Source organism: Mycolicibacterium pallens (assembly GCF_019456675.1).
In the GTDB taxonomy this organism is placed as follows: domain Bacteria; phylum Actinomycetota; class Actinomycetes; order Mycobacteriales; family Mycobacteriaceae; genus Mycobacterium; species Mycobacterium crocinum.
In genome coordinates this window covers 4,792,649-4,848,157 of the sequence record NZ_CP080333.1, presented here as the reverse complement: position 1 = coordinate 4,848,157, position 55,509 = coordinate 4,792,649, and the positions used below count along the sequence as shown (strand labels likewise).

The 55,509-nt window shown below is 66.4% G+C and carries 57 protein-coding genes, 1 tRNA gene and 2 pseudogenes (2 of these 60 only partly in view); 38 read left to right on the top strand and 22 right to left on the bottom strand.

All coding sequences use genetic code 11. The features are described 5' to 3' along the window. From glp to K0O64_RS23530, 5 genes are all read left to right on the top strand, one after another. On the top strand, window positions 1-778 hold the 3' portion of the coding sequence (glp, locus tag K0O64_RS23550; RefSeq protein WP_071949416.1) for a molybdotransferase-like divisome protein Glp. 479 nt of this gene lie to the left of the window's left edge; 778 of the gene's 1,257 nt are visible here — the last part of the coding sequence; its start codon lies off the left edge, out of view; its stop codon occupies window positions 776-778. Window positions 779-791: 13 nt separating this feature from the next. Further along, complete coding sequence (locus K0O64_RS23545) at window positions 792-1,445, top strand: GNAT family N-acetyltransferase (protein WP_071949417.1); 654 nt, start codon at window positions 792-794, stop codon at window positions 1,443-1,445. A 145-nt stretch (window positions 1,446-1,590) separates the two neighbouring features. Then, a complete protein-coding gene (sepX, locus tag K0O64_RS23540; protein ID WP_096312159.1) occupies window positions 1,591-2,658 on the top strand; it encodes a divisome protein SepX/GlpR in 1,068 nt (355 codons plus the stop codon). A gap of 51 nt (window positions 2,659-2,709) precedes the next feature. Next, window positions 2,710-2,782 (top strand) — tRNA-Ala (locus K0O64_RS23535). 86 nt (window positions 2,783-2,868) lie between these two features. Further along, window positions 2,869-3,279, top strand: coding sequence for a DUF5313 domain-containing protein (locus K0O64_RS23530; RefSeq protein ID WP_225933783.1), 411 nt, complete (start codon window positions 2,869-2,871; stop codon window positions 3,277-3,279). A gap of 1 nt (window position 3,280) precedes the next feature. On the opposite strand, the gene K0O64_RS23525 is transcribed toward K0O64_RS23530, so the two are convergent. After that, the gene (locus K0O64_RS23525) at window positions 3,281-3,703 is read right to left on the bottom strand and encodes a PPOX class F420-dependent oxidoreductase (RefSeq protein ID WP_096312158.1); all 423 of its coding nucleotides are present in this window, start codon (window positions 3,701-3,703) and stop codon (window positions 3,281-3,283) included. 151 nt (window positions 3,704-3,854) lie between these two features. On the opposite strand from K0O64_RS23525, the gene treS reads away from it, so the two are divergent. After that, the gene (gene treS, locus K0O64_RS23520) at window positions 3,855-6,119 is read left to right on the top strand and encodes a maltose alpha-D-glucosyltransferase (protein ID WP_096312157.1); all 2,265 of its coding nucleotides are present in this window, start codon (window positions 3,855-3,857) and stop codon (window positions 6,117-6,119) included. Window positions 6,120-6,176: 57 nt separating this feature from the next. Here treS and K0O64_RS23515 read toward each other — a convergent pair whose 3' ends face one another. Continuing rightward, complete coding sequence (locus K0O64_RS23515) at window positions 6,177-6,530, bottom strand: hypothetical protein (RefSeq protein ID WP_071949422.1); 354 nt, start codon at window positions 6,528-6,530, stop codon at window positions 6,177-6,179. Between the two features lie 249 nt (window positions 6,531-6,779). Here K0O64_RS23515 and K0O64_RS23510 point away from each other — a divergent pair, with 249 nt between their 5' ends. From K0O64_RS23510 to K0O64_RS23480, 8 genes are all read left to right on the top strand, one after another. Further along, window positions 6,780-7,382: a TetR family transcriptional regulator gene (locus K0O64_RS23510; RefSeq protein ID WP_071949423.1), complete on the top strand. Its 603-nt coding sequence runs from the start codon at window positions 6,780-6,782 to the stop codon at window positions 7,380-7,382. 72 nt (window positions 7,383-7,454) lie between these two features. Then, window positions 7,455-8,102, top strand: a complete 648-nt coding sequence (locus tag K0O64_RS23505) for a hypothetical protein (RefSeq protein ID WP_096312156.1) — start codon at window positions 7,455-7,457, stop codon at window positions 8,100-8,102. Between the two features lie 147 nt (window positions 8,103-8,249). Then, window positions 8,250-9,752: a nitric oxide reductase activation protein NorD gene (locus tag K0O64_RS23500; RefSeq protein ID WP_425574801.1), complete on the top strand. Its 1,503-nt coding sequence runs from the start codon at window positions 8,250-8,252 to the stop codon at window positions 9,750-9,752. Beyond that, window positions 9,749-10,534: a CbbQ/NirQ/NorQ/GpvN family protein gene (locus K0O64_RS23495; RefSeq protein ID WP_071949426.1), complete on the top strand. Its 786-nt coding sequence runs from the start codon at window positions 9,749-9,751 to the stop codon at window positions 10,532-10,534. Before K0O64_RS23500 ends, K0O64_RS23495 begins: the two co-directional genes overlap by 4 nt. 14 nt (window positions 10,535-10,548) lie before the next feature. After that, entirely contained in the window at window positions 10,549-10,677 is a 129-nt protein-coding gene (locus tag K0O64_RS30195; protein ID WP_047332016.1) for a hypothetical protein, read from the top strand. Next, the gene (locus tag K0O64_RS23490) at window positions 10,674-11,375 is read left to right on the top strand and encodes a hypothetical protein (RefSeq protein WP_425574800.1); all 702 of its coding nucleotides are present in this window, start codon (window positions 10,674-10,676) and stop codon (window positions 11,373-11,375) included. Before K0O64_RS30195 ends, K0O64_RS23490 begins: the two co-directional genes overlap by 4 nt. A gap of 19 nt (window positions 11,376-11,394) precedes the next feature. Then, a complete protein-coding gene (locus K0O64_RS23485; protein WP_071949427.1) occupies window positions 11,395-11,799 on the top strand; it encodes a hypothetical protein in 405 nt (134 codons plus the stop codon). 40 nt (window positions 11,800-11,839) lie between these two features. Then, entirely contained in the window at window positions 11,840-12,628 is a 789-nt protein-coding gene (locus K0O64_RS23480) for a bestrophin-like domain (RefSeq protein ID WP_071949428.1), read from the top strand. On the opposite strand, the gene K0O64_RS23475 is transcribed toward K0O64_RS23480, so the two are convergent. Next, window positions 12,612-13,211, bottom strand: coding sequence for a TetR/AcrR family transcriptional regulator (locus tag K0O64_RS23475; RefSeq protein ID WP_071949429.1), 600 nt, complete (start codon window positions 13,209-13,211; stop codon window positions 12,612-12,614). The genes K0O64_RS23480 and K0O64_RS23475 overlap by 17 nt on opposite strands. Before the next feature lie 90 nt (window positions 13,212-13,301). Between K0O64_RS23475 and K0O64_RS23470 the strand changes: the two genes are divergently transcribed. Together K0O64_RS23470 and K0O64_RS23465 are read left to right on the top strand one after the other, a co-directional pair. Beyond that, complete coding sequence (locus K0O64_RS23470; protein ID WP_071949430.1) at window positions 13,302-14,219, top strand: metal-dependent hydrolase; 918 nt, start codon at window positions 13,302-13,304, stop codon at window positions 14,217-14,219. Next, the gene (locus K0O64_RS23465) at window positions 14,219-15,331 is read left to right on the top strand and encodes a hypothetical protein (protein WP_071949431.1); all 1,113 of its coding nucleotides are present in this window, start codon (window positions 14,219-14,221) and stop codon (window positions 15,329-15,331) included. Before K0O64_RS23470 ends, K0O64_RS23465 begins: the two co-directional genes overlap by 1 nt. Here K0O64_RS23465 and K0O64_RS30245 read toward each other — a convergent pair. Together K0O64_RS30245 and K0O64_RS23460 are read right to left on the bottom strand one after the other, a co-directional pair. Continuing rightward, window positions 15,324-15,428 (bottom strand): DUF1398 domain-containing protein, encoded by a 105-nt coding sequence (locus K0O64_RS30245; RefSeq protein ID WP_286672153.1) that lies wholly within the window; start codon window positions 15,426-15,428, stop codon window positions 15,324-15,326. The genes K0O64_RS23465 and K0O64_RS30245 overlap by 8 nt on opposite strands. Before the next feature lie 12 nt (window positions 15,429-15,440). Continuing rightward, window positions 15,441-15,734: a DUF1398 domain-containing protein gene (locus K0O64_RS23460; RefSeq protein ID WP_225933525.1), complete on the bottom strand. Its 294-nt coding sequence runs from the start codon at window positions 15,732-15,734 to the stop codon at window positions 15,441-15,443. 71 nt (window positions 15,735-15,805) lie between these two features. Between K0O64_RS23460 and K0O64_RS23455 the strand changes: the two genes are divergently transcribed. Further along, a complete protein-coding gene (locus K0O64_RS23455) occupies window positions 15,806-16,228 on the top strand; it encodes a MarR family winged helix-turn-helix transcriptional regulator (RefSeq protein WP_071949432.1) in 423 nt (140 codons plus the stop codon). Here K0O64_RS23455 and K0O64_RS23450 read toward each other — a convergent pair. Beyond that, window positions 16,225-16,755 (bottom strand): hypothetical protein, encoded by a 531-nt coding sequence (locus tag K0O64_RS23450; RefSeq protein WP_071950343.1) that lies wholly within the window; start codon window positions 16,753-16,755, stop codon window positions 16,225-16,227. The two genes, K0O64_RS23455 and K0O64_RS23450, sit on opposite strands and share 4 nt — an antisense overlap. On the opposite strand from K0O64_RS23450, the gene K0O64_RS23445 reads away from it, so the two are divergent. Both K0O64_RS23445 and K0O64_RS23440 read left to right on the top strand, forming a co-directional pair. Beyond that, window positions 16,691-16,840: a hypothetical protein gene (locus tag K0O64_RS23445; protein WP_164519990.1), complete on the top strand. Its 150-nt coding sequence runs from the start codon at window positions 16,691-16,693 to the stop codon at window positions 16,838-16,840. The two genes, K0O64_RS23450 and K0O64_RS23445, sit on opposite strands and share 65 nt — an antisense overlap. A 101-nt stretch (window positions 16,841-16,941) precedes the next feature. Beyond that, window positions 16,942-18,153, top strand: a complete 1,212-nt coding sequence (locus K0O64_RS23440; protein ID WP_083542993.1) for a histidine phosphatase family protein — start codon at window positions 16,942-16,944, stop codon at window positions 18,151-18,153. A gap of 47 nt (window positions 18,154-18,200) precedes the next feature. On the opposite strand, the gene K0O64_RS23435 is transcribed toward K0O64_RS23440, so the two are convergent. After that, window positions 18,201-18,953 (bottom strand): O-methyltransferase, encoded by a 753-nt coding sequence (locus K0O64_RS23435; RefSeq protein ID WP_071949434.1) that lies wholly within the window; start codon window positions 18,951-18,953, stop codon window positions 18,201-18,203. Between the two features lie 116 nt (window positions 18,954-19,069). Between K0O64_RS23435 and K0O64_RS23430 the strand changes: the two genes are divergently transcribed. The 6 genes from K0O64_RS23430 (at window position 19,070) to K0O64_RS23405 (ending at window position 25,632) form a co-directional block, all read left to right on the top strand. Continuing rightward, a complete protein-coding gene (locus K0O64_RS23430) occupies window positions 19,070-19,846 on the top strand; it encodes a methyltransferase family protein (RefSeq protein ID WP_164520128.1) in 777 nt (258 codons plus the stop codon). 17 nt (window positions 19,847-19,863) lie between these two features. Further along, window positions 19,864-22,101 (top strand): MMPL family transporter, encoded by a 2,238-nt coding sequence (locus tag K0O64_RS23425; protein ID WP_083542854.1) that lies wholly within the window; start codon window positions 19,864-19,866, stop codon window positions 22,099-22,101. Between the two features lie 76 nt (window positions 22,102-22,177). Beyond that, complete coding sequence (locus tag K0O64_RS23420; protein ID WP_071950345.1) at window positions 22,178-23,236, top strand: type III polyketide synthase; 1,059 nt, start codon at window positions 22,178-22,180, stop codon at window positions 23,234-23,236. After that, window positions 23,236-23,745, top strand: a complete 510-nt coding sequence (locus tag K0O64_RS23415; protein WP_071949436.1) for an isoprenylcysteine carboxyl methyltransferase family protein — start codon at window positions 23,236-23,238, stop codon at window positions 23,743-23,745. Before K0O64_RS23420 ends, K0O64_RS23415 begins: the two co-directional genes overlap by 1 nt. Further along, the gene (locus tag K0O64_RS23410; protein WP_220045783.1) at window positions 23,742-24,758 is read left to right on the top strand and encodes an NAD(P)/FAD-dependent oxidoreductase; all 1,017 of its coding nucleotides are present in this window, start codon (window positions 23,742-23,744) and stop codon (window positions 24,756-24,758) included. The genes K0O64_RS23415 and K0O64_RS23410 overlap by 4 nt, the downstream gene beginning before the upstream one ends. Window positions 24,759-24,777: 19 nt before the next feature. Beyond that, window positions 24,778-25,632 carry an SDR family NAD(P)-dependent oxidoreductase gene (locus K0O64_RS23405; protein ID WP_071949438.1) on the top strand — a complete coding sequence of 285 codons (855 nt, stop codon included), beginning with the start codon at window positions 24,778-24,780 and terminating at the stop codon, window positions 25,630-25,632. A gap of 1 nt (window position 25,633) precedes the next feature. Here K0O64_RS23405 and K0O64_RS23400 read toward each other — a convergent pair whose 3' ends face one another. Beyond that, window positions 25,634-27,160, bottom strand: a complete 1,527-nt coding sequence (locus K0O64_RS23400; RefSeq protein WP_083542855.1) for a cellulase family glycosylhydrolase — start codon at window positions 27,158-27,160, stop codon at window positions 25,634-25,636. A gap of 130 nt (window positions 27,161-27,290) precedes the next feature. Between K0O64_RS23400 and pat the strand changes: the two genes are divergently transcribed. Together pat and K0O64_RS23390 are read left to right on the top strand one after the other, a co-directional pair. Beyond that, on the top strand, window positions 27,291-28,337 hold the full coding sequence (gene pat / locus K0O64_RS23395; protein WP_083542856.1) for an acetyltransferase Pat: 1,047 nt from the start codon (window positions 27,291-27,293) through the stop codon (window positions 28,335-28,337). Window position 28,338: 1 nt separating this feature from the next. Further along, complete coding sequence (locus K0O64_RS23390; protein ID WP_096312154.1) at window positions 28,339-29,160, top strand: shikimate 5-dehydrogenase; 822 nt, start codon at window positions 28,339-28,341, stop codon at window positions 29,158-29,160. Here the strand turns inward: K0O64_RS23390 and K0O64_RS23385 are convergent. After that, window positions 29,157-29,654 (bottom strand): annotated as a pseudogene (locus tag K0O64_RS23385) (HNH endonuclease signature motif containing protein); the annotation flags it as partial. The gene K0O64_RS23390 and the pseudogene K0O64_RS23385 overlap by 4 nt on opposite strands. A gap of 51 nt (window positions 29,655-29,705) precedes the next feature. Between K0O64_RS23385 and K0O64_RS23380 the strand changes: the two are divergent. Further along, window positions 29,706-31,061 carry an IS256-like element ISMgi5 family transposase gene (locus K0O64_RS23380; RefSeq protein ID WP_220045588.1) on the top strand — a complete coding sequence of 452 codons (1,356 nt, stop codon included), beginning with the start codon at window positions 29,706-29,708 and terminating at the stop codon, window positions 31,059-31,061. Window positions 31,062-31,123: 62 nt separating this feature from the next. Here K0O64_RS23380 and K0O64_RS23375 read toward each other — a convergent pair. The 3 genes and pseudogenes from K0O64_RS23375 to lpqN form a co-directional block, all read right to left on the bottom strand. After that, a pseudogene (locus K0O64_RS23375) lies at window positions 31,124-31,951 on the bottom strand (DUF222 domain-containing protein); the annotation flags it as partial. A gap of 89 nt (window positions 31,952-32,040) precedes the next feature. Beyond that, window positions 32,041-32,337, bottom strand: coding sequence for a hypothetical protein (locus tag K0O64_RS23370; protein WP_071949442.1), 297 nt, complete (start codon window positions 32,335-32,337; stop codon window positions 32,041-32,043). Between the two features lie 71 nt (window positions 32,338-32,408). Continuing rightward, the gene (gene lpqN / locus K0O64_RS23365) at window positions 32,409-33,122 is read right to left on the bottom strand and encodes an envelope biogenesis lipoprotein LpqN (protein WP_071949443.1); all 714 of its coding nucleotides are present in this window, start codon (window positions 33,120-33,122) and stop codon (window positions 32,409-32,411) included. Between the two features lie 242 nt (window positions 33,123-33,364). Between lpqN and K0O64_RS23360 the strand changes: the two genes are divergently transcribed. Together K0O64_RS23360 and K0O64_RS23355 are read left to right on the top strand one after the other, a co-directional pair. Further along, window positions 33,365-34,678, top strand: coding sequence for a PE-PPE domain-containing protein (locus K0O64_RS23360; protein WP_220045781.1), 1,314 nt, complete (start codon window positions 33,365-33,367; stop codon window positions 34,676-34,678). Between the two features lie 65 nt (window positions 34,679-34,743). Next, complete coding sequence (locus tag K0O64_RS23355) at window positions 34,744-35,220, top strand: TspO/MBR family protein (RefSeq protein WP_096312988.1); 477 nt, start codon at window positions 34,744-34,746, stop codon at window positions 35,218-35,220. On the opposite strand, the gene K0O64_RS23350 is transcribed toward K0O64_RS23355, so the two are convergent. After that, window positions 35,217-36,179 carry a bile salt hydrolase gene (locus K0O64_RS23350; protein ID WP_071949445.1) on the bottom strand — a complete coding sequence of 321 codons (963 nt, stop codon included), beginning with the start codon at window positions 36,177-36,179 and terminating at the stop codon, window positions 35,217-35,219. The two genes, K0O64_RS23355 and K0O64_RS23350, sit on opposite strands and share 4 nt — an antisense overlap. A 63-nt stretch (window positions 36,180-36,242) precedes the next feature. Here K0O64_RS23350 and K0O64_RS23345 point away from each other — a divergent pair, with 63 nt between their 5' ends. Further along, window positions 36,243-36,923, top strand: a complete 681-nt coding sequence (locus tag K0O64_RS23345; RefSeq protein ID WP_083542859.1) for a DUF5642 family protein — start codon at window positions 36,243-36,245, stop codon at window positions 36,921-36,923. Window positions 36,924-36,941: 18 nt separating this feature from the next. After that, window positions 36,942-37,601 carry a DUF5642 family protein gene (locus K0O64_RS23340; protein WP_096312151.1) on the top strand — a complete coding sequence of 220 codons (660 nt, stop codon included), beginning with the start codon at window positions 36,942-36,944 and terminating at the stop codon, window positions 37,599-37,601. Between the two features lie 2 nt (window positions 37,602-37,603). Here the strand turns inward: K0O64_RS23340 and K0O64_RS23335 are convergent, their stop codons facing one another. Both K0O64_RS23335 and soxR read right to left on the bottom strand, forming a co-directional pair. After that, the gene (locus tag K0O64_RS23335; RefSeq protein WP_198044354.1) at window positions 37,604-38,200 is read right to left on the bottom strand and encodes an alpha-ketoglutarate-dependent dioxygenase AlkB; all 597 of its coding nucleotides are present in this window, start codon (window positions 38,198-38,200) and stop codon (window positions 37,604-37,606) included. Between the two features lie 45 nt (window positions 38,201-38,245). Continuing rightward, the gene (gene soxR / locus K0O64_RS23330) at window positions 38,246-38,677 is read right to left on the bottom strand and encodes a redox-sensitive transcriptional activator SoxR (RefSeq protein WP_071949448.1); all 432 of its coding nucleotides are present in this window, start codon (window positions 38,675-38,677) and stop codon (window positions 38,246-38,248) included. Between the two features lie 47 nt (window positions 38,678-38,724). Between soxR and arcA the strand changes: the two genes are divergently transcribed. Genes arcA through K0O64_RS23310 form a run of 4 tightly spaced genes read left to right on the top strand, consistent with a single transcriptional unit; the run spans window position 38,725 to window position 44,619 of the window. Next, complete coding sequence (gene arcA / locus K0O64_RS23325; protein WP_220045780.1) at window positions 38,725-39,930, top strand: arginine deiminase; 1,206 nt, start codon at window positions 38,725-38,727, stop codon at window positions 39,928-39,930. Window positions 39,931-39,953: 23 nt separating this feature from the next. After that, window positions 39,954-41,381 carry an aldehyde dehydrogenase gene (locus K0O64_RS23320; protein ID WP_096312987.1) on the top strand — a complete coding sequence of 476 codons (1,428 nt, stop codon included), beginning with the start codon at window positions 39,954-39,956 and terminating at the stop codon, window positions 41,379-41,381. Continuing rightward, window positions 41,378-43,120, top strand: a complete 1,743-nt coding sequence (locus K0O64_RS23315) for a flavin-containing monooxygenase (protein ID WP_096312150.1) — start codon at window positions 41,378-41,380, stop codon at window positions 43,118-43,120. Before K0O64_RS23320 ends, K0O64_RS23315 begins: the two co-directional genes overlap by 4 nt. Beyond that, window positions 43,120-44,619 carry a flavin-containing monooxygenase gene (locus K0O64_RS23310; protein WP_096312149.1) on the top strand — a complete coding sequence of 500 codons (1,500 nt, stop codon included), beginning with the start codon at window positions 43,120-43,122 and terminating at the stop codon, window positions 44,617-44,619. Before K0O64_RS23315 ends, K0O64_RS23310 begins: the two co-directional genes overlap by 1 nt. A gap of 1 nt (window position 44,620) precedes the next feature. Here the strand turns inward: K0O64_RS23310 and K0O64_RS23305 are convergent, their stop codons facing one another. Both K0O64_RS23305 and K0O64_RS23300 read right to left on the bottom strand, forming a co-directional pair. After that, a complete protein-coding gene (locus K0O64_RS23305) occupies window positions 44,621-46,909 on the bottom strand; it encodes a CaiB/BaiF CoA-transferase family protein (protein WP_096312148.1) in 2,289 nt (762 codons plus the stop codon). A 5-nt stretch (window positions 46,910-46,914) separates the two neighbouring features. Beyond that, window positions 46,915-48,054 (bottom strand): NDMA-dependent alcohol dehydrogenase, encoded by a 1,140-nt coding sequence (locus K0O64_RS23300; RefSeq protein ID WP_220045779.1) that lies wholly within the window; start codon window positions 48,052-48,054, stop codon window positions 46,915-46,917. A 90-nt stretch (window positions 48,055-48,144) separates the two neighbouring features. On the opposite strand from K0O64_RS23300, the gene K0O64_RS23295 reads away from it, so the two are divergent. Beyond that, a complete protein-coding gene (locus K0O64_RS23295; RefSeq protein ID WP_071949453.1) occupies window positions 48,145-49,071 on the top strand; it encodes an LLM class F420-dependent oxidoreductase in 927 nt (308 codons plus the stop codon). 54 nt (window positions 49,072-49,125) lie between these two features. Here the strand turns inward: K0O64_RS23295 and K0O64_RS23290 are convergent, their stop codons facing one another. Together K0O64_RS23290 and K0O64_RS23285 are read right to left on the bottom strand one after the other, a co-directional pair. Continuing rightward, window positions 49,126-49,977 (bottom strand): type IV toxin-antitoxin system AbiEi family antitoxin, encoded by an 852-nt coding sequence (locus K0O64_RS23290; protein WP_071949454.1) that lies wholly within the window; start codon window positions 49,975-49,977, stop codon window positions 49,126-49,128. 109 nt (window positions 49,978-50,086) lie between these two features. Continuing rightward, entirely contained in the window at window positions 50,087-51,637 is a 1,551-nt protein-coding gene (locus tag K0O64_RS23285) for a dolichyl-phosphate-mannose--protein mannosyltransferase (protein WP_071949455.1), read from the bottom strand. 25 nt (window positions 51,638-51,662) lie between these two features. On the opposite strand from K0O64_RS23285, the gene rsmI reads away from it, so the two are divergent. After that, on the top strand, window positions 51,663-52,505 hold the full coding sequence (rsmI, locus tag K0O64_RS23280) for a 16S rRNA (cytidine(1402)-2'-O)-methyltransferase (RefSeq protein ID WP_071949456.1): 843 nt from the start codon (window positions 51,663-51,665) through the stop codon (window positions 52,503-52,505). On the opposite strand, the gene K0O64_RS23275 is transcribed toward rsmI, so the two are convergent. The 3 genes in view from K0O64_RS23275 to K0O64_RS23265 are tightly spaced (at most 38 nt apart) and all read right to left on the bottom strand, a layout consistent with a single transcriptional unit that may run on beyond the window. Further along, window positions 52,469-53,707 (bottom strand): aminodeoxychorismate synthase component I, encoded by a 1,239-nt coding sequence (locus K0O64_RS23275; protein WP_071950350.1) that lies wholly within the window; start codon window positions 53,705-53,707, stop codon window positions 52,469-52,471. The two genes, rsmI and K0O64_RS23275, sit on opposite strands and share 37 nt — an antisense overlap. 38 nt (window positions 53,708-53,745) lie before the next feature. Further along, the gene (locus K0O64_RS23270) at window positions 53,746-54,639 is read right to left on the bottom strand and encodes an RNA polymerase sigma-70 factor (RefSeq protein WP_071949457.1); all 894 of its coding nucleotides are present in this window, start codon (window positions 54,637-54,639) and stop codon (window positions 53,746-53,748) included. Then, on the bottom strand, window positions 54,636-55,509 hold the 3' portion of the coding sequence (locus tag K0O64_RS23265; RefSeq protein ID WP_220045778.1) for an NAD(P)/FAD-dependent oxidoreductase. It continues 299 nt past the right edge of the window; only the last 874 of its 1,173 coding nucleotides appear in the window; the start codon falls outside the window, past its right edge — the gene reads right to left on this strand; the stop codon is at window positions 54,636-54,638. The genes K0O64_RS23270 and K0O64_RS23265 overlap by 4 nt, the downstream gene beginning before the upstream one ends.

The following is a 55,509-nucleotide window of genomic DNA, read 5'->3' as shown; positions in this document are numbered from 1 at the left end:
CATTGGTGCCGCGCAGGTCGGACTCCTGGCTGCGGTTGGCCGCGAACGGGTGCTGGTGCATCCCCGCCCCCGGGTGACCGTGATGAGCGTCGGCGGCGAGCTGGTCGACATCTCCCGAACGCCAGGCAACGGCCAGGTCTACGACGTCAACTCCTATGCGATCGCCGCCGCGGCGCGCGATGCGGGTGCCGAGGTGAACCGGCTGGGCATCGTCAGCACCGATCCCAAAGCCCTACGCGAGGCTGTCGAGGGCCAGCTGAACCGCGCGGAGTTGGTGGTGATCGCCGGTGCGGTCGGCGGCGCGGCGGCCGAGAATGTGCGCGCGGTGCTGTCCAAGCTCGGCGATATGGAAGTCACCCGGATCGCCATGCACCCCGGGTCGGTTCAGGGCTTCGGCCAGCTGGGCCGCGAGGGGGTGCCGACGTTCCTGTTGCCGGCCAATCCGGTCAGCGCGCTGGTGGTGTTCGAGGTCATGGTTCGCCCGCTGATCCGGCTGTCGCTGGGTAAGCGGCAGTCGCTTCGGCGTGTCGTACAGGCTCGGGCGTTGTCGCCGATTTCCTCGGTACCCGGACGCAAGGGCTTCCTGCGGGGACAGCTGATGCGTGACCAGGACACCGGCGAATATCTGGTGCAGGCGCTCGGCGGCGCCCCGGGCGCCTCGTCGCATCTTCTGGCGACGCTGGCCGAGGCCAACTGCTTGGTGGTGGTGCCGACCGAGGTCGATCAGGTCCGAACCGGCGAACTCGTCGACGTCGCCTTCCTGGCGCAACGAGGCTGAACCGCGGAGACCTGTGAACTTGTGGCGTAACAGTTCTCTGCACCCGGGCTGGCCGGCGTCCGCCGGTCCGCTGCGCGTCGGCGCCGGTGTGATCCGGCTGCGTCCGGTGCGGATGCGTGACGCGGCGATGTGGAGCCGCATCCGGTTGGCCGACCGCCGACATCTCGAGCCGTGGGAGCCGACGGCTGAGGTGGATTGGACTGTGCGGCATGCGGTTTCGTCGTGGCCCGCGGTGTGCTCGGGCCTTCGGGCGGAGGCGCGCAAGGGCCGGATGTTGCCGTACGTGATCGAGCTCGACGGGCAGTTCTGTGGTCAGCTCACGATCGGCAATGTGACGCACGGGGCGCTGCGCTCGGCGTGGATCGGCTACTGGGTTTCCAGCGCGGTGACCGGCGCGGGGGTGGCGACCGGCGCGTTGGCGCTGGGTCTGGATCACTGTTACGGACCGGTCGGGTTGCACCGGGTGGAGGCGACGGTGCGCACGGAAAATGCGGCGAGTCGCGCGGTTCTGGCGAAGGTGGGTTTCCGTGAGGAGGGCCTCCTGCAGCGGTACCTCGACGTCGACGGCGCGTGGCGGGATCACCTGCTGGTGGGGATGACGGTGGAAGAGGTCGAGGGGTCGGTGGCGGGCCGGCTGGTGCACCGCGGATTGGCGCACTGGGCCTGATTGCCGAGCTGACTTGTTACTAATGTGACACTTGTGGCTGTTGGTGCTTGTCAAGGGCAAATTACAAGTGTGTAATTGACTGCGGCGCGCCGTCTCGGGTTGCGTAGGTCACGGACCTAGCCTGGACGGGAAAGGAGCAGGCCACATGCCAAGCATCCCCCAGTCATTGCTCTGGATTTCGCTCGTGGTGTTGTGGTTGTTCGTCTTGGTGCCGATGCTCATCAGCAAGCGGGACAACGTCCGACGCACCAGTGACGTCGCGCTTGCCACCCGCGTGCTCAACGGCGACGACAAATCGCGCCGGTTCAAGCGCAGCGGTCCGTCGGCCGGTCATCGGCACGACCCGGACTGGCAGCCGGAGGAAGACCAGTTCGATGAGCTGGACTCCGACGAGCAGCCCTCGCGGACCCGCTCGGTGGTCGTGGTGGCCGCGGTGACGGAGGAAGCCGAGCCCGACTACCTCGACGTCGATGTCGTCGACGAGGACTCCGGCGCGCTGCCGGTCGGTGGCACCGCGCGCAGCGCCGATGTCCAGCCGAGCCTGTTCGACGAGCCCGCCGCCCCGGTGGTCGAGGAGCCGGTGGTCGAGGCGCCCGTCGCCGAGAGCGACGATGCCGAAGACGGCGAGGCTGATTCCCCGGCCGAGTCCGATGACACCGATCAGTTCCAGGCGATTGCCGAGGACGAGCCGCAGGACGGCACGGCCGACGAATACGAAACCATCGAGGACACTTCGGGTCTGGAAGCCGAGGAGGAGCCCGCGACGACCGTGACTCCGCGGGCGAGCCGGCAGCGGCGTTCGGAGTCCACGACGGCCGCGGCGGTCAGCGCGCGCAAGTACCGCTTCCGCAAGCGGGTGCTGATGGTGATGGCCGCGATCATGGTCGTCACGGCGGTGCTGTCGTTCACGGTCAGCTCGGATCTGTGGTGGGCCACCGGCAGCGCCGGTGCGGTCACGGTGCTGTACCTGGGGTACCTGCGCCGTCAGACCAGGATCGAGGAGCAGGTGCGCCGCCGCCGGCAGCAGCGGATGGCGCGCTCGCGGCTGGGTGTGGAGAACACCGAGGATCGCGAGTTCGACGTCGTGCCGTCGCGGCTGCGTCGTCCAGGAGCCGCGGTGCTGGATATCGACGACGAGGACCCGATCTTCGAGCACCTCGACGAGGTCGCGTTCGCCCGCCACTTCGACCTGCCGCGGGCGGCCGGCCAGTAGGTCGCCGGTTTCGGCAAGCCGGGCTCGGACTGGTAGCCTGCTAGCGACCAAGGGGCTATAGCGCAGTTGGTAGCGCGTCTCGTTCGCATCGAGAAGGTCAGGGGTTCGATTCCCCTTAGCTCCACCGAAATTGTCGCCGACGACGGCGAGTAAGGTACGGGGTGAGATCCCGCTACCGAGGAGGCTGCCACGTCCGCCGATCGGCCCAATCTGGGCCAACTCATCATGTACTCGTACGGGTTCCGACGACTCCCCGCGTCCATGCGGGACTGGGTCGCCAACGACCTTGCGGGACCCGGTGCCGTCAAACGGTTCATGCTGAAAGCAGCCATCCCGCCGTTCATCATCCTGGCGCCGTTCTGGCTGTTGCCGGTCGAGCAGAACGCGGTTTACGTGCACGCTGAGATGACGGTGCCGATCTACTTGTGGACGCTGGCGATTTCACTTGCCCTGAACAAAGTTTGGCGTCGCCATCGCCTTGCCGTGCACGGACTGGACCCGAACCTCGTCGACGTGGAGAAACGGCAGAAGAACGCGCGAATCGAGCAGGACTACATCGCGCGGTTCGGTCCACGCCCGCAGGACGCCGAACACCAGAAGAACAGCAACCCGTTCTTCTAGGTCAGTCCGCGACGTCGAAGGCCTTGATCACCTTCGTCGGCGTCACCCGCACGACGAGCTCACCCGGCACACCGTTGCGCCGGCCGAACTCCTCGGCCCGATCGGCGCCCATATAGCGCGCCGCGATCCGGGTCGCGGTGTCCAGTAGCTCGTCCGGATCTTCACCGAACGACGCCGTGCCCTGAACCTGGACGAACGAGAACGGCGGCTCCTGGTCGTCGACGCAGATTGCCACCCGCGGGTCGCGGCTCAGCGCACGCCCTTTCGCGGTCGCCTTTCCGGTGTTGAAGACGAGTGCGCCGCCGTCCACGATGAACCACACCGGGGCGACCAGCGGCCTCCCGTCGGCCGCGACATAGGCCAGTTTGGCCGTCCGAGTGCCCTCGGAGAGGAACGCGATCACATCGTCGGAGAGTTCGTCCATACCGTCGAGGCTAGGCGGGCTCCGGGCCGTTCGGCTATTGGCGCTGTTGAGCGGCGAAGCGTTTCGACCCGCACCGCCGGTGGCAATACTCGAGTGGCGCGTCGTCGGGTTTGGCAGGCAAGGTTGTAGGCAAGACAAGGTCAGGAGTCTCATGTCGCAGACGGTGGAGTCCATACCCGACGATGGACCGCCCGACGAGGGTGAACTCGGCAATGCGCCTGCCGAGATCACGTACGACGAGCACCTGCACCCCGCGCGACCTCGAACGCTGCGCTTCCGGCCGCGTGTGCGAAATCCGTTCGTACGCAGGTCGATTGCCCAGGACGGCACACCGACGGCCGACAACCAGGCCTATGTGTCGTGGTTGCTGTCGCAGTCGATGCTCGCCGACGCCAACGAGATCAGCCAGCAGTTCTCCGGGCAGGGTTCGATGTGGCAGAACCCCTATGCCACGCCCAGCCCGCGCAGCGCCGTCGACGCCGCGTCGGTCTGGTTCACCGCGTACCCGCTTTCGCTGATCACCCGGCCCGACGAGTCGTTTCTCAAGGCCATGGCCGACGAGGCGATGTGGAAGGCCTTCGCCGAAATCGGCATTGAGGGCATCCACACCGGGCCGGTCAAACGTGCCGGTGGCATCTCGGGCTGGCAACAGACCCCCAGCGTCGACGGCCACTTCGACCGCATCAGCACCCAGATCGACCCGGCATTCGGCACCGAAGACGAATTCCGCCAGATGTGCGGCACCGCGAACTGGTACGGCGGCACGATTCTCGATGACATCGTGCCCGGCCACACCGGTAAGGGCGCCGACTTCCGCCTGGCGGAGATGAAGTACGCCGACTATCCCGGCATCTACCACATGATCGACATCGATCCGCTGGACTGGGAGCACCTTCCCGAGGTCCCTCCGGGCCGTGATTCGGTCAACGTCGACGCCGCGACGGAGGAATGGCTCGACAAAGCGGGTTACATCATCGGACGACTGCAGCGCGTCATCTTCTACGCCGAGGGCATCAAGGAAACCAACTGGAGTGTGACCCGTCCCGTCGTCGGTATCGACGGAGTCGAGCGCCGATGGGTGTACCTGCACTACTTCAAGGAGGGCCAGCCCTCGATCAACTGGCTCGATCCGTCATTCGCCGGCATGCGACTGGTCATCGGCGATGCCCTGCACTCGCTGACTGACCTCGGTTCCGGCGGATTGCGTTTGGACGCCAACGGATTCCTCGGTGCGGAGAAGACCTCCGGGGAAGAAGCGGTCGGGTGGTCGGAGGGGCATCCGCTGTCGCAGGCTGCCAACCAGTTCATCGGCAGCATGGTGCGCAAGCTCGGCGGCTTCACCTTCCAGGAACTCAATCTGACGATCGACGACATCAAGGAGACCAGCGGCACCGGCGCCGATCTGTCCTACGACTTCGTCAACCGGCCCGCCTATCACCATGCCCTGGCGACGGCCGACACAGAATTCCTGCGGCTCACACTGCGTACCGCCATTGAGCTGGGTGTGGATCCGGCGTCGCTGGTGCACGCGCTGCAGAACCACGACGAACTGACCTACGAGCTCGTGCACTGGTCGAACGGCCACAAGGACGACATCTACACCTACAAGGGCCACGAGATCACCGGGGAAGCGCTCGGCGCGCGGGTCCGCGCCGACCTCACCGAAGCGTTGACCGGCCCGGCGGCACCGTACAATCGCGTCTTTACGACGAACGGAATCGCTTGCACCACAGCGACTGTGATCGCCGCGACGCTGGGGTACACCGATCTCGACGATATCGACGGCGACATCGATCGCATTCGCCGTGCGCATCTGCTGCTGGCGATGTTCAATGCGCTGCAGCCGGGTGTGTTCGCGCTGTCCGGGTGGGACCTGTGCGGCATGCTCACCTTGCCGGCGGGCGACGTCGCCGACCTGTTGCACGGCGGGGACACCCGCTGGATCCACCGCGCCGCGCACGACCTGATGGGTGTGAACCCCGACGCGATGAAGTCGAATGCCGGTATGCCGCGTGGGCGGAGCCTGTACGGCTCGATCCCGGAGCAGCTCGCCGACGACACCAGCTTCCTGCGCCAGTTGCAGGCGATCCTGCGGGTACGCGCGCATTACGGCATCGCGACCAGCCGCCAGATCGACATCCCTGAGGTCTCGCATCGCGGCATGCTGGTGATGGTCCATCAACTCGACGAGCCCGAGCAGTACCAGCTGACGGTGCTGAACTTCGCCAACGAGGACATCGCGGGCACCGTCCGATCGAAGACCCTGCCGCCGGGCGCGACGGTACGAGACATGTTCACCGGCAACCAGATCGCCGTCGTCGACGATCTGCACAGTTTCGCAGTTGAGATGATCCCGCACCACGGGATGTCGCTGCTGGTCGAACTCGCGCCGACCGACGAATTACCTTCGGAATAGCCTGCTTTCACGCGAGCGGCGGCCGCCCCGGGAGGAGACGGCCGCCGCGAGCGTGATCTAGAGGGCGACGAACGAGGTGCCGAGCTGAACGCCCCACACCTGCGCGTTGGCGTTCCACACCACCGGCGCGAACGGAGCCCACGGCGGAGGCGGGGGAGCGGGCAGCGCCCACGCGGGCGGCGTCACATCGTCGATGTCCTGCGGGATCCACCGCAGGTGACCCGGGGGCGGGAAGCCGTCATGTCCGGGCGGCAGCGGGTTGCCGGGAACACCGACATTGACGCCCGGGCCCGGGGGCTGCGGCCACGGCCAGTGCGGGTCGGCCTGGGCAATGCCGCTGGCCGCACCGAGGACGCCGGCGCCGAGGGCAGCGGTGAGAGCGGTCTTCGCGGCGATTCGCTTCAGATTCATCTTCAATACTCCTTCGTCATCGGGTCTGCGTCGTATGCCGGTATTCGCATGCGACACGTTCTCGCAGACATCGGGAACGGGAGACGGGCGAGGTAGAGGTAGGCGCCACATCTTCAAGCGCTTAGTCCGAACCCAACGGGTATATCGGCGCCGTGGCACCGGGCGTTACCGGAGGCGAATCATTCGGCTCCGTCAATAACTGACTCCAGTCAGCAGCTCAGTGCTGAAATTGCGCGATATCGTTGGTGCATGTCGGTGGCAGACAAGGTTTCCGCACGCGAGACGAAGCGGCTCCAAACCAGGGAACGACTCATGGGCGCGGCAATAGCCGAATTCAAGCGATCGGGTATCGCCGCCGCCGATGTCGGTGCTATCGTCGCCGCCGCCGGAGTCGCCCACGGTACGTTCTTCTTCCATTTCCCCACAAAGGAACACGTGCTCCTGGAGTTGGAGCGCCGCGAAGAGGAACGTATCGCCAAGCAATTCGACCGCTATCTGGCAGATTCGGACCGCGATCTGGAGTCGACCCTCAACGAGGCCGTTCGCCTGGTGATGGGCCTGGAGCGCCGACTCGGTGCACTCTTGTTCAAAGACTTTCTGGCATTGCACTTTTCGCAAACCCGCCCCGCTGACGAAAGCAAGGAACACCCCGTCGTCGTCGCGGTGGCCCGGGAGATCGAGCGTGTCCAACAGCGTGGACATGTGGATCCGACGGTGATTCCGATCAACAGCGCCGTGTTTTTCCTCCTCGGCCTCTACGCGTTGTTGACGACCACGCACGACTGGCCGGCGCAACGCGCGATGATCGACGACTACGTGGTGAGAACTCTGCGCAGTATTGAGTCTCGCTAGTTTTACTGACTATAGTCAGTTTCCGTGACCCTGGCTTCGTCCACACCCGCGGATAGCGGACTCGATGAGCACATGGAGGAATCCCGGCTGGCGCAGCGTCAGGCCGACAGGTGGCTGATCTCCGGCAGCATCCTGATCGGTTCGGCCGCTCTCGGCATCTTCGGCCTGCCGCTGTTCCTGCGCGGAGTGTGGCTGCTGCGCCGGGCGCAACGCCATGGTCTGTCGGTGCGCCCGATGCTCGTCACGCTGCTCGGTTACCTGGTGATCATCGACGCCGCCATCAATGCCGTCGGGTGGGCGCTGGACATGGTCGGCAACCACACACTGCTGGCCCGCGTGCTGCTGACCGGCTGGGGCAACATGTTCGACGCCGGATACTTCTGGCACTTCAACGAGGCGTGGGTCGGGGGTGCGGCCGGCCCGGGTGAGAAGGCCTGGGAAGTCGGGCTCATCTTCACCGTGTTCACCATGCGCATCGCCGCGGCGATCGGCTTCCTGCAGATGAAGCGGTGGGGTCAGCAGTGGATGATCGTGACCTGCTGGATGGGCGTGGTGATCTGGTGCGGCTACGTGTTCAACATGACCATGTACGCCGATGTGCGTTATGCGGGTGTCGTTTTGCCCGTCATCGGGTGGTGGCTTTACGACATCTTCTACATCACGCCGTTCCTGGCGATCCCGTATCTGCACACGGTCAACCGCGAAATCTTCACCGACTAGGAGGCAACCCATGGCATATCTCTGGGAGATCCTGCGATACGTAGGCGCGTGGGGCGGCACCATCGCGATCATCGCGTTCTGGTACTGGATGTTCTCCAACATCGGCACCTTCTGAGCGCCGTGACAGAACTGTCCGACCCCCGCGCGATGGCGCTCGAACGCAGCTGCGCCGTCACTGCGGTCGCCTTGAGCCACCAACGTCGGGACGGCGTCCGCCTCGTCACCGGACAGCAGCGCAGCTTCGGGCTGAACGCGACACTGGACTACGTCCACGTTCCCTACCCGCCTCGTCCGCAGTGGACCCGCCGCATCCTCACCTGCGCTGTGGCACTGCAATGTTCGCCGTCGAAGGAACGCATCACCGGCTATCGGTTGAGCGAGCTGTCGGCCCGAGAGTTGCGTGCGCTCACGCTCGTCGAGGCCGGTGTCGCCTCCGGGTGGATCGCCTCTTGCTGGCCGGGCCTGATCGCCGAGATGCGACGAGCGCTACCCGACCTCGACATGCTGCCGGCCGACATGACGGCTGACGAGATGCTTGAGCGTGCAATAGCGTTGGCGCACCGAGACAGACAGGTGCACGTCGACCCGTTGCTCGGTGGATTACCGCTGGCCTACACCGCCCCGAACGGGTTGAGCGACACGCTGCGCCGGACATTCGGCCGTATGCCGTGGACATCGACGCAGAAACGTATGCCCCGTCCCTACTCGGTGCCGGTCGGCGGGGACGGTGGCGTCCGCAACTCCAACCTGCCGCCGCCGAGCCGGCCCCAGGACAACGACGCGGACATCACTCCCGAGCATCGGCCCGGGATCCCGTATCCGGAATGGAATGCCTGGACCAAGCGCTTCATGCCCAATCATGTTGCGGTGCTGGAGCATTCCCACGCCGGTCGGGATCGGGAGGCCATTGCCGGCAGCGTCGATCTACGGAAGTGGTTCGAAGAGCACACCCATCGGGCCATGAGAAGCCGGCTCGAAGATGGTTCCGACGTCGACGTCGAGGAGTACGTCAGCCACTACCTTGACCTCACCACCGGCGCGGCCGCCGAGCCCCGGATCTTCCGAGAGTTGTCGCCGGTCAGCCGCGACGTCACCACCGCTCTGCTGCTGGACGGCAGCTCGTCTCTCGGAGCTCAGGGCGGCCGGATCTTCCGACTCGAATTGGCCTGCGCCGATGCGCTATCGCGGGCGATGAACCTCGCCAGGGAGCGCCACGGCGTGTTCGTCTTCACCGGCAACACCCGACACCGGGTCGAGGTGCGGTGCCTCAAGGACTTCGACGACCCACGGTTCGCACCACCCAGCAAGCTGGGTCTGACGACCGGCGGTTACACCCGCCTCGGCGCACCGTTGCGGCACTTGACAAGTCGGCTCCTGGCACAGCCCTCGGAATGGCGCCTGCTCATCGTCATCGGCGATGGCCTCATCTCCGACGAAGGTTACGAGGGTCGCTACGCATGGGCTGACACCGCTCATGCCGTCGAGGAGGCGAACGACGCCGGCGTCTCGGTGTACTACGTCGGCGTCGGCCCGACGCGGGTCGACCCGCTGCCGGAGGTGTTCGGCCCCCGCAGATCGCAGCGGATCCGCCGGGTCGACGATCTGCCCCGGGTGCTCGCCCATGTCCATCGGGAGTTGGTGACCGTATGACCGAGACCTACTTCTCCGCGCGCGACGAAGTCATGCTCTTCGAACAGGCTTTCCACCAACGCATTCCGGTCATGCTGACCGGTCCCACCGGCTGCGGTAAGACGCGGCTCGTCGAACACATGGGCCTGCTGCTGGGTCGGCCCGTCGTTACGATCAGCTGCCACGACGACCTCACCAGCTCGGACCTCGTCGGCCGGTTCATGGTGACCGGCGGTGACGTCGTGTGGACTGACGGCCCGCTCACCCGGGCCGTGAAAGCCGGGGCCATCTGCTATCTCGACGAGGTGGTGGAGGCACGCCACGACTCGCTCGCGGTCCTGCACTCGCTGACCGATCACCGGCGCACGCTGTACTTGGATCGCGCCGGTGAAGTGGTTCGAGCACCTGCGGAATTCATGCTGGTGTGCTCGTACAACCCCGCATACCGCAGCTCGCTCAAGGAACTGAAACCGTCGTTCCGGCAGCGGTTCGCGACGCTGTCGATGAATTATCTGCCGCCAGATCGGGAGGCGGAGGTGATCGTCGCCGAAACCGGTGTCGCGCTGCCCGTGGCGCAACGGCTGGTGCGCTGCGCGGTCGCGATCCGCACAGCCCAGGAGGCGTTCCACTTCGAGCCACCCTCGACCCGCGTTCTGGTTACGGCTGCGCAATTGATCGTCTCCGGCGCAACCGAATTGGCCGCGGCGGACGCCTGCATTCTGGCGCCGCTGAGCACCGACGGTGCGATCAGCGACGGTTTGCGTGAAATCGCGGCGGCCTGCCTGGCCGGCGCGGATGTCTAGAAAGGTGGACCGACGTGGATCAGAAAGAGCGCAAGCGTAAGAGGGCGCTGATCATCCTGCAGGTGGTGATCTACGGGTACCTGCTGGTGATGTTCGGAATCCAGCTGTACATGTCCTTCGCCCGCGGCTGGTGGGACTTGTGACAGCCTCCTCGATCAGCCGGACCGATGGCGCGGTCGGCCTGGAGGAGCACGATGAGCAATCACGGCTCGCGCAGCGCCGCGCCGACAAGTGGATGATTGCCGGCGCCGCGCTGATGGGTATGTGGGCGCCGGGAATTCTCGGCCTGCCGATCTTCCTGCGCGGGGTGTGGTTACAACGGCAAGCCGCACGTGCCGGATTTTCGGTGCGGCCCATGATCGTCACGCTGATCGGGTATCTCGTGCTGATCGATGGGATGCTCAACAGCCTCGGCTGGGCACTCGATCTCGTGGCCAACCACACGTTGATCAACCGGGTGCTGATGGTCGGCTGGGGCGCAATGTTCGACGCCGGTTACTTCTGGCATTACAACGAAGCGTGGGTCGGCGGTGCGGCGGGACCGGGCGAGAAATCCATGGTGTTCGGCATGATCCTCACGGTCTTTGCGATGCGGTGCGCTGCGGCGATCGGGTTTCTGCAGATGAAGCGCTGGGGGCACCAGTGGATGATCGTCACCTGCTGGATGGGTGTGCTGATCTGGTGCCTGTACGTGTTCAACATGACCATGTACGCCGACGTGCGCTATGCCGGTGTGGTTTTCCCGGTCATCGGATGGTGGCTCTACGACATCTTCTACATCACCCCGTTCCTGGCGATCCCGTATCTGCACACGGTCAACCGCGAAATCTTCAGCGACTGAACAGGTTCAAGGAGTAAACATGACGACATCCAACCCGGTCGCGGAAGACACCGTCGACGACCTCCCGCCCGGCACCACGCCGTACTACGCGCGGATGCACAAATGGATCAAGCGCGCGGTGCTGGTGTGTCTGGTCGCGCTGGTGGTCGAGGGCGCATTCACATTGCCGTTCATGGCGGTCTACTACGGCTACCCGACGTTGAGCCTCACCGAGATCTGCAGTGAGCTGCTGAAGGTCCGCTATTCCGACGACACGCTGGAGTGCAAGTTCCCCTACCCGCCGCTCGGCCCCCCGGAAGGCGCCGAAGGTAAGGACACCGCCCAGGATCAGTGGGGCATCCAGCCGACACCGAAGTACCATCGGATCGGATTCCGCGAACTCGTCCGGATCCACGACGAACGCGTTGCGCGGCAGGGACACTAGAGTTCAACTGTCGTGCGTGTGATGACCGGGGGAGTCGCCGATGAGTGGATGGCTGGTCAGTCACGTGCCTCCCGGGCTGCTGCTGGCCGCTCTGATCGTCGTAATCGCCGGGGGAGCGATGCTGCTCGCCGCCGTGGTTCGCCGCCGATTTCCCGCGTTGACCCGAGACGAACACAACGACGTCACCAAGTTCACCTACACCTTCATCGGCTTCATCTACGCCTTCCTGATCGGTTTCGTGTCGTCGTCGATGTGGGGCCAGATCAGCGCAGCGGACGCGAACGCCCGCGCCGAAGGTGCGGCCGCAGTTGAAATGGCAAGAGATGTCGATGTTTTCGCCAAGGATGACGCCGACCGTATCCGCCAGAGCCTGCTCACCTATGAAAAGTCCGCAATTGCAGAGTGGGAAGACGGCACGGGCGATCGCTCACCGGAGACCGACGCGGCCCTGGCCCAGTTGTCGGCGGCCTACCGCGCGGTCAATGCTGCGACCGACAGTCAAAAGACACTTCTGTCGACGTCATATGCCAACCTGGACAAGGTGAGCCAGGCCCGCACCGTCCGGTTGCTGACGGCTCGCGAAGACACCGGGCCGCCCTGGCCGCTGTGGGCGGTCATCCTTCTGACCAGCGCTCTCGTCCTGGGCACCGTCGTCATCTACGGGGTCGAGAAGCCCGGTATGCACTACCCGATGATCGCGATCGTCGGGCTCATCGTCGCGACCAATCTGTTCCTGTTGCTGGAAGCGTCACGCCCGTACATCGGTGGTATCTCGACAACGCCGGACCCGTTGTACGAGGTGGTGTCGGTGCTCAGCGCGAACCGGTGAGTGCCGGACCGATCCACCGATGCAGGTATGCGCGTAGGTCCGCGGCCGACCGTGGCGGGTCCGGTGGCGCGATGACCATGGATTGGATGATGCGCAACAGGAACTCGATCAGCTCATCGATCATGGCATCGTCGAAGCCGAGATGATCCCAGTCGATCTGGGCGTGGTGCAGGATCGCGCGGCACCGTGCGATCACATCTCTGGTGAGCATCGCCCGGCTGAAAATGTTCGACCGGTCGTTGGCCAGTAGCAGGGCAAGCTGCGGTTGCTGGGGCAGCCGCTCGATGATGTAGGCGACGACCTCGACGAGCTGGCTGGTGACGTCCATGTCCGCGACGACCCGGTCGATCTGGGTGACGAAACCGTCGAGGGCTGCCTCGGCCGCCGCGGTGAACAGCTCGTCGGTGCCGGTGAAATAGCGATAGACCGTGCGACGGGTGATGCCCAGGACGTCGGCGATGTCGGACATCGTGGTCTGAGCCGCACCCCGCGTTTCGACCAGGCGCAGCGCGGTGTCGATGATCCGCTTGCGCGCCTCGGCGTCATCCGCGGGCGGAGATCCGCCCCAACCCTTTCGTGCCATCAGCCTTGACTCATCCCTCCGGTTGCTCCAAGAATACACACATGACACACAGATGAGCATTGTGTGTAATGACTAGATGACGGAGATGCCATGACGGCTTTGGAAGTCCGCAGGCCCAAGTTCGACTTCACCGGAGACGTCCCGTGGGAGTGGAATCCGGACAACCCGCAGTTCTCGTTCTTCATGAACGCGACCTCGATCATCGCGATCTGCTTCGAGCAGATGATCGTGGCTGCGGTGCAGGAAGCCGCACCGCTGATCACCGATCCCGAAGCCGCCTCGGAGGCAACGGCTTTCCTGCGTCAGGAAGCTCAGCACTCGAGCACGCATCGCAAGCACGTCTCCGCATTGATCCGCCGGTATCCGGGCCTTCAGCAGACCTTGGATGCTGCCGTCGCCGACTACGAGCACCTCACCAGGACTGCACCGCTGAGGTTCCGTCTGGCCTATATCGCCGACCTGGAAGCCACGTTCACGCCTAGCTTCAAGATGATGCTCGACAACGAGGCGACGCTGTTCCGGCCCGGCGACGAACGGGTGGCGTCGCTGCTGATGTGGCATTTCGTCGAGGAAGTGGAGCATCGCAGTTCGGCGCTGATCGTCTATGACGCCGCGATCGGCGACAGCTGGTATCGGATCAGGGCGCTGCCGGGTGTCGTGCGCCATCTGATGGGCATCATGCGGATCATCGCCGATGGTGTGAACGAGCATGTGCCCGAGGCGGATCGCAAGGTCGATGCCCGCACGCTATTACCCACATTCGGTATGCGCCAGACGGCGATGCAGCGGCTTGCCCGCAGGAGGGCTTCAACACCGAACGCGTTCGCGACCGTCCCCCGGCGGGAGCGTCTCGTCGCGGCCGGTCGGGTATTGCTGAGCCAGAAGCCTTTTCACGACCCTGCCAATGATCGGCTGCCGGAGTTCGCCGACCTGTGGTTGGCGCGGTGGAAAGCCGGCGGTGACGTGACGCGCTGGTATACCGGTGCGTCGGTCGCCGGAGAAGCATGATGGGCCAGCAGTGCACAGCCGCGTTCGATGCGATCGCGCGGCCGCTCGGCGGCTTCTCTTGTCAGCATGCGCCCGCGTTCATTCATCTACGCAACCCGCTGGAGCTGAGCAATTGGACGCTGCCGGTCCTGGAATTGATGATGGTCGCGGGAGCCGTTCTGGCGCTGGCCCATTCGATCCGCCGGTGGCGTCGCGACGGTGATCCGACCAACCTCGCGCTGTGGTTCGCCACTGTCGTCTATCTGTTCGTCATCGAGATCCCGCTGTATTTCCCGAATCTCTTCGGCGTCCAGGACCAACTGGGAGTGGTGTTCGCCCACAACGTGTTCACGGTCGATTTCCTGTTCGACCGGCTGCCGCTGTACATCATCGCGCTCTATCCCGCGGTCGTCACCCTGGCCTTTGAAATCGTGCGTAGCTTAGGCGTTTTCCGTGACCGCGGGGTGGTGGTCGGCGCCATCTGCGTCGGCTTCGTCCACCACTGCTTCTACGAGATCTTCGACCAGCTCGGCCCGCAGTTGCGTTGGTGGGCATGGAACACCGAAAATCCGATCAATCACCCGATGTTCGCCTCTGTGCCGATGACGAGCGTGTTCATCTTCGCCACCCTCGGGCCGATCGTGGTGACCCTGCTCGTCATGTGGCTGGTTGGCCGCAGGACGCCGACGGGGGCGGGGCTGGCGTGGCGTACCGCCCTCGCGGGTGTTCTCGTGCCCGTCGGGCTGGCGCTGCTGAGCATCCCCACGTCGCTGTTCGGCGGCGACAAGCCAAACACCACCGCGCAGGTCGTGATCTTCGTTGTCGAGTTGGCAATCGTCGCCGCGATCGCCGTACCGGTCCTGGCGCGGCAGTGGGTCCGAACCCGACACGACTTCACGCCCAGCTGGTTCGTCCGTATCTTCGGACCGTTGTATCTCGGTGTACTGGGCGTAGTTTGGATCAGCTCATTGGGGGCGTACTTCTCGGCGAACAACGGCATCACCGCCGATGGGACGCCGACGGGGAGCATGGTCTACACCGTGGTCTGCTTCGTGGTGGCCTTGCTGGCGGTGGCGTCGAACGCCAGCGCCACGAGTAGCCGTCTCGAGCGGCTCGCGCTGTCCTTCACCTGAGCGGAAGGTCCACGGCCGCATACTGTTCGACGTAAATCTGATCACCCGAGCCGAAGTATGTGCACGTGCGTTCATCGAGGGCCACCACCCAGCGCACCACCCCTGCCCGTCATGCCGCCTCGGCGAACTGCGGAAAGGTGGTCTGCCCAGTCTGATCGTCGTGGAGCGCGGCCATGAGGGCGACGTCGTCGAAGGGCGGGATGTCGGCCATGCCGTCGAACAGGGGAGGGGACTGGACAACGACAGGGCCGAGCTCGGTCTCGTAGCAGCTCTGCATCGCGGGCAACCACCAGGTGGTCGTGCGGACTCCCGCTCGGCGCAGTGTCTCGGCGAGGTACGGGAATCCCTGTGTGGCAGGACGGTTGGCGATCGCGTCACGCAGTGCTGTGTCGAGATTCCGCATCGCCGGACTTGAGGGTAGCATGACAACATCAAACCGAAATGACAATGTGTTGTCAATTGTGGGGAGGCTGGATGGCCGACGAAATGGCTCTTCTCGTCGCTGACGTGTACGAGCTCGCCGGTCTATTGCGGCGTTCAGGGGAGGCGATCGCGGCCCGCGAAGGGCAGACGCAGGCGCGATGGCAATTTCTCAGCGTGATCTCCGGCGACGCGCTCACGGTTCCGCAGGCGGCTCGCCGCCTCGGCGTGACAAGGCAGGCGGTTCAGCGGGTCGCGAACGAACTCGTCGACGACGGACTCGCCGAACTGGTGGCCAATCCCGACCATCGAACATCCCCGCTGGTGAGCCTGACGGACGACGGCCGCGGTGTGCTGGCCCGCATCAATAAACGCGCCGCCGTGGAAAACACGCGACTGGCTCAGGCTGCTGGGGTTGAGGCGGTCAGGTCCGCCCGCCGTGCCGTGCGTCGCCTCACCGCGGCCCTGCAGGGTTAGTGGTGGCCGCCGCCGCCCACCTCGGCAGGCAACGGCGGCGGCAAGGGTGTCGTCGACGTGGGTGTGGTGCTGATGGGTGTGGACGACGTCGTCGGTGACGACGAGGTGCCGGTCGTTGTCGAAGTCGAGGTTTGCGGGCCGTGGAAGTCCAGCCACGACTCCTTGCGAATCGCGCTTCCGCCCGAACTGACCGTCAGTGAGCTCGAACTCACCGTGTAGCTGATGCCATCGTTCACCGCGGTGTAGGACCCGTCGCCGGAACTCGACGCCGACAGAACCAGCTTGGCGCCATCGCGCACTCGCACGCCCCGGTACTCGTACCCGCCGGATGTCTTGCAGATCGCCACCCGAGAACTGTCGGTGCTGCCGAAGAGGACCGCGGCACCCGAGCAACGGGCGGTCGAGTCGACGTAGCCGTTGGAATCGAAGGCAGGGGCGGCGCCGGCGTGGGGCAGGGCAGTCATGAGCAACACGGAACAGGCCGCGGCCGCCGCAACACCGGCGGCGCGGATCGCAGAAGAAGACATCGCCTTCCACGACACCATCTGCTACTCGGAGGGGCGAGCGCCGATACCGGAAATCCACGAGATCGTTAGTTTGCCGAGACCCTAGCCAGGGTGTTTGTAGACAGATTTGCAATTGTGTACTGTGACCGAGCGCACAGTCACTAGGGTCTGGCGCTACTACGACGGGGGCTGCAGATGGAGTTCGGAATGCGAGATCACGCAGGCGTTCGGCCCTTGCCGCGCCGCGCACTGAGAGCACTGGCGACCGTCGTCTCGGCCGTCGCGCTGTTCCTGATGTCGGCGCTGCCCGCCTGGGCCGCCGACTCGATGACCTTGACCTGGGTGCGTCACGGCGAGTCCTACGGCAACGTGGCCGGCGCCGGTATCGACACCAAGGTGCCCGGGCCGGAGCTCACTGCTGTCGGCGAGGCGCAGGCCGCAGCCATCGCGGCTGTGCTGAAGGACGGCGGCTACGACAGCATTTACGTCTCCGACATGATTCGCACCCACCAGACCGCAGCCCCGCTGGCGACGGATACCGGCCTCACGCCCATCGAGGAGGGTGGCTTCCGGGAGATCAGCGCAGGCATCTTCGAGGGTTCGCCGATCGACAGCGGTCTCGGCCGCATCGGCTACTTCCTCATTCCGGTGGCCTGGACCCTCGGGTTGCGCTCACTGCCGATTCCGTTGGGCGAGAACGGCAACGAGTTTGAAGCGCGCGTCAACGGCGCGATCGCCGACGTGATCGCAAACGGTGACACCGATCCGGTCATCTTCTCGCACGGCGCGACGATCATGGTCTGGACGATGATGAACGTCGACAATCCCGACATCATGCTCATGTTGTCGCATCCGCTCGGTAACACCGCCGTCGTGGTCGTCACCGGTAACCCAGAGGACGGCTGGATGCTGCAGAGCTGGGATGGGCTCGAGGTCAGCCAGACTCCGTCGCTGGGCGGCCAGTTGTTCGTCAACGCCCGCAACCTGATCGTGGCGCCGCAGACCGCGATCTACAACGTCGTGCAGGCCGTCAAGACGCGCGACCTCACCAAGATCGTGGCCGCCATCCGCGACGGCGTGGTCACTGTCGCGAAGGCCGGTGTCGACTTCGTCAAGGACTCGGTCACCGATATCGCCCAGGCGATCCGCGGGGCACTGCCCGGCGGATCGGCTCCCGTCGTCACTCCGCTTGCCGCCAAGGTGAAGTCGCCGGCCGCGGCGGTGACCACCGAAACGGTCTCCACCGGCACCGCCGATGTGACCGACGGCAACAAGGCCGAGCCGACCAAGATCAACGCCGGGTCCAGCCGTTCATCGAAGGCCGCCAAGTCGGGCCAGGGCGCGAGCGCCGGCAAGGCCGACGCAAGCGCCAAGAAGGGAACCGGCTCCAGCGGCCGGGCGCACAAAGCGGCTGCCTGACATACGATTTCGACCCCCTCCGCCGGTGCGGAGGGGATCGATTCGTGTCAGCCGAGATACTGCGATTCGACCACCAGGTCCGGTACCAGTTTCTGGTACTCCATATGGGTGCGGTGCTCCACCGTCTGCCACGCCTTGCCCTGCTGCTCGCGCATGTAGGCACGGTACTTCGGAGAACCGGGGAAGCCCACGTTGTCGGCGACGACGACCGCGCCGCGGCGTAGCCAGCCGCGTCCGATGATGCTGAGCAGATCCGCCAGGTAGGCGTTCTTGTCGTGGTCGATGAACAGGAAGTCCACTGTGCCCGAGGCGAAATCGTATTCGTCACGCAGAAGGTCGAGCGTGCGTCCGCCGTCGCCGATGGTCCCGACCACGCACGTGATTCGTTCGGCGACGCCGGCATGCGCCCAGATCCGCCGCGCCACTTCAGCATTCGCCGATGACAGCTCCACGGAGATCACCCGCGCCGACGGTGCGGCGCGGGCGATCCGCAGCGCGCCGTAACCGCAGTAGGTCCCCAGTTCCAGAGCCAGCCGGGGATCGGCGCGGCGCACCGCGGCGTCGAGCAGCCTGCCCTTCTCGTCGCCGATGTTGACCAGAAACGACTTGGCGTAGGCGTACTCGTCGATCGTGGCCAGCACGCTGTCGATGTCGCCGCGGCGGGCGTTGGCCTCCACGTAATCTGCCGCGGCCGTCTCGCGGCCGTCGCCGACCTGACCCGTCCTGTTGAAGTTGCGGATCCCGATACCGGTGCGCAGCACCGACCATCGCAGCAGCGGCAAATGCTGGCGAAGATTCATGGACCCACGCTACGTTGTGGTCGCGGGTGCCCGTGAAAGGCTTGCGAGAGGTGTGAGTGCGGCCAACATCGCCAACGCCCGTCGCCCGAAACGGCGGCGGCCGGACAGTTCTGGCCGTGAGCTACGGCTTCGTTTGTCATGCGCTGTTCGCGGTTGCCGTCGGCGCGATGATCACCGCGATGTTCTTCGGGATGAGCCGTTCGTTCGGCAGGGTGCCTGCCCCGTGGAGTTGGGTCGCCAACGTCGCGTTGCTGATCCAATTCCCGGTCGTCCACTCGTTGCTGCTCACTGGGCGGGGCCGCGCCATGCTGGGCCGGCTGGCTCCGCGTGGCACCGGCGCCACGCTGGCCCCGACCACCTACGTCATCGTCGGCTCGCTCCAGCTGATTGCCCTGTTTGCGCTGTGGACGCCGACCGGGACGATTTGGTGGCAGGCCCACGGCTCGGCGCTGGTCGTGATGATCGCGCTCTACGCGTCGGCCTGGGTGCTGCTGGGAAAGTCGATGCTCGACGCCGGCCTCTCGTTGCAGACCGGCAGCCTGGGCTGGGTGGCCTTGCTGCGTGGCCGCAAGCTGGTCTTTCCGAAGATGCCGACGACGGGTCTGTTCCGGCTGACGCGGCAGCCGATCTACGTCGCCTTCACCCTGACGGTCTGGACGGTGCCGACCTGGACTCCCGATCAGTTGGCTCTCGCCCTCGTCTTCACCGCATATTGCCTGGTAGGCCCGCTATTCAAGGAAGCCCGCTTCCGACGCGTCTTCGGCGCCGGGTGGGACAACTATGCGCGAAGTGTGCCGTATTGGTTACCGTGGCCTCGTAGGCCACGAAGCCGTTCGGGGAAGCGTTGTGAACCTACTGCTGGTCGTGTACGTATCAGCAGAAGGCAGGGCTGACACCGAAGGACGAACCATTGCTGCGAGCGATCGCCCGGCTAGCCATTGCAGCGCCCCGTCAGGTGGTCGCCATAGCGATCCTCGTCATGGTGGCGATCGGCATCTTCGGCGTACCGGTGGCGAAGAGCCTTTCTCCGAGCGGTTTCGCTGATCCGAACTCGCAGTCGTCGCGCGCGACGCAGCTGCTCACCGACAAGTTCGACCAGGGCGATGTGCAGCTGCTGGTCGTCGTGACCGCCAGCGATCGCTATGACAGCCCCGCGTCGCGCACGGCCGCGCTCGACGTCATCGACCAGCTGAAACGGTCCGGTCACGTCACCGGCATCACGTCGGCGTGGACGTCGCCGCCGCAGGCGGCGGCGGCAATGGTCAGCCGCGATCAGAAGTCGGGCCTGATCACCGTCGGTATCACCGGCAGCGAGGCCAACCAGCAGACCTACGCCAAGGATCTGTCCGAACAGGTCAGCCGCGATCGTGACGGCATCGCCGTGCGCACCGGCGGCGTGGCGATGGTCAACCTGCAGGTCACCCAGCAGTCCCAGCACGATCTGCTGCTCATGGAATCGATCGCGATTCCGCTCAGCTTTCTGGTGCTGGTGTGGGTCTTCGGCGGTGTGTTCGCCGCTGCGCTGCCGGTGGCCGTCGGCCTGATGGCCATCCTCGGCGCGCTTGCCGTGCTGCGGGTGACCACGTTCTTCACCGATGTCTCGATCTTTGCGCTGAACCTCACGACCGCGATGGGTCTGGCACTCGCGATCGACTACACCCTGCTGATGATCAGCCGGTATCGCGATGAACTGGCCGAAGGTGCCGACCGCGAGACCGCGTTGATGCGCACCATGGAGTCGGCGGGCCGCACCGTGCTGTTCTCCGGCACCACCGTCGCGCTGTCGATGGGCGCGATGGTGCTGTTCCCGATGCACTTCCTGAAGTCGTTCGCCTACGCCGGCGTGGCCACCGTCGCGTTCGCCGCACTGGCCGCGATCGTGATCACCCCTGCCGCGATCAGGCTGTTCGGCGATCGGCTCGACTCGCTGGACGTGCGCCGCCTGCTCCGCCGCACGCTGGGCCGGGCCGAACCCGCCAAGCGGCCGATCGAACAGCAATTCTGGTATCGCTCAACGAAATTCGTGATGAAGCGGGCAGTGCCGATCGGGTTGGCCGGAGTCGTGGTGTTGGTCATCCTCGGCGCGCCGTTCCTCGGTGTTCGCCCCGGGTTCCCCGACGACCGCGTGCTGCCCACCTCTGCATCGGCTCATCAGGTGGGCGACCTGCTGCGCAGTGAGTTCACCAACAACTCCGAAACCGCGATCCCCGTCGTGATTCCGGATGCCGCCGGGTTGTCCGACCCACAGATCGCCCGATATGCCGCGGACTTGTCGCGGGTTCCCGACGTGCCGTCGGTCTCGGCGCCGATGGGCGCGTTCGTCGGCGGCAACCTCGTCGGGCCGCCCACGGCGGCAACCGGCGTGGCGTCGGGCACCGCGCTGCTCACGGTCGAGAGCACCGCGCCGCTGTTCTCGGACCGGTCGGAGGATCAGCTCAACCGCCTGCATCAGGTGAGCACGCCGGGCAACCGGACGGTCGAGTTCGCCGGTACGGCGCAGACCAACCGGGACAGCGTCGATGCCATCACCTCGCGGCTCCCGGCCGTCCTGGGCCTGATCGCGGTGATCATGCTCGTGCTGCTGTTCCTGCTGACCGGCAGCGTGGTGCTGCCGCTGAAGGCACTGGTACTCAACGTGCTGTCGCTGACGGCGGCGTTCGGCGCGATGGTGTGGATCTTCCAGGACGGCCATCTCGGCGCCCTCGGCACCACCTCGACCGGCACGCTGGTGGCAAACATTCCGGTCCTGCTGTTCTGCATCGCGTTCGGTCTATCCATGGACTACGAGGTGTTCCTGGTGTCCCGGATCCGCGAGTTCTGGCTGGCATCACCGCAGGGCGGCGTCGCGGACAACGACGAGAGCGTTGCTCTCGGGGTGGCTCATACCGGCCGTGTCATCACCGCCGCGGCGCTGATCATGGCTATCTCGTTCGCGGCCCTGACCGCGGCACATGTGTCGTTCATGCGGATGTTCGGTTTGGGCTTGGCCCTCGCCGTCCTGGCCGATGCCACCCTGGTCCGTCTGGTGCTGGTACCGGCGTTCATGCACGTCATGGGCCGATGGAACTGGTGGGCTCCGAAGCCGCTGGCCTGGATGCACCAACGGGTGGGGATTCGCGAAGGAGGCCCGGCGAGGCATACTGGGTGACGTGTCGAACAACGGTCCGCGGGCAAACACTGGTGAACCCGCACCGGACGGTCATCGTGTCAATGACATGCGTCCGATCAGTGTCATCGCCGGTGTGCGCGGAGAGTTGCCGTCGCACCGGTACAGCCAGGCAGAGGTCACCGAAGCGTTTCTCACCATCGGCGGCTATGGCGAGTATGAAGAGATCCTTCGCAAGCTGCATCGCAGTGCCAAAGTCGATAATCGTCACTTCGTCCTGCCACTGGACCAATACCCTGCGCTGAAAGACTTCGGCGAGGCCAACGACCTCTTCATCGAAAACGCCGTCGAGCTCGGTTCGGCCGCCGTCGCCGGTGCCCTCGAGGAAGCCGGGCTGCGGCCGGAGGACGTCGATCTGATCGTGTCGACAACCGTGACGGGTGTCGCGGCCCCGTCCATCGAGGCGCGGATAGCCGGGCGGCTGGGAATGCGGCCCGATGTGCGTCGGGTGCCGATGTTCGGCCTGGGGTGCGTGGCCGGTGCCGCCGGTATCGCCCGGCTGCACGACTATCTGCGCGGTGATCCCGACGGTGTCGCGGTGCTGGTGTCCGTCGAGCTGTGCTCGATGACCTACACGGCGAACAAGCCGACGTTGCCCGGACTGGTCGGCAGCGCGCTGTTCGCCGACGGAGCCGCCGCCGTCGTCGCGGTCGGTGAGCGGCGGGCGCAGAAGATCAACGCCAGCGGACCGGACGTGATCGATTCGCGCAGCCATCTCTACCCGGACTCGTTGCGCACCATGGGCTGGGACGTCGGACCAGACGGTCTTGAGCTCGTGCTGTCCGCCGATCTGCCCGATGTGATCGAGCGTTACCTGCCTGACGACGTCGGGGAATTCCTTGGCGCACACCGCCTCACCATCGACGACATCGGCACGTGGGTCTGCCATCCCGGCGGCCCGAAGATCATCGAGGCGATCGTCAACAGCCTCGACCTGCCAGATTCGGCACTCGAACTCACCTGGCGTTCGCTGGCCGACATCGGCAACATCTCCTCGTCGTCGGTACTGCACGTCTTGCGCGACACCATCGCCAAGCGTCCGGCAGCCGGCCCCAGCGTGATGATGGCCATGGGTCCCGGGTTCTGCTCGGAACTGGTGCTGCTGCGCTGGCACTGATGACCTGGTATGTGCTGCTGGTCGCGGCGGTGGGGCTCGAGCGCCTGGCCGAACTCGTCGTCGCGAAGCGCAATCTCGCCTGGAGCCGGACGCAGGGCGGTGTCGAATTCGGGGCGAACCACTACCCGTTCATGGTGGTGCTGCACACCGGCTTCCTCGCCGGTGCACTGGTCGAGGTGATCGGCCTGCACCGGCCGTTCCTGCCCGCCCTCGGCTGGCCGATGCTCGCGATAGTTGTTGCGGCGCAAGGCCTGCGGTGGTGGTGCATCACCACCCTCGGCCGGCAGTGGAACACCCGGGTGGTCGTCATCCCCGGCGCCCCCCGCATTGTCGGCGGGCCGTACCGGTTCTTCAGCCACCCCAACTACGTGGCGGTCGTTGCGGAGGGCATTGCCCTGCCGCTGGTGCACACCGGCTGGATCACCGCACTGGTCTTCACCGTGCTCAACGCGGCGCTGCTGCGCACCCGCATCCGCACCGAAAACGCTGCGCTGGCAAGCCTGTCGTGATCGATCTCCTGGTCGCGGGCGGCGGGCCGGCCGGTCTGGTCACCGCGTTGCACGCCGCGCGTGCCGGGCTGAGCGTGACCGTCGTCGAACGACGCGGTGCACCGATCGACAAGGCCTGCGGCGAGGGGCTGATGCCCTATACCGTTGCGCAGCTGGAAAAACTTGGAATATCCCTGCCCGGCCAGCCGTTTCGTGGCATCACCTACCTCGACTCCGCACGGCGGGTGGATGCTCCGTTCCGGGCCGCGGCGGGGATGGGTGTGCGGCGCACCGCGCTGCATAGTGCGTTGATGGATGCTGTCGGCGCGGCGGGGGTCGAGGTGGTCAACGCCCACGTCGGCCCGATCATGCAGGACTCGAACTCGGTGCAGTGTGGGGACTTTCGCGCCCGCTACCTGGCCGCCGCCGACGGCCTGCACTCGCCGATCCGGCGGTCGCTCGGACTGGCGCGGCCCACCCGCGGGCCGCGGCGGTGGGGGCTGCGACGCCACGTTCACACCGCGCCGTGGAGCGACCGGGTGGAGGTGTACTGGGGTGACGGCGCCGAAGCGTATGTCACCCCGGTCGCCGACGACTGCGTGGGCATCGCGATCCTGACCGCGCGGCAGGGCTCGTTCGACAGCCGGCTGGCCGAATTCGGTGCGCTCAGCGAGCGTGTGGCCGGCCAACCGCACGGGCCGGAACGGGCCGCGGGCCCGCTGCGGCAGCGGGTGTCCGGGCGCCGGGCCGGCCGCGTGCTGCTGGTGGGCGATGCCGCCGGATACGTCGACGCGTTGACCGGCGAAGGTCTCGGCATCGCCTTCGGCGCCGCCGAGCTGTTGGTGAATTGTGTTCTGGCCGACCGGCCCGGTGACTACGACCGGCAGTGGCGGCGGATGTCGCGGCGCTACCGGCTGTTGACGGCCGGCCTACTGCACGCGGTCGAGTACGGTCCCACCCGGTCAGCGGTGGTGCCGGCGGCGGCCGCGCTGCCGAGCGTGTTCGGCAAGATTGTGAACCTGCTGGCGTACTGACGGCGTAGGCTGCGCCGCTATGAGCAACAGCCCGCGCGACGTCGGGGAGATCGCGGACTGGAATCGCCTGCTGGAGGGCCGCGTTGCGGTGGTGACCGGCGGCGGCGACGGTATCGGCGGCGCGATCTCGGCGCTGTTCGCCGCGCACGGCGCCGCCGTGGAGGTCGCCGAGATCGACCCGGCGCGCGCCGAACAGATCAGCCGTGCCGTGGCCGCGGCGGGCGGGGTGATCCGCAGCCACGTCGTCGACGTGACGGTTGACGACGACGTCGCGCGCCTAGCCGACGCGGTATTGGGCGAGCACGGCCGGGTGGACGTCGTGGTCAACAACGTGGGGGATTACCGGCCGCTGGTGGGCTTCGAGGAGTCGACACCGCAGACCTGGCAACGGATGTACGACATCAACCTCAGGCATGTCTTCGCCGTCACCCGCGCGTTCGTCGGGGCCATGATCGAGGCAGGCAGTGGCAGCATCGTCAATGTCCACTCGGTCGAAGGCATGCGTGGCTTCCCGCGCGATCCGGTGTATGGGGCGATGAAAGCCGCTGTCGCACACTTCACTACGTGCCTTGCGGTCGACCTGGGCCGCCACGGCATCCGGGTCAACGGCATCGGCACCGATCTGACGCAGACGCCGCAGGTGGACTATCTCACCGGCTATGAGGACGTCGAGCAGCTGTGGCAGTCGTGGGCGCCGGTCGGCCGCGTCGGATGGCCGGAGGATCAAGCGCGGGTGGCGCTGTTTCTGGCGTCGGAGCTGTCAGGCTTCGTCACCGGCCACAATATCCCGGTCGACGGCGGGACGAAAGCCGGTGGCGGATGGCTGTTTTCACCGCGCGCCGGCCGCTTCGTCAACCGGTCCAAGCACCTGTAGTTCAGCGCGCGGAGTGCCCCGTCGAGCTCTGGCCGCTGGTCGCACCGGCCGGTGTTCGTTGACTGCGCTGGTGGGCGGCTGTGGCGCGGCGTTGCGAACCCGGTGCTGACACGGTGGGGGTGGTGGCCACCGGCTGTCGCTTGCTGGTCGCCACCGCCCGGCGCGGGGTCGGTGGGTCGACGGTACGTGCCGGAGCAGATCGTGCTGTGGCCACGGCGTTGGCGGTGCGGGCGGCCACCGGGAGGCCCAGCGCTCCGGCGATCGTCTTCACCACCGCGTTGATGGCGCTACTCATCAGCTGCACAACGAATTTCGGCACCATGAGCGCCTGATTGATGAGTTGGCGGATGAATACCTGAACGGCCTGAAGAAACGGGTTGGCCGGCATATAGGGCGTCACGTCGAACGGTTCAGCGGTGCCATCGGCCAGGTCGGCGATCAACGCCCGGACGGTGTCGGCCGCCAGTTTCGGGGTCCAGTTGGTCTTGAAGATGCCGAAGTTCGCCTCGTCGTCGAAGGCGCCCGTTGCGGTGTCGCGCGTGGTGTAGATGAACATCGGTCCGGCGCCGGACACCTGCTGCCATGCGACGACGAAATCGTGGATATAGGCGGCTTGTTGGGCCTGGGACACCGCGCTGGTGGGCAATCCGTATTCGGTGGCCCAGAGTTTGAGAGCGGCGTCGCCGTTGGCTGCCATCAGTGCGCGGATCGCCGCAACTTGTTCGATGGGTTCGCCAGGCTCGGTTCCCTTCGAGAACGGCGTCACGTAGTGGTACGGATGGAAGGACAGCGCATCGAAGAAACCATGTGCGCCATCGGCATACATCTGCGTGACGAATGTGACCGCACTGGTCGACACTCCCGGAATGTTGCCCACCGCACCGAGCACACCGCCGATGACCGTCGCTTTCGGGTCGGCCGCCTTGATCGCGGGGTAGGCCGCCTTGAGCAGCTCGGTGTAGGCCTTCGCGCTGACCGGTGACCAGAACGTCACGCCGTTCGGCTCGTTCCAAATCTCGTACGCCGAGATCTTGCCTTGGTAGCGGGTGGCGACCGCCGACGCGAACGCCGCATAGGTAGCGGGGTTGGGGTGGCCGTTGAGCGGGAAGCCGGCCCAGGCGGGGGTGGCGCTGATCACCCCGAGCACACCCATGTCACGCTCGGCGGCGGCGTTGACCACCATGTCCAGTTTGGACCAGTCATAGCTTCCAGAGCTGGTGGGCTGCACAAAGATCCACGGCACCGCAATCCGGACATCCTTGACCCCGAGGGATTGAAGTGCGTCGAGGGTCTTGTTCAGATCCGCTTCAGAGAGGGTGTAGAGGTTGGAGTCGGCGATGCCCAGGGTGGTCGGTGCCTCGTCGATGGCGGCCAGCAGCACGACCGGCAGGCGGATCGGCCCGTGCGATGTCGGGGAGCTGGCCGACGCGGTGGGGGCCGGTGTCAGCGTGCCCGCGATGAGCGCCGCCGCGGTCATCGTCGTCACGGCTCGTCTGGCCGCCCAGAAGCGGCGGGATTGATCAGGCATACGCAGCTCCCCCGACGTTTGCGTCCTGTGTCAGCAAACAATAGCGCGGCCTCACGCAGCGGGTGTGCCGAATCCTGCCGCCTGGCTGCGGCCCATCGGTAGCCTCGAAGTCGATGGTTATGGAGTTCGCATGACGGCGGAGGGTGGCGAACGCGGCCTGGCGTCGGCACTGGGGGCGGCACCAGAGCTGATCACCGTGCGCGCCGAGGGACTGGCGCAGATGGACGTGTTCGAGGGGTGCCGCCCTGAGCTGCTGCGTCCGCTGGCCGAGCGGTTGCGGCCGCTGCAGGCGCCGGCCGGCCGCGTTTTGATGCGTCAGGGTGAGCAGGCGGTGTCGTTCCTGCTCATCGGTTCTGGTCGGGCTGAAGTGCGCCATGTCGGCGATGACGGCGAGGTCGTTCTGGACTCGGTTTCCGCCGGTGTGATCGTCGGCGAGATCGCGCTCTTGCGTGACAAGCCGCGCACGGCGACCGTCACCACCACCGAGCCGCTCACCGGCTACATCGGCGACCACGCGGCGTTCGAGACGATGGCTGAGCTCCCGGGGATCAGTGAGCGGCTGGTCCGCACGGCCCGGCAACGGCTGGCCGCGTTCGTCACTCCGATCCCGGTGGTCCTCAAGGACGGCACCGAGCTGATGCTGCGTCCGGTGTTGCCCGGTGACAGCGCGCGCACCTCGAACGGGCCGGTCGAGTTCTCCACCGAGACGCTTTACCGGCGGTTCATGTCGATGCGGGCGCCGAGCATGGCGCTGATGAATTACCTGTTCCAGGTCGACTACGTCGACCATTTCGTGTGGGTCCTCGTCGACGGCCCCGACGGACCGGTGGTTGCCGACGTGCGTTTCGTCCGGGATGTTGCCGATCAGTCGGTCGCCGAGATCGCGTTCATCGTCGGCGACGCGTACCAGGGCCGCGGCATCGGTAACTTCCTGATGGATGCATTGATCATCGCCGCGCAGGTCGGGGGAGTGAAGCGATTCTCAGCGCGGGTGCTCGGCGACAACCTGCCGATGCGCACGATCCTCGACCGATTCGGTGCGCACTGGGAGCGTGAGGAGCCCGGCGTGGTGACGACCGTCTTCGATGTGCCGAAAGACAATGGGGTGCAGATCGATTCGGAACTGGCCGCCGAAATACGGGATATGGCACGCCAGGTGCTGCGGGCGATCGGTTGACATGGTCAAACCCGCGCTGAACAAGGACACCCGATTGTGCATCTCGCTGGCGGCCCGGCCCAGCAACATCGGCACCCGGTTCCACAACTATCTCTACGAGCAGCTGGGCCTGGACTTCATCTACAAGGCGTTCACCACCACCGATATCGCGGGCGCGATCGGCGGGGTGCGGGCGTTGGGGATTCGTGGGTGTTCGGTGTCGATGCCGTTCAAACAGGATGTGCTGGCGCTGGTCGATCAGGTGGAGGATTCCGCGCGGGCGATCAACGCGGTCAACACGATCGTCAATGACGATGGTGTGCTCACCGCGGCCAACACCGATTACACCGCGGTGCAGCGACTGATCACCGAGCACGGGCTCGACCCGGACGCGGCTGTGCTGATTCGCGGCAGTGGCGGGATGGCGAGTGCAGTGGGAACGGCATTCCGGGACAGCGGATTTCAGGACGGTACGATCGTTGCCAGGAATTCCGACAGCGGACCGGAGCTGGCCCAGCGGCTGGGTTATGACTGGCGCAGCGAGGTGGGCGACCTGCGCGCACCGGTGATCGTCAACGTGACGCCGATCGGGATGGCCGACGGTCCCGAGGAGCACGAGCCTGCCTACGCCGACGATGTGATCGCTGCTGCGCGAACGGTTTTCGATGTCGTTGCCGTGCCATCGGAGACGCCGCTGATCGTCGCGGCGCGCGCGGCGGGCAAGCAGGTCATCACCGGTGCCGAGGTGATCGCTCTGCAGGCGGCCGAACAATTCGAGCGCTACACCGGGGTCCGGCCCACACCGGAACAGGTTGCCGAAGCGTCGGCGTACTCGCGGGCCTAGCCGCCCAGTAGTCGTTCCGGGTGGTGATAGGTGTTGGTGCCCGCGGCCAGTGGGAGTTGCGGTGGTGGTATCCATTCGGTGTCGCCGTTGGCGAGTTTGCGGGTTTTCCAGCCCTGGTCGAGGAGTCGGTGGTCGGCGCGGCAGGCCAGGGTGAGTTTGTCGATGTTGGTCAGGCCACCCTCGGCCCATTCGTCGACGTGGTGGACCTCGGTGAGATATCCCGGTGCATCACAGCCGGGCCGGGTGCAGCCGCGTTCCTTGTTGTGCAGCATGATTCGCTGATCGGCGGTGGCGATGCGTTTGGTGCGGCCCAACCACAACGCCTGCCCGTTCACGCCATCGAACAGGGCGAGGTAATGATAGGCGTGGCTGGCCATCCGGATGAGGTCCGGAATGGGCAGAAGGGTGCCGGTGGCGGTGACCGCGTGCCCGGTCTTGGCCTGCAGGTCCTGGATTGTGGCTGAGGCGATCACGGTGACGGGTAACCCGTTGTGGGGCGTGTCAAATGGTCTGTGTAAGTCCTGTTAACGGAAGGATCGCAGGACGTGACGACAGGCAAGGACGTGAATTCATCGCTGGTCGAGGCGGGGTCCACAGTGGAGATGGCCGAGGCGCTTCGGGCCTCGGGTGCCGTCGATGAGCTGCTGGCTCAGGTCGACTCCGGCGAGGTTGCCCTGACCGGTGAGGGCGGGCTGCTACCTGGGTTGATCAAGCTGGCTCTGGAGCGCGGGTTGGCCGCTGAGCTCACCGAGCATCTGGGCTATGAGAAGGGCGATCCCATCGGGCGGGCGATGCCCAACGCCCGTAACGGCCACTCACCCAAAACGGTGCAGTCTGAGGCCGGGCCGGTGGCCCTGGAGGTTCCACGAGACCGCGACGGCTCGTTCACCCCGACGCTGGTCCCTAAGGGCGCCCGCCGGATCGGTGGGCTCGATGACATGATCATCTCCCTGTACGCCGGTGGAATGACATTGCGCGACATCCAATTTCACCTGGCTTCTACGATTGGCACCGAGGTGTCGCATGAGACGATCTCTAAGATCGTCGACGAGATCTCCGATGAGGTACTCAGCTGGCAGCGCCGGCCGCTGGAACCGCTGTACCCGGTGATCTACCTCGACGCGATGATCGTGAAGGTCAAAGACGGCGGCCACACCCGCAACAAGGCCGCCCACATCGCCGTGGGCGTGGATATGGACGGCGTCAAGCATGTCCTGGGCATCTGGGTTCAGCCCACCGAGGGAGCGTCGTTCTGGGCGTCGGTGTGCTCGGATCTGGCCAATCGCGGCATCAAGGACGTGCTCATCGTGTGCTGCGACGGACTGACCGGGTTCCCGGAGGCGATCGCGGCGACCTGGTCACAAGCGGCCGTTCAGACGTGCGTGGTGCACCTGATCCGCAACGCCTTGCGGTTTGTGTCCTACGGTGACCGCAAGGCCGTAGCCGCAGCACTGAAGCCGATCTACACCGCGCCCAGTGCTGATGCCGCCCACGCCGAATTGCAGGCGTTCACGACCTCGGAGTTGGGCAAGAAGAACCCCACGGTGACAAAGGCTTTCGAACGGGCCTGGGAGCAGTTCATCCCGTTCCTGGCGTTTCCGCCGGAGTTGCGTCGGGTGATCTACACGACGAACTCGATCGAATCGCTGAACTACCAGATGCGCAAGGTCATCAAGAACCGCGGCCAGTTCCCCAACGACGCCTCGGTCGTGAAACTGCTGTGGCTGGCGATCTGCAACATCGAGGACAAACGCGCCGCCGAGCGGGCCAAAGAACGCGGCAAGAAGCTCTGCCGAACAGCCCCTGGGCGCCTCGTGGAAGGACAGGTAGTCACCAACTGGAAGAAAGCACTCGAACAACTCAGCCTGGTCTACCCAGACCGCATCGAACGCTATCTCTAAACACAGCAACACACATTCAGGACGAATCGGATAGGCGACTTACACAGATAACTTGACAGGCTCCCGTTGTGCTGCCCCAACTTCGGGTCACCGAGTTGGCCGCGCACCAACGCCGTCAACGCATCATGCTGACGCTGCCCGTGGCTGCGCCGGTCGCGCTCGGCCACCTCCTCAGACGGAGTGAGGGTGGGAGTTTGGTCGGCAGGGTTGCACACTCCGGGTGCGGCGAACTTGGTGAACCACGCATCGAGCATGGCGCGCAGTTCGGGGTCAGCGATCAGCCGGCCGACGCTCATGCCGTCGACCTGTTGGCCCCCGCACCAGACGAAGCCGCGCTTGCGGGCGCGGTCCTCGTCGGAGAACTTCCCGTCGGGGTTCAGGTGCAACGCCAGCCGCAGCGCGACTTTCTCCAACTGGTCCGGGCGCAGGACCGCGGCCTTCTGCGCCAGCATGCGTTCCGCGCCCTCCACGTCCGCGGCCGGGACGTGCTCGGGGAGGTCGCGGAAGAACTTTTGGATCACCCGCAGATGCTCGCCATCCAACAGTCCGGCCTGCCAGGCTTTGGAGGTGTCCGGCAGCAGTGGCGGCAGCGGCTCCCCGGTCAACGCCCGCCGCGGCGCGAGCTGTTCGGCATCCCGGATCCGCCGCTTGGCCTCCCGCGGACTCACCCGCAACACGTCAGCCACCGTGATCGGCACCGGCGGGCACCCCTCGAACTGCTCCAGCCGTGCGGTCAGCGCATGCGACACCGCCACCTGGCGCCGACGCGCCGTCTCCAACCGCTCCAACACGACGAACCGCTCCGGCGGGGACAGCACATCGAGATCGACCGCGGCCAGGGACTCGACGACATCATCGAGCGCCTCCAACACCGCAGTGATCGAACTCATGTTCGAAACGATACGCCGCGCCACTGACAGAAATCGAAGCGCTCGACAGCAATCTGGGGATGAATCCTGAACTGGGGATAAAGCTTTCGCTACTTCAGCTGACTCGCCGCATACTCGTCGGGCCGATTCTTCTTCATCCACAATCGGATTGGCGCAAACAACACCCACAGCACGGCGTAGCCGGTGAAGTAGAACGCCACCGAAACGAGAATCCCGACGACCCACGCGGGATAGACGATGACCAGACAGAACTGCACAAACTGCTTGAGCACCACCGGATAAGGGTCAGCCATCGACCACACAGCGCGCGGACTCAGCGAGGCGATGAGGCGCCGGCCCGTCGACACCTTCGGCGCTTCAGGTTCTTGTGGTTCTTCAGGCGTCATGCGGATCTCCTCGGAACTGAAAAGCGGCTGCCGGTGCGCAACACGCCCCGGCAGCCGCCCTACGACACCGATCAGGGAGTGATCGTGGTCTTCTCGTCGATCACGTTCGTCGCGTCCATCAGCGGGCCTTCCTGGCCATCGAGCGCGTCGGCGTTCATCTGCAGGACGTACAGGCCGTCCTGTCCGGGAATCACGACCGTCTTCTGGGCGATGATGCGCTTCTTGCCGTCCTTGGTGTAGTTACCGCCCAACTGAACGGCGTCGAAACCGCTCAGCGTGCTCTTGTTGGCGCCACTGCCATCGCCGAGCGACTGCCAACCCGGCAGGTTCTGTAGCTCTCCCGGCGCGAACTCGAGAACCTTCTTCGGATCGACATTGCCGGTCAGCTTCGACACGATCGCGATGATGCTCGGCGGATCGTTCTTGTCCTCGGGGCTGTCGAAGACGATCGCCCCGTAGGCCCAGTCAGGCGTCTGTTGGCCGGCGTCCGACCATCCCGGCGGCATCGCCAGATCGATGTTCGGTGAACCGGGATCGCCGCGGTGGACCGGCGTCTCGGTGATCTGGTTCTCCTTCAGGTAGTCCTGAATGGTCTTATTCTTGCCGGCGGCTTGCGTCGGACTCGCCGATGTCTCAGTGCTTTTCGACGTGGACGTCGCGGTCGACGTCGACGTGGATGTGGACGTCTTGCTGTCGTTCTTGCTGTCCGATCCGCAGCCCACGAGAGCGAAACTCAATGAAACGGCGGCCAGGCCCGCCGTAGCTACCGCCGTCATTTTGTTCATCGAACGAGTTCTCCTTTTGTTGTGGCGCGCCGTTCTGTGCGACCAACCAAATTCGATTGAGCAGCTTAGTGCCCCTCACAGCGAAATCACATGAATGTTTGTGAAACCATTTTTTGCCACGGCACCCTCGAAATTGGCGCACCATGGTGTCCAGCCGCGTAATTGCAATGGCGCAGCGTGGTCGCGGTGGTGGGTCGGATGAAGCCACCATGGGCGTTGCGCCTGGCGTGTGGGGGGGCGCCATGGGTAGTGTCCTGCGTTCGCTGTGCCTGGCTGCGCTGGCGATCGTCGCGGCCGCATCGCTGACGATCACCGTCCAGCTGACGGCGACCACAGCCTTGATCATGGGCGGTACCGGACACCCGTTGGTGGGCGAACCGCCGGATTTCGTCGGGCCGTACACCCAGGGCGCACGCGACCTCTACATCGCACCGACCGGTGCGATCCGGGCCGACTCCACCGATCCCGGCTCCTATCACCTGCTCGCCGTTGCGACGCCCGAGCAGTTCTGGCCGGTCGCGGGTGCCAGCCATTTCGACGCGTCCGTGTCGACGGGCGTCGCCAACCTGACCGCCTGCCTACAGGGCCGGTCATCGTGCAAGGCGGACGACCTCGGCGGCGGCAGTGCCCCCACGTCGGACTACGTGGTGTACGGGTACTCGCAGAGCGCCCGGATCGCGACCATCGTGAAGCGCAACCTGATCGCGAGCGAGCTCGATTTCGGCGGCGCGACGCCGGACGTCTCGTTCGTCGTCACGAGCAACCCGAACCGGCCGAATGGGGGCTTCCTGGAACGCTTCGCGGGCCTGTACATCCCGATCCTCGACGTCACGTTCGACGGCGCGACACCCACCGACAGCTGCGATGCCGGCGGAACCAACTGCCGATTCCTCACCGCCGACATCGCGCGGCAGTACGACGGCTGGGCCGACTTCCCCCGGCGCCCCCTGAACCTGCTTGCCGACCTCAACGCGCTCGCCGGAATCGCCTTCCTGCACCCGCACTACACCGAGTCGGCGAACGACGCGCTGTATCAGGGCACCACCGGCGACACCACCTACTACCTGCTGCCGACCCGGCGCCTGCCGCTGTTGATCCCGCTCGAGCGGCTCGGTGTGCCTGCACCGATTCTCGATGTCCTCGACGCGCCGCTGCGGGTCGTCGTCGAATGGGCCTATGACCGAGACATCAGTCCCGGCACGCCGACGCGGGCAACGCTGACCACTCGGCAGAGCCCGGCGACCATGGTCGCCAACCTGCTCGCCGCCATCCCCGTCGGAGTGGACGACGGTTTACAGGCGGCGGGTTTCGGCCGCCCGCTGAGGACCACACCGGCGGGACCGTTCGGTGTCGGCGGCACAACACTTCCCAGCGGCTCGGTGCCGACACCACCGTCGTCGTCGTCGCCCCCGGCGTCGTCGGCCGCTCGGCCCGCTGAGCCACATGGCGCCGCAGGCCTGAAGCCCCGCACGCAGCCCAGCCGCGACCCGCGGCCGCCGGCCGCAAACACCACCCGGCAGCAGTCGGGCGTCGGCGGTCAGCGATCCCGGTTCTGACCACTGTGTGACGACCTTCGGCGAACAGCCGTTTGGCGATATTGCGCATGGGTAAGTTGACGGCCATGGGAAAGTCCATCGTCGCAACCTCATTGGCCACTGCCGCGGCCGCCGTGACCGGAAGCATCGCCAGCCGTCGTGGTGTCGAAACGTGGTATCCCCGGCTTCGAAAGCCGCGCTATGTCCCGCCGAACGCGGTGTTCCCCATCGCGTGGACCACGCTGTATGCCGATATCGCGGTGACGTCGGCGGCGACGATCGACAAGTTATCGGGCAATGGCGAAGAAGCCAAGGCGCGGGCCTACATCGGCGCGCTGGGTGCCAACCTGGTGCTCAACGCCAGCTGGAGCTGGCTGTTCTTCAAGGCCCACAAGCTCGGGCCGTCGGCGGTGGTGGCGGGCGCGCTCGCGGTCAGCAGTGCCGATCTGGCTCGCCGATCCGCCGCAGCGGATCCGAAGCTCGGTGCGGCGCTGGCCCCGTACCCGCTGTGGTGCTCGTTCGCGACGCTGATGTCGACCGACATCTGGCGCCTCAACCGTTAGAACGCCATCTCGCGCGGCGCGAAGCGGTCGGTGATGTCGCCGACCAGTGACTGGTCGTAGGGGTCGACGGCTACCGGGGCGTCGTCGAGTTTCAATCGGTCCATCTCGACCCAGATGACGTTGGGGCTGGTGGTCAGTTCGAAGAAATACATCCGGTTGGTCAGGTCGGTTACCGTTCGGTATTCGGTGTTGTAGACACCGAAGTCGCCGTAGGGGGCACCGAACGGAACCGACACATTGCGCATGATCGCCATCACGCCGGCGATCGCCTCGCGCTGCGAACCCGGTTTGGGCAGCAGCGCCGAATAGTAGGCGGCCCGCTGGAACCGATCGACCGGATTGACGTTCCCCGGCAACGGCATTTCCCGGCTCGGGTGCGAAAAGTCCTGGAGCGAAAGCAATTTCAGCTGCTCGTCGTAGGTGGGGTCGTTGGTCATCAACGTGTACTCGCGACCGTGGTGGACCACCGGGCGGCCGTGAGCGAACTCGATCACGGCCGAGTCGCCGCCGGCGTCCTCGAGTGCGAGGTGCAGGTTGGCGTCGCGTCCGTGTGCCGACACCTTCACCAGTTGGATCTGGTCCATCAGTCGCAGTGCCTCGGCCACGGTGTCCGCCTGATCCAGCAGATACTGCAGCCACAGCCCGGCGTGCACGCCGGGTTTCGAGACATCCCTCGCCCCGAAGTCCGTTTCGTTCAAATACAACCCATGACCCGCCAGACCCGCCTCGTTGAGCCCGTCCACCGTGCCCAGTCCGTAGACGGTCGTCACCAGGCTCGCGTAGCGGCTGGTCCAGCGCAGCGGATTCGGATCGTCGACGAGCCCCGCCGGCCTACTCCCGTCGCGGTCGCGCCCGCGGGGAAAGCCGACGAGCAACGGCTGCGTCGACTCCGGCCAGTCCATCGAGCGCCCGGTGAGCACGGCGAGATCGTTGGTATTCCACAGCACGCGAGTACACATGGCTGACAGGTTATGTCCGCGAGGCTCGCGCATCAGGCAAACAATCAGTGATATCAAAGGCTCGTGCGGCAGCTCATCGTCTGCCTGACGACGACACTGTGCCTGGGAGCAGGGCTGACTTCGTGCGCGGCGCAGCCCACTTCGCCGCCACCGTCGTCGTCTTCGTCGGGCGCGTCGCCCAGTACCCGTGCCATCAACCCGGCCAACATCAAACGCGTCCGGTCCTCACTGCCGGCCGGCTACGAGATCGCCGACGTGGCCGGACCGTTGAGCGCGGCGGGCCTGTGGGGCTTCGGATCCGGATGGACCGCGGCGCCGCCGCCCTGCGCGGCGCTGGCCGACCCGGCGCCCGCCGATCCCGGTGCACGCGGCTACTCGGCGTCAGGACCGGGCGGAACCATCTACGTCGTCGTCGCGATACCCGCCGAGCCGGCACCGAGCGACGCGCTGATCGGTGAATGCACCACATGGACGATGACGTTCGCGCACACCACCGGCGACGTGCACCTCTCCGACGCGCCCGCGATCGACGGCGTTCACACCGTCGCGATGACGGTCACCACTCGCACCGTCGTCGAATCCGGCACCGAGACCGACGGCCAGGCCGTTACCGCGCAGGCCTACTCGGACGGCCACGTCGTGTTCGTCACCCTGATCACCGATCCCGGATCACCGCATCCGCCACTGGATTCGCGTTCCGTCGGCGAGCTCCTGGTCGCGACGGTCGCAGCCCTGCGCGGCTGAGCGGGTACATTGGCCACGATGTTGAAACCCGGCACGGTCATCGCAGTGCTGGTCGCCGGGCTACTCGCCGCGTGCTCGTCGGGCGCACCGACCGAACCCAAGGCCGATATCGCCAAGGTGACGACGCTGAAGTCGAGCTTCGGCCCGGACTTCACCACCTCCGAGGTCGCCAAAACCGGAATCGACCCTCAGGTGCTGGCCGGCCAGAAACTGCCCGACGGGCTGACCTTCGATCCGCCGTCCTGTGCGAAATATGCAACGGGGCAACTCGTACCGCAGGGGACCCAGGGCAATATGGCCGCCGTCTCGGCCGAAGGCCAGGGAAACCGTTTCATCGTGATCGCGGTCGAGACCAACTCCGCGGTGCCCGTCACCGAGCCCGGGCCGGACTGCAAAAAGGTCACCTTCAGCGGCGCCGCGATGCGCGGCCTGGTCGAGTCCGTCGAGGCGCCCACGATCGACGGCGCCAAGACCCTCGGCGTGCACCGGGTGCTGCAGGCCGTGGTCAACAACCAAGCGCGCACCGGGGAGACGTACAACTACTCCGCGCACTTCGGCGTCTATCAGGTCATCGTGAGCGCCAACCCGCTGGTGGTCCCCGACAAACCGGTTGTGCCGGTGAACACCGGACGGGCCGGCGATCTTCTGGTCGCCGGCGTGAACGCGATTCGCGGCTGAGCTCAGCGCACGTCGCGCGGGCGGAACTGAATGCTGATCCGCGGGCCTTTCGGCAGCGCAGTCTTGGGAATCGCGTGCTCCCAGGTGCGTTGGCACGAACCACCCATCACCAGAAGGTCGCCGTGCCGCTGCGGCAGCCGCAGCGACTGCCCGCCGCCGCGCGGCCGCAGCGCGAACACCCGGGTGGCGCCGAGACTGACGATCGCCACCATCGTGTCCTCGGTGCTGCTGCGGCCGATCGTGTCGCCGTGCCACGCCACGCTGTCGGCGCCGTCGCGGTACAGACACAGATCGGCGCTGGTGAACGGTTCGCCCAGTTCACCGGCATAAATGTCGTTGAGGCGACGACGCAGCCTGGTAATGGCCGGGTGCGGCGCCGGTTCGGCGATCAGGTCGTGGAAGCTGACCAGGCGCGGAACGTCGAGGACCCGGTCGTACATCTGGCGCCGTTCGGCGCGCCAGGCGATATCGCGCAGGAGTGCCTCGAACAACGCGTCGGCATCTTCGACCCACGCCGAGCGCATGTCGATCCACGCGCCGGCGCCGAGCTCGCGGCGTTCACTGTGTTCGAACAGCGCGCCCTGAACCGACACAGACACAGGCCCGAGGATATCGCACATGTGTTCGACTTTGAAGCTTCGACCCTAAAGCTTCGCAGCCCCGGGTCCCTGGCCCGCGAGCACGTCCTCCGGGTTGGACAGCGCGCAGCTGCGGAGGCTCAGGCAACCGCAGCCGATGCAGTCGGCGAGGTTGTCGCGCAACCGCTGCAGATGCCCGATCCGCTCATCGAGATCCGCGCGCCAGCCCGCGGACAGCCGAGCCCAATCCCGGCTGGTCGGCACCCGGTCGGCCGGCAGCGACGCCAGCGCTTCGCGGACTCTGGCCAGGGGGATGCCGAGGCGCTGGGACATCCGGATGAAGGCCACCCGCCGCAGCGTGTCGCGGGGATAACGCCGCTGGTTGCCCGAGGTTCGACGGCTGCTGATCAGACCTTCGCGCTCGTAGAAATGCAGTGCCGAGATCGCCACTCCAGCCCGCGCTGCGAGCTCGCCGGGCGCCAGTTCTTGCTCGGTCACACATCGACGATAGATGAGCTGGCTGAGGTGTTGTTACGGTGCTCTTTGTGACTGCCGCCGCACTTGGCTCCAACAGCGAGGTCGGGACGCTGCGGGTCGTCATCCTGCATCGTCCGGGCGCCGAGCTGCAGCGGTTGACGCCACGCAACAACGACAAACTGCTGTTCGACGGTCTGCCGTGGGTGGCGCGGGCCCAGCAGGAGCACGACGCGTTCGCCGATCTGCTGCGCTCGCGGGGCGTCGAAGTGCTGTTGCTGGCTGACCTCTTGACTGAGGCGTTGAACAGCGGGGCGGCCCGAATGCAGGGCATCTCTGCAGCGGTCGACGCGCGTCGCCTGGGACTACCACTGGCGCAGGAACTTTCGGCCTATCTGCGTGGCCTGGAGCCCGCGGCGCTGGCGCATGTACTCATGGCCGGTATGACGTTCACCGAATTGCCCTCGGGCACAACGTCAGACACGTCGTTGGTTCGGCTCATGCATCACGGCGGCGACTTCGTGATCGAGCCGCTGTCCAACCTGCTGTTCACCCGTGACTCCTCATTTTGGATCGGACCGCGGGTGGCCATCACCTCGCTGGCGCTGCCCGCGCGGATCCGGGAAACCTCGCTGACCGATCTGATCTACGCGCACCATCCGCGCTTCCTCGGTGTGCGGCGTGCCTACGAGTCGCACACTGCACCGGTGGAAGGTGGCGACGTGCTGCTGCTGTCACCCGGAGTGGTCGCCGTCGGGGTCGGGGAGCGCACCACCCCTGCGGGCGCGGAAGCGTTGGCGCGCAGCCTGTTCGACGACGGTCTTGCGCATACGGTGCTGGCGGTTCCGATCGCCCAGGAGCGGGCCCAGATGCACCTGGACACGGTCTGCACGATGGTCGACGTCGATGCGCTGGTGATGTACCCGGCGATCAGCGATTCGTTGTCGGCGTTCACGATCAAGCGCACGCCCGATGGGGTGAAGATTCTCGACGAGCTGCCGTTCGTGAAGGCCGCCGCCGACGCGATGGGAATGCCGTTGCGGGTCATCGATACCGGGCTGGACCCGGTGACTGCCGAACGCGAGCAGTGGGACGACGGCAACAACACGCTGGCGGTCGCGCCCGGTGTGGTGGTCGCCTACGAACGCAACACCGAAACCAATGCCCGGCTCCAGGATTCGGGCATCGAGGTGCTCCCCATCGCCGCCTCTGAGCTCGGCACCGGGCGTGGTGGGCCGCGGTGTATGTCGTGTCCGGTGGCCCGGGATCCGCTGTGACCGATCTGCTGATCGACGGGAAGATGGTCGCAGGCGGAGCCGGCACGTTCAGCACCGTCAACCCGGCCACCGAAGAGCCGATCGGATCGGCCGCCGACGCCGACTCGGCAGACATGGACCGGGCGATCGGCGCCGCTCGCGCCGCGTTCGACCACAGCGACTGGTCGCACGATGTGACGCTGCGGGTGCACTGTCTGCGCCAGCTGCGTTCGGCCCTGACCGCCGAGATCGAAGGACTGCGCGCGGTCACTGTCGCCGAGGTGGGCGCCCCGGTGACGTTCACACACGGATCCCATCTGGAAGGCCCGGTCAACGATCTGGCTTTTCCCGCTGACACCGCCGAAAACTATTCGTGGAGAACTGATCTCGGCGTCGCATCCCCGATGGGTATCGCGACGCACCGCTCTCTGGTGCGCGAGCCGTATGGCGTCGTCGGCGCCATCACGCCGTTCAACTTCCCGCACCAGATCAATTTCGCCAAGCTCGGGCCCGCGCTGGCCGCGGGTAACACGGTGGTCCTCAAGCCGGCCCCCGAGACGCCGTGGTGCGCCGCCCACGTCGGTCGGATCATCGCCGAGTACACCGACTTTCCGCCCGGTGTCGTCAACATCGTCACGTCCAGCGACCGCAGCCTCGGCGTGCGGCTGTGCGAGGACGATCGGGTGGATGTGGTGTCGTTCACCGGGTCGACTGTCACCGGCACCGCGGTAATGGCCGCTGCAGCCCCGACCATCACGAAGGTCTTCCTCGAACTGGGCGGCAAGTCGGCGTTCGTCGTGCTCGACGATGCCGACCTCGGTCGCGCCTGTGGCGCTGCGGCACTCGCCGTCTCTCGCCACGCCGGCCAGGGCTGTGCGTTCACCACCCGGCTTCTGGTGCCGCGCAAGCGTTACGACGAAGCTGTCGAGGCGACCGCTGCTGCGATGGCCGGCATCGCGGTCGGCGATCCGGCCGACTATGCGACGGTATGCGGGCCGTTGATCTCGGCACGCCAGCGCGACCGCGTGCAGGATTATCTGGATCTGGCGCTGGCCGAGGGTGGCTCGTTCGCCTGCGGGGGTGGCCGTCCCGCCGGGCTGGACCGCGGATACTTCATCGCCCCTACGGTGATTCGCGGCCTGGACAATTCTGCACGGGTGGCCCGAGAAGAGATCTTCGGACCGGTGCTGGTGGTGCTCGCCCATGACGGCGACGGCGACGCGGTGGCCATCGCCAACGACTCGCCCTACGGTTTGAGCGCGGCGGTGTGGAGTTCCGATGCGGAGCGGGCGGCCGGGGTCGCTGCGCGGCTACGGACCGGAACGGTCAGCGTCAATGGGGGAGTGTGGTATTCGGCTGACACCCCCTTCGGCGGATACAAACAGTCGGGCAACGGCCGGGAGATGGGTGTGGCCGGATTCGAGGAGTACCTCGAGACCAAGGTGATCGCCAGCGCGGTGGTGTCGACGTGAGCGAATTGCCCTTCGATCCCGACGCGCTGCGCGCCCGTTATGCCCACGAGCGTGAGATCCGGCTGCGCTCGGACGGCATCGGCCAGTACGTCGAGGTGGCCGGTGACTTCGCGGGTTTCGCGAGCGACCCCTGGTCGGGTGGGCCCACCGCGCGCGAGCCGCTGACCGATGAGGTCGACGTCGCCATCATCGGCGCCGGATTCGGCGGCCTGCTGACCGGGGCGCGGCTGCGGAAACTCGGCGTGGTCGACATCCGGCTGATCGACAAGGCCGCCGACGTGGGCGGCACCTGGTACTGGAACAGGTACCCGGGCATCGCCTGTGACGTCGAGTCCTACGTGTACATGCCGCTGCTCGAGGAGACGGGATACTTACCGACCGAGAAGTACGCCAAGGGCCCCGAGATTTTCGCGCACTGCCAGCGCATCGCCGAACACTACGATCTGTACCGCAATGCCCTCCTGCACACCGAGGTGCGCCAGATCCGCTGGGATGACCAGCTCGAGCGCTGGATTGTCGAGACCGACCGTGGCGACGCGATCCGGGCCCGGTTCGTCTCGATGGCCAACGGTTATCTGCAGAAGCCCAAACTTCCCGGAATCCCGGGGATCACGGCGTTCGCCGGGCACACCTTCCATACCAGCCGGTGGGATTACGAGTACACCGGACAAGATCTGGAACTGTTGGCCGACAAGCGAATCGGCATCATCGGAACCGGCGCGACCGCGGTGCAGTGCGTTCCGCACCTGGCGCGTGCTGCCGGCCACCTGTCGGTGTTCCAGCGCACGCCGTCCTCGGTCGATGTCCGCGCCAACCGGCCTACCGATGCGCAGTGGGCCGCCGGGCTGAGTCCCGGGTGGCAGCGTCGCCGCATCGAGAACTTCCAGCAGCTCACCGCCGGTGGCGAAGCCGACGAGGACCTGGTGGCCGACGCGTGGACCAGCATCGTCAAGACACTGTTGGTGATGCGGGACGGCGAGTTGGCCGACTTCGCGAAGATGGAGGAGGTCCGCGCCCGCGTCGACGCGATCGTGGCCGACCCGGACACCGCCGAGGCGCTCAAGCCGTGGTACGGCTACTTCTGCAAACGACCGTGCTTCCACGACGACTACCTGGCGACCTTCAACCGCCCCAACGTCTCTCTGGTCGACACCCACGGCCGCGGCGTGGAGTGCATCACCGAACGCGGGGTCGTGGTCGACGGCGTCGAGCACGAACTCGACTGTCTGATCTTCGCAACGGGATTCGAGGTGGGCACCGAATACGCGCGGCGCACCGGCTTCGAGGTCGTCGGTCGTGACGGCCTGACCCTGACCGACAAATGGCGTCCCGGTGTCCGTACGCTGCACGGTCTCATGGTGGCCGGTTTCCCCAACCTGTTCGTCGAAAGCATTGCCCAGTCGGGCTTTACGGTGAACTTCCCTTACCTGCTCGACGTGCAGGCCACCCACGTCGCGTGGATCATCGCCCAGGCAATGGCCCGCGACCTGACCCGCCTCGAAACGACGACGACCGCCGAGGATGCGTGGGTGGAGGTCGTGGTGGGCAGATCCGCGGGAACCGCCGACCGGGCCCGGAGCTGCACCCCGGGCTACTACAACAGGGAAGGGCAGGCCAACGCCACCACCCGCCAAGGCAGCTTCTTCTACGGCACCCCCACCGAGTACGCCGACATCCTCGCTGCCTGGCGGGAGGACGGCACACTCGACGGTCTCGACATCGGGCACGGTGGCAGTTGATGAGAACCCGGTACCTGAGTGGGCGTCTGCGGGCCGCGGTGCGGCCGCGGTCGCCGCGGGTGGCGATCATCGGGGCCGGGTTCGGTGGCCTTGCCGCCGCGGTGGCGTTGCGGCGCATCGGCGTCGACGATATCGCAATCATCGAACGCTGCGACGGTGTCGGCGGTACCTGGCGGTTGAACACCTATCCCGGTGCGGCCTGCGACATCCAGAGTCACCTGTACTCGTTCTCCTTCGCGCCCAATCGGAACTGGAGCCGCACCTACGCCCGGCAGCCGGAGATCCTGGCCTACCTAGACTCGGTGGCCGAGGACTTCGATCTGAAGCGACACCTCTTGACCGGCACCGCGGTGCGCAGCATGCGCTGGAACGAACGTGTGCGGCAGTGGGAACTCGACCTCGAATCCGTCAGAAGCGGAAGCGGTTTCGCGTACTCGGCTGATGTGGTGATCAGTGCGGTGGGCTTGTTCGGCGAGCCCAAGCTGCCCGACATCGACGGACTGAGCGACTTCGGCGGGTCGCTCATGCACACCTCCCGGTGGGATCCGCGCGCCGACGTCACCGGCTGCCGGGTGGCGGTCATCGGCACCGGAGCCAGTGCCGTGCAGGTGGTGCCGGAACTGGCCAAGGACGCCGCTCACGTGACGGTCTTTCAGCGCACACCGCCGTGGATGGTGCCCAAGGACGACCGCGCGTTTGGCGCCGACGAACTCGATCGGTTCCGCCGCATTCCCTGGGCGAGCCGACGCGAGCGGTGGCGGCTGTGGAAGGAACAGCACGACAACACCGCGCTGCGACGTGACGACCCCCGGGTTGCCGGACGGCAGGGTATCGCCGAAGAGTTCCTGCGCCGCAAGGTCGCCGACGACGAGCTGCGCGCGGCGTTGACCCCCGATTATCCGTTCCGATGCAAGCGGGTGCTGCTCGGCGGTGACTACTACGCCGCCCTGCAGCAGGACAACGTGTCGCTGGTGACCGAACCCATCGAGAAGATCACCGAGGACGCGGTGTGCACCGCCTCGTCGACCACCGATGTCGACGTCATCGTGCTCGCCACCGGATTCCAGACCAGCCACTACCTGTCCGGTATCGAGGTGATCGGCGTCGGCGGCCAGTCCCTGCACGAGCGGTGGGGTGAGGATCCCAGCGCATACCTCGGCGTGGCGGTCAGCGGATTCCCGAATCTGTTCATGTTGTATGGGCCCAACACCAACCAGGGTGGCAACTCGATCGTCTACATCCTGGAAGCGGGGGCCCGCCTGGCCGCCGACGCGGTCGCGCGGCTGCGTCGCAAAGGCGGCACGCTCGAGGTGCGCCCGGAAGCCGAGCGACGGTTCAACGAGGAGATCTCCGCCGAGCTCGAACAGACGGTGTGGACGCAGTGCGGCAGCTACTTTCGCTCACCCGGTGGTCGTATCGTCACGCAGTGGCCGTACACCGAGATCGACTATGCCCGCCGCACGTGGCGGTTGAAGACCGCCGACTGGATCCACCGGTAAGTCACAAGCCCAGCGGCCACGACCCGATCACGTCGTCGGATTCCAGGCGGGCCAGCTCCTGATCCGTCAGACCCAGTGTCTGAGTGAAGATCTCGGTGTTGTGCTGACCGAGGAGCGGCGCGGGGCTGTCCACGAAGTGGCCGGTGACCGGCGGCCGCGGGTAGGGCAGCGGTCCGCACAACGGGTGGGACACCGTCTGAAAGAAGTCGCGGGCCTGCAGCGCCGGGTTGTCGATCACGTCGGGCGGCTGCAGAACGGGCGCCGCGGGGATACCGGCATCGAGCAGCGTCTCGACCGCAACGTCTCGGGCCTGGTCTTTCATCCACTCGGCCAGGTGAGCGTCGATCACATCACCCGCCTCCGTGTCGTACGCCAGACCGTGTGACCAGACGGGTTGTCCAAGAACCTCTTTGAGCGCATCCCAGTCGCCGCTGTGGCGAAGGCTGACCGCCGCCCACTGGTCGTTCCCGGCGCAGGCATACACGTTCTGCACGGCGAACTCGTGTCCGCGGTTACCCCGCCGGGTCAGCAGCACACCGGCGGCATCACGCTCGATGGTCTGCAGCGCACTGGCGTTGAGCACGACGTCGATCATCGGCACCTCGATCAACTGTCCCTGCCCGGTCCGGCGTCGATGCTCGAGAGCGGCGAGGGTCAGGAACGCGGCGTGCACACCGGCCAGTGGGTCGCAAGCACCGCGCGGTGCGGTCGGCAGATCGTCCGGGTAGCCGGTGATCCACGCCAGCCCGGCGAGCTGCTCCATCGTCATCGCGAACCCCACCCGGTCGCGCCACGGTCCGTCGAGCCCGAAGCCGGGCATGCGAACCTCGATGATCTGTTCGTTGAATCCGCGCAGCGCCTCGTAGCCCAGCCCGAAGTTCTCCATCACCCTCGGGGTGAAGTTCTCGATCACGACGTCGGCCTCGGTGACCATCCTGCCGAAAAGGTTTCTGCCGTCGTCCGATTCGAGATCCAATGTGACCGAGCGCTTGCCGGAGTTCACGCCGTGGAACACCCAGCTGTATTCCCACCACCGCTCGACGTCGGCCCGGAAGCCGCCGGCGAAGCGCATCCCGTCGGGCCGCTGCACCGATTCGATCTTGACCACGTCAGCGCCGAGCATCGCGAGCAGATGGGTGGCGGCCGGGCCGGCCCAGAACGCGGTCAGATCGACGATTTTGACGCCGTCGAGCGGCAGGCCCGGGCGGCCGTGCTTCGCACGAGCGGTCCAATCCCCGGCCGCATCACCGAGACTCGGTGGCAGTGCGGGTGGCAGCGGTGGCGTCTCGCTCATCCGCCACGGCGGGCCTGGTGACCGGAACCCGGCGGGATGGTCGAGGAACGAGTTGCGGGCGACGAAATGATCCATCCCCGCGAGGGTTTCACCATTGCCGATCGCCGCCATCGGGATACGGAACAGCTCGGCCAGTTCGACAATCTCCGCGACGGTGTGCGCGGCGAACCAGTCGGCGGTGCGCGCCCGGATGAGGTCGCGCTGTTCCCACCGGCCCACCTGGAACCGCAACTCCGGAACGTCAGCCAGGTCGGGACATTCGACCATGGCGCAGAAGTCCTGCCACTGCTGCCCGGTGGCCATCGAGATGCCCACGTAGCCGTCCTTGGCGCGTTCCACCGATGGCACCTCGGTGGACCGGCCGACGACCTCCAACAGCATCAATTCCTTACGCAGCCAGGAGAACACCTGCATCGAGGTGGTCATCGCCTCCAGCACCGACATGTCGAAGCCGTGGCCTCCCCGGTGCGCGGCGAGCGCGAAAAACGCTGCGTAGCTGCCTGCGATGAACTCGCCCAGGTCGCCCCCGACCGCGATCGGCGGGCGTTCGGGCTCGCCGCGGGAGCCGGTGGAGCCACACCAGGCCTGCATGGTGAATTCGGTGGCCGGCAACTCGGCCCACGGGCCCGCCCAGCCGAAGTTCGAGACGGTGACCACCGGCGTTGTGCAGCCTGCGATGTGATCGCTTTGCAAACCCATCGCGGCGGCCTGCTCGGGTGTGGCGCCGAGGATGACGACGTCGGCGGATTCGAGAAGCTCGGTGGAAATGGTCGCACTCGCGATGCTGCGCTTGCCGCCGGCCAGGAACGAGAAGAACGGGCTGTCGCCGTCCGTCGCTGCGATACCCGCCGGGCGGAAGCGACGCAGCGGGTGTCCGTCCGGCGGTTCGACCATCACCACGTCGGCGCCGGCGTCGCGCAGCAGCTTGCCGCAATACGCGGTGGCGATCCGGTCACCGATCTCGAGCACCCGGATACCCGACAGGGGAGAAGTCATGGGGCTCAGGCGATCCCGAAGTCGACGACGCCTCGGACCAGCCGACCGTTCAGCAGGTCGTCGAACGCGGTGTTGATGTCATCGAGGCGGTATCGTTCGGTGATCATCTCGTCGAGGCGCAGCTGACCGGCGGTGTACATGCCTGCCAACAGCGGGATTTCGGAGCGCGGATTGCACGATCCGAACACCGTCCCGCACAGCGTCTTGTTCATCAACACCAGATCCTGGATGTCCAGGTGCACGGGCAGCGCACCGGCCGGGGCCATGCCGGTCAACACACAGGTGCCGCCCTTGCGGGTCAGGGCCAGCGCGTCGCGGACATCGTCACCGGTGATGTCCGACGGAGCGACGACCACACAGTCGGCCATCACTCCACGCGTCAGTTCCCGGACAAGGTCTTTCGTGTCGGCCGCCGAGGCCGCGGTGTGGGTGGCGCCGAAGTCACATGCCGACTTCCGTTTGGTGTCAAGGGGATCCACCGCCACGATCGTCGTCGCCCCGTTGATCCGCGCACCCTGAATCGCAGCCGTCCCGATCCCGCCCGCGCCGACCACCACCACGGTGTCACCGCCGCGCACATTCCCACGATGGACCGCCGAGCCGTAACCGGTCGGGATCGCACACGCCAGCAGAGCCGCGGGGACCAGTGGAATGTCCTGATCGATCTTCACCAGCGAATCGGCCGCCACCACAGTGTGTTCGGCGAACGCACCGATCTTCGAGGTGTGTCCGACGTCGTCACCGTCGAGCGTGTGGTGACGGAACGTTCCGTCCGTCGGCATACCGGGCGTCAGCACGCCGGCGCCCTTGTCGCATAAGTACTCCATGCCCGAGGCGCACCAACGGCAGTGGCCGCACACCGCGACGAACGACGTCACCACGTGGTCACCGGGAGCCAGCCCGGTGACGCACGGGCCGACTTCGACGACGACTCCAGATCCCTCATGGCCGCCGATGGTCGGCGGACGGGTCGTCGGGGCGCCGGGTGGCGACATAAAGCCGTTGCGGATGTGGTCGTCGGAATGGCACAGCCCCGCGGCGGCCATCTGCACCAGCACCTCGCCGGCGCGCGGCGGGTCGAGCTCGAAGTCCTCGACCGACCAGGCGCCGCCGACCTCGCGGACGATCGCGGCCCGGCTTCTCATGGCCCTGACCTTACGGGCCGGCGATATTCCCAGGTTCGCGGAGAGTGAAACGGGGCGCGCGCTCCGCTTAGTCGGGGTTACGGTTCGGGCGTGGCAATCAAACTTGGACTTCAGATCCCGAACTTCTCTTACGGCACCGGTGTTGCCGAGCTGTTTCCCACCGTGATCGCGCAGGCCCAAGAGGCTGAAGCGGCCGGGTACGACTCGGTCTTCGTGATGGACCACTTCTATCAGCTGCCCGGCCTCGGTGCGCCCGAGGAGCCGATGCTGGAGGCGTACACCGCCCTCGGCGCATTGTCCGCCGCGACGCAGCGGGTGCAGTTGGGCACGCTGGTCACCGGCAACACCTATCGCAATCCCACGCTGCTGGCCAAGGCCATCACCACACTCGACGTGGCCAGCCAGGGCCGCGCGATCCTCGGCATCGGCACCGGCTGGTTCGAACTCGAACACGACTCACTGGGCTACGAGTTCGGCACCTTCACCGACCGGTTCAACAAGCTCCATGAGGCGCTGGACATCATCCTGCCGATGCTCAAGGGCGAGCGGGTCACGGTGGACGGCAAGTACTACAAGACGCAGGAGGCGTTCGCGAACCCGCGCTTCCGCGACCACATCCCGCTGATGATCGGCGGCAGCGGCGAGAAGAAGACGATTCCGTTGGCCGCCAAGCACTTCGACCATCTCAACATCATCGCCGGCTTCGACGAGCTGCCCCGCAAGGTCCAGGTCGTCAACGAGGCGTGCGAGAAGATCGGCCGCGACCCCGCCACGCTGGAGACGAGTGTGCTCGCGATCGCGCTGATCGATGAGAACATCACCGCCGACATGATCCCCGACGACTTCAAGCAGCAGGCCGTCTTCGGCAGCCCGGAACAGATCGCCGACCAGATCAAGACCAAGGTGCTCGACGCCGGCGTCGACGGCGTCATCCTCAGTGCGGCGACGATCAACGGCTACAAGCCCGGTGGCGTCACCGCGGTCGCGGAGATCCTGAAGCCGGTCCTGGGGCTCTGAGGCGCGATCCCCGAGATCGACACCATGGCTGTGGATGAACCGGATTCACGACCCTCATGCAGATTTCGGTAGAGGCATCCGTCGACGGGTGAACGCGTCTTCCACGCGGTGGAGGATGTATGCCCGGCTGTGCTCCTTCACCACGCGGATGATCAGCCAGCCCAACGCCTCGAGCATGTCGTAGCGGCTGATGTCGCGGACATGTTGGCCGCGATCGGACTGGTGGTGCGCACCCTCGTACTCCAGCCCGATCTTCGGCTCATCCCATCCGAGGTCGACGAACGCCGTCGCATAGCCGTCGGAGACGGGGATCTGAGTGACGGGGCGGGGGTATCCGGCTTCGATCAACAGCAGCCGTAGCCAGGTTTCCCGCGGTGACTGGGCGCCGGCGTCGGTCAGCGGCAGCACGGTTCGTGCTCGTTGGATTCCTCTCGCGCCCGGATACCGGTCCGCAAGCGCGAGCGCGGCGGCGGCTTCGAACCCGGTGGCCGCCGCGAGGGCATCGAGATGGGCAACGGCCTCGCCCCGCGGTAGGTGACGGGCAACATCGAGCGCGGTGCGTGCTGGTGTGGTGACGGCCAAGTCTCCGAGCGGCTCGAATTCATCCGGATGGATGCGTTCCGCCCGCACGATGACGCCAGCCTGGCGGCGGCGGGCGCGTCCGATGAGTTCGATGGGGGTCGTCGGTGCGACCCATGACGTCCCGTGGAGAGCGGCCGCTGCTCGGCCGGCGATGATGCCGTCGGGTACCCACAGTGCCGCTGCGCGGGTGCGGACGTCGAGCGTGCGTTCGGCTCCGTTGCGGATGTACACATCGGGGTGTATCGCGGTGTAGTTCCAGCGCAGCTGGCCCCGCGTCAGCAGACCGTCGGCGACTGCTGCGCTTCCGGTGAAGGGCAACGGCATGCTCGTATGTTGCGGCGCGGGAACAAAACCTAGTAGTCAGCACCGCGAAAACGACGTCAGGGCTGTGGAATTCCCGGATTCACGACCCTGGTGTCGATCTCGCGCCGAACTAGCGCCAACTGGGCAGCCAGATCTCCATGTTCCACGTCGCCTGCGAGATCGGGACACCGGTCAGCACCGGGTACAGCCACGCGAAGTTGGTGATCACCAGGGCGACATAGCAGCTCACCACGATCAGCCCGAGCGTTCGTCGTTCGGCATTCTGATTGCGGGCGTGCAGGATGTCGCCGAGGATCAGCGCGATCGCCATGACCAGGAACGGCGCCATCGGCACCGCGTAGAAGAAGTACATCTGCCGGTCGATGTCGGCGAACCACGGCAAGAACCCCGCGCCGTACCCGGTGAGCACCACCGCATAGCGCCAGTCGCGGCGAACGAACGTGCGCCACAACGCATAGAGCAGAACAGGCACCGCCAGCCACCACATCGCGGGTGTGCCCACCAACATCACGGCCTTCACGCACGACGCGCTGCCGCACCCGGGGACGTTCTGGTTGTCGATCGCATACAGCACCGGCCGCAACGACATCGGCCACGTCCACGGCTTGGACTCCCACGGATGGTGGTTGCCGTTCGCGTTCGTCAGCGTCGAATGGAAGTGATACGCCTTGTACGTGTAGTGCCACAGCGACCGGATCGCGTCCGGCGGCTGGAACCACTGCCGTTCGCCGATCGACTGCCCGACCTCGTAGCGGTTGACCGCCGTCTCGGAGGAGAACCACGGCGCATACGACGCCAGGTACACCGCGAACGGAATCAGCAGGAACACATACGCGGTCGGCCCGACGTCGCGGCGAATCGTGCCGAACCACGGCCGGGGCACCCGGTAGGCGCGGCGCGCGGCGATGTCGAACGCCAGCGACATCGCACCGAAGAACACGATGTAGTACAGCCCCGACCATTTGGTCGCGAACGCCAGGCCCAGCAGCACGCCCGCCCCGAAGCGCCACCACCGCACACCAAGGCGCGGACCCCACGGCGTCTCGGCGATGCGGCCCTCCAGCAGGGCGTTGTGCATGCGTTCGCGGACTTGGTCGCGGTCGACGATCAACGCCCCGAACGCCGCGACGACGAAGAACGTCTGAATGCCGTCGAGCAGCGCGGTGCGCGACGCGACGAAGCTCACCCCGTCGGCGATCAGCAGCAGACCGGCGATCGCGCCGACCAGCGTCGAGCGGCTGATCCGGCGCACGATCCGCACGACGAGCGCGATCATCACCACGCCGAGCACCGCGGTGGTGAACCGCCAGCCGACGCCGTTGTAGCCGAAGATCGCCTCACCCAGCGCGATCATCTGCTTGCCGACCGGCGGGTGCACCACCAGCCCGAACCCGGGGTTGTCCTCGACGCCGTAGTTGAACAGCATCTGCCAGGCCTGCGGCGCGTAATGCTTCTCGTCGAAGATCGGCGTGCCCGCATCGGTGGGCGAGCCGAGGTTCATCAACCGGGTCAGCGCGGCCAGCGCGGCGATGATCGCGGTGGCCACCCAGCCCTCGATGCGGTCGACCGGGCCGAAGTCGGCGACCGGCACCAATGGTCCGGGGCTGATGACGGGTGCGTGGCGCTGGTGCGCGGCGAGGTCATCGGCGGTGGTGGTCATCGTCTGCGATCGTAGGCTGTCGGGCGTGACGACTGGTCGACTGATCCTCGGTGCCACGCCGCTGGGACAACCGGGTGACGCCTCGAAACGACTGGTCGACGCGTTGGCGACGGTCGATGTGGTGGCTGCCGAGGACACCCGCCGGGTGCGGTCCCTGGCGCAATCACTGGGTGTGAAGATCGCCGGTCGGGTGGTCAGCCTGTTCGACCAGAACGAGGCCGCCCGGGTTCCCGCGCTGGTGGACGACATCAAGGCCGGCGCCACGGTGCTGGTGGTCAGCGACGCCGGGATGCCCCTGATCAACGATCCGGGCTACCGGATGGTGACGGCCTGTATCGACGTCGGGATAGCTGTTTCGTGTTTGCCCGGCCCGTCGGCGGTCACCACCGCGCTGGCCGTCTCGGGGCTGCCGTCGGACCGGTTTTGCTTCGAGGGGTTCGCGCCTCGTAAGCAGTCGGCGCGCCGGGCTTGGCTTGGCGGCCTGGCGGCCGAACAGCGCACCTGCGTGTTCTTCGAATCGCCGCGACGGCTGGCCGACTGCCTGCACGACGCGGTCGACGAGCTCGGTGGCGAGCGACGGGTGGTGGTGTGCCGGGAGCTGACCAAGGTGCACGAGGAGATCCTGCGCGGCTCGCTGGCCGAGCTCGCGGAGTGGGCCGACGAGAACGTGCTCGGCGAGATCACCGTGGTGCTCGCCGGCGCGGTGCCGACAACCGACCTGCCGTCGCTGGTCGCCGCGGTCGATGAGTTGGTAGCCGACGGTATGCGGGTCAAGGACGCGTGCGCGCGGGTTGTCGAGGCCCATCCGGGCGCACCGTCGAAGCGTGAGCTCTACGACGCGGTGCTGCGTTCGCGCTCGGATGCCTGAATGACCGGCGCGGCTTTGTGGAGGCATTCCTGCCACTCGGCCGCCGGGTCGGAGTCGGCGGTGATGCCGCCGCCGACGCCCAGCACCGCCGTGCCGTGGGCATCGAACTCGACGGTGCGGATCGCGACGTTCAGTTCGGTGCCCGCGACCGGCGACGCCATCCCGACCGTCCCGCAGTACACTCCTCGCCGGCGCGGTTCCCACTCTGAAAGCAGTTGACGCGCATGGGTTTTCGGTGTTCCGGTTACCGACGCCGGCGGGAACATCGCGGCCAGTAGGGCGGCGTTGGGCAGCCCCGGGGGCACCTTGGCCGCGACGGTCGACACCAGATGCCACACGCCGGGCGCAGCCCGCACACTGAGAAGCTCGGCGACGGTGACGGTTCCGGTCTCGGCGAGCCGGCCGAGATCGTTGCGCACCAGGTCGACGATCATGATGTTTTCGGCCACGTCCTTGACCGATGCCAGCAACTCGTCGGGCGGCCGGTGCAACGGCAGCGTCCCCTTGATCGGACTGGACGTCACGTCGGTGCCGGTGCGGCGCAGGAACAGTTCCGGTGACAGCGAGGCCACCGCACCCCAGTCGCCGGAGAGGTAGGCCGCCCGCGCCGGCGTCGTTCGCGTCACCGCGTCGGCGAAGAACTCACACGACGAGCCGCGCAACACCCCGGTGAACTGGGTGCACACGCAGGCCTGGTACACCTCGCCGGCACCGATCGCGTCCAGGCAGTCCAGTACCCCGGCTTGATGTCGAGCGAAATCCGGCTCGTGCCAGTCGACTTCGTACAGCCCAGGCGATACCGGAGACGACAGCGCCTCGGCCACCCACCCGGCTATCGGTGCGGCGGAGAGGCTTTCGTGCCACCAGCAACCGTCGCGGTCCAACCGCAGCACGCTGTCGGTCCAGCCGCCGGCCGCCTCGGGAATTCGCGGTGCACGGCCATCGGCGGCGGCATCGGGATACGACAGATACCCGATCCATCCGCCGCCGACCGCCCCATCGCTGCTCCCCGGCAGTACGTCGAACACCTGCGAAGGCCGGACCGGGCACACCGAGACGGTCGGCGCGATCACCGCCGCCGAACCGAACCACTCACCGACGAGCGCTGCAGGCGGCGCCAATCCGCGCCGAGTGGCGCCACCGGCCACGGCGCGCAGAACCTCGGCGGCGGTGCCGAGATCTCCGAGCCGGTCGGTGCGCATCGCCATAGCCTGACGGCTGCGGCCAGCAGACGCAAAGCTCAGCGGCTGATCTCCCTGGGTACTGTCACCGCGGCGAGCTTCTCCGGGTTGCGCATTGCGTAGAAGTTCGTGATCACGCCGTCGCTGAACTCGATGGTGAACACACCTTCGGGCTGGTCGTGGTGATAGATCACCACGGCCGGCGCACTGTTGTAGCTCGCGACCTCGACCCGATACTCCGGAGTCGCCTGACGGAACAGGCCGAGGATGAAGCGGGCCACCTTGTCCGCGCCCAGAATCGGCCTGCGGGCCGCGCTGGCCTTGCCGTCGCTGTCGGAGGTGAACACCACGTCCGGTGCCAGCAAGCTCATCAACCCGTCCAGGTCGCCGGTCGCGGCGGCGGTGAGGAACTGCGTGGTGAGCTGCCCGGACTGTTGCGGGTCGAGCGGGGAGAACCGCCGACGGCGCGAGTGCACGTGCTCGCGGGCGCGATGCGCCATCTGGCGCACCGCGGCCGTGGATTTGACGATGGCGTCGGCGATCTCGTCGTGGCTGAAGCCGAACACCTCGCGCAGCACGAACACCGCACGCTCGTCGGGAGTCAGCGTCTCGAGCACCACCAGCATCGCCATCGACACCGACTCGGCAAGCACCACGTCGGCGGCGCCGTCGTGCTCATCGAGCAGCAGCGGTTCGGGCAGCCAGGGGCCGACGTAGTCCTCCCGCCTGCGGGCCTGCGAGCGCAGGGTGTTCAGCGCCTGCCGGGTGACCAGCTGCGCCAGGTAGGCCTTGGTGTCCCGAACCTCATCCAAATCCACCGTCGCCCAACGTAAATAGCTGTCCTGCAGCACGTCGTCGGCTTCGGTGGCCGAACCGAGGATCTCGTAGGCGATCGTGAACAGCAGGGGCCGCAGCAGAGTGAACCGCTCGGCGTGCTCGTCGGCCGCGGTCACGGGGTCACCACCGGCTCGGGAGCCGGGCGCTTTCCGCCGCCCTTGAGCCAGAAGTAGGAGCCGGGCTTGCGTGCCTCGCGGCGCAGGAAGCTGATGGTGCCCTTGCAGACCGCCTCTTTGATCGTCGCTGCGGTGTGCCCGCCGATGTACAGCGGCAGCGGGACGTCGTTGGTGCGGGCGATCTGGATCGTTCCCCCGCCCCGGCCGAGGCTGATGCACTGGCCGGTGAACGCCTGGCTGATCACCGCGGGCTGCTCGCCGGCGATCCGTGCCAGCACGGTGTTGGCGGCCTGGGCGCCCAGCGGGATCGCGGCCTGGCAGCTCATCCGCAGCGGCTGGTTCGACGGGGCGGCGGCGTCGCCGGCGGCGACGATCCGGTCGCTGTCCACACTGGTCAGCGTCTCGTCGGTGAGCAGCCGGCCGATCGCGTCGGTGTGCAGGCCGGAGCGCACGGCAAGATCGGGCACACCGAACCCGGCGGTCCAGATCGTCATCGCGCTCGCCAGCCGGCGCCCGTCGCCCAGGGTCACCGCATCGGCGGCCACCGCGGTCACCATGGCCTGCGGCCCGTCGACGATCTCCACACCGAGCTTGCGCAGCCGCTTGGCCACCGACCGACGACCGGGCGTGCTCAGGTAGGGGCCGAGCACCGCGCCGCACACCAGCGTGACCTTGCGGCCCTGCTCGGCGAGTTCGGCGGCGGTCTCGATGCCGGTCGGCCCGGCGCCGACCACACACACCGGCGCGCGAGAGTGCAGGTCGTTCAGCGCGGCGGTCAGTCGTTGCGCTTCTTCGAGATCGGCGATGGGATAAGCGAATTCGTCGGCTCCCGGAACGGCAGGCGCGGCGGAGCCGCTGCCGACCGCGTAG

What these genes read in the sequence shown, in the direction of transcription:
- treS (WP_096312157.1), top strand. Translation starts at nt 3,855, where the DNA reads ATGTCGCAGACGGTGGAGTCCATACCCGACGATGGACCGCCCGACGAG.
- sepX (WP_096312159.1), top strand. Translation starts at nt 1,591, where the DNA reads ATGCCAAGCATCCCCCAGTCATTGCTCTGGATTTCGCTCGTGGTGTTG.
- K0O64_RS23310 (WP_096312149.1), top strand. Translation starts at nt 43,120, where the DNA reads ATGAGAACCCGGTACCTGAGTGGGCGTCTGCGGGCCGCGGTGCGGCCG.
- K0O64_RS23505 (WP_096312156.1), top strand. Translation starts at nt 7,455, where the DNA reads ATGGAGGAATCCCGGCTGGCGCAGCGTCAGGCCGACAGGTGGCTGATC.
- K0O64_RS23480 (WP_071949428.1), top strand. Translation starts at nt 11,840, where the DNA reads ATGAGTGGATGGCTGGTCAGTCACGTGCCTCCCGGGCTGCTGCTGGCC.
- K0O64_RS23355 (WP_096312988.1), top strand. Translation starts at nt 34,744, where the DNA reads ATGGGAAAGTCCATCGTCGCAACCTCATTGGCCACTGCCGCGGCCGCC.
- K0O64_RS23510 (WP_071949423.1), top strand. Translation starts at nt 6,780, where the DNA reads ATGTCGGTGGCAGACAAGGTTTCCGCACGCGAGACGAAGCGGCTCCAA.
- K0O64_RS23465 (WP_071949431.1), top strand. Translation starts at nt 14,219, where the DNA reads ATGGGCCAGCAGTGCACAGCCGCGTTCGATGCGATCGCGCGGCCGCTC.
- K0O64_RS23340 (WP_096312151.1), top strand. Translation starts at nt 36,942, where the DNA reads ATGTTGAAACCCGGCACGGTCATCGCAGTGCTGGTCGCCGGGCTACTC.
- K0O64_RS23290 (WP_071949454.1), bottom strand. Translation starts at nt 49,977, where the DNA reads ATGCCGTTGCCCTTCACCGGAAGCGCAGCAGTCGCCGACGGTCTGCTG.
- K0O64_RS23305 (WP_096312148.1), bottom strand. Translation starts at nt 46,909, where the DNA reads ATGACTTCTCCCCTGTCGGGTATCCGGGTGCTCGAGATCGGTGACCGG.
- K0O64_RS23370 (WP_071949442.1), bottom strand. Translation starts at nt 32,337, where the DNA reads ATGACGCCTGAAGAACCACAAGAACCTGAAGCGCCGAAGGTGTCGACG.
- K0O64_RS23275 (WP_071950350.1), bottom strand. Translation starts at nt 53,707, where the DNA reads ATGCGCACCGACCGGCTCGGAGATCTCGGCACCGCCGCCGAGGTTCTG.
- K0O64_RS23415 (WP_071949436.1), top strand. Translation starts at nt 23,236, where the DNA reads ATGACCTGGTATGTGCTGCTGGTCGCGGCGGTGGGGCTCGAGCGCCTG.
- lpqN (WP_071949443.1), bottom strand. Translation starts at nt 33,122, where the DNA reads ATGAACAAAATGACGGCGGTAGCTACGGCGGGCCTGGCCGCCGTTTCA.
- K0O64_RS23475 (WP_071949429.1), bottom strand. Translation starts at nt 13,211, where the DNA reads ATGGCACGAAAGGGTTGGGGCGGATCTCCGCCCGCGGATGACGCCGAG.
- K0O64_RS23320 (WP_096312987.1), top strand. Translation starts at nt 39,954, where the DNA reads ATGGTCGCAGGCGGAGCCGGCACGTTCAGCACCGTCAACCCGGCCACC.
- K0O64_RS23360 (WP_220045781.1), top strand. Translation starts at nt 33,365, where the DNA reads ATGGGTAGTGTCCTGCGTTCGCTGTGCCTGGCTGCGCTGGCGATCGTC.
- K0O64_RS23485 (WP_071949427.1), top strand. Translation starts at nt 11,395, where the DNA reads ATGACGACATCCAACCCGGTCGCGGAAGACACCGTCGACGACCTCCCG.
- K0O64_RS23285 (WP_071949455.1), bottom strand. Translation starts at nt 51,637, where the DNA reads ATGACCACCACCGCCGATGACCTCGCCGCGCACCAGCGCCACGCACCC.
- K0O64_RS23440 (WP_083542993.1), top strand. Translation starts at nt 16,942, where the DNA reads ATGCGAGATCACGCAGGCGTTCGGCCCTTGCCGCGCCGCGCACTGAGA.
- K0O64_RS23405 (WP_071949438.1), top strand. Translation starts at nt 24,778, where the DNA reads ATGAGCAACAGCCCGCGCGACGTCGGGGAGATCGCGGACTGGAATCGC.
- K0O64_RS23445 (WP_164519990.1), top strand. Translation starts at nt 16,691, where the DNA reads ATGAGCAACACGGAACAGGCCGCGGCCGCCGCAACACCGGCGGCGCGG.
- K0O64_RS23450 (WP_071950343.1), bottom strand. Translation starts at nt 16,755, where the DNA reads ATGTCTTCTTCTGCGATCCGCGCCGCCGGTGTTGCGGCGGCCGCGGCC.
- K0O64_RS23460 (WP_225933525.1), bottom strand. Translation starts at nt 15,734, where the DNA reads ATGCGGAATCTCGACACAGCACTGCGTGACGCGATCGCCAACCGTCCT.
- K0O64_RS23300 (WP_220045779.1), bottom strand. Translation starts at nt 48,054, where the DNA reads ATGAGAAGCCGGGCCGCGATCGTCCGCGAGGTCGGCGGCGCCTGGTCG.
- K0O64_RS23435 (WP_071949434.1), bottom strand. Translation starts at nt 18,953, where the DNA reads ATGAATCTTCGCCAGCATTTGCCGCTGCTGCGATGGTCGGTGCTGCGC.
- K0O64_RS23500 (WP_425574801.1), top strand. Translation starts at nt 8,250, where the DNA reads ATGGCGCTCGAACGCAGCTGCGCCGTCACTGCGGTCGCCTTGAGCCAC.
- K0O64_RS23515 (WP_071949422.1), bottom strand. Translation starts at nt 6,530, where the DNA reads ATGAATCTGAAGCGAATCGCCGCGAAGACCGCTCTCACCGCTGCCCTC.
- K0O64_RS23350 (WP_071949445.1), bottom strand. Translation starts at nt 36,179, where the DNA reads ATGTGTACTCGCGTGCTGTGGAATACCAACGATCTCGCCGTGCTCACC.
- K0O64_RS23525 (WP_096312158.1), bottom strand. Translation starts at nt 3,703, where the DNA reads ATGGACGAACTCTCCGACGATGTGATCGCGTTCCTCTCCGAGGGCACT.
- K0O64_RS23495 (WP_071949426.1), top strand. Translation starts at nt 9,749, where the DNA reads ATGACCGAGACCTACTTCTCCGCGCGCGACGAAGTCATGCTCTTCGAA.
- K0O64_RS23390 (WP_096312154.1), top strand. Translation starts at nt 28,339, where the DNA reads ATGGTCAAACCCGCGCTGAACAAGGACACCCGATTGTGCATCTCGCTG.
- pat (WP_083542856.1), top strand. Translation starts at nt 27,291, where the DNA reads ATGACGGCGGAGGGTGGCGAACGCGGCCTGGCGTCGGCACTGGGGGCG.
- K0O64_RS23470 (WP_071949430.1), top strand. Translation starts at nt 13,302, where the DNA reads ATGACGGCTTTGGAAGTCCGCAGGCCCAAGTTCGACTTCACCGGAGAC.
- K0O64_RS23455 (WP_071949432.1), top strand. Translation starts at nt 15,806, where the DNA reads ATGGCCGACGAAATGGCTCTTCTCGTCGCTGACGTGTACGAGCTCGCC.
- K0O64_RS23400 (WP_083542855.1), bottom strand. Translation starts at nt 27,160, where the DNA reads ATGCCTGATCAATCCCGCCGCTTCTGGGCGGCCAGACGAGCCGTGACG.